52 protein-coding genes and 1 rRNA gene are annotated in these 57,671 nt (G+C 35.3%); 35 read left to right on the top strand and 18 right to left on the bottom strand.

What is annotated here, in order from left to right; all coding sequences use genetic code 11:
• Positions 1–124: 124 nt before the first annotated feature.
• Positions 125–469, bottom strand: coding sequence for a hypothetical protein (locus A9G34_RS01640; protein ID WP_034948299.1), 345 nt, complete (start codon positions 467–469; stop codon positions 125–127).
• A gap of 126 nt (positions 470–595) precedes the next feature.
• On the opposite strand from A9G34_RS01640, the gene A9G34_RS01635 reads away from it, so the two are divergent.
• Both A9G34_RS01635 and pepP read left to right on the top strand, forming a co-directional pair.
• Positions 596–1,138: a UPF0149 family protein gene (locus tag A9G34_RS01635; RefSeq protein WP_065568682.1), complete on the top strand. Its 543-nt coding sequence runs from the start codon at positions 596–598 to the stop codon at positions 1,136–1,138.
• A gap of 38 nt (positions 1,139–1,176) precedes the next feature.
• Positions 1,177–2,481, top strand: a complete 1,305-nt coding sequence (gene pepP / locus A9G34_RS01630; protein ID WP_065568681.1) for a Xaa-Pro aminopeptidase — start codon at positions 1,177–1,179, stop codon at positions 2,479–2,481.
• A 71-nt stretch (positions 2,482–2,552) separates the two neighbouring features.
• Here pepP and A9G34_RS01625 read toward each other — a convergent pair whose 3' ends face one another.
• On the bottom strand, positions 2,553–3,383 hold the full coding sequence (locus tag A9G34_RS01625) for a TonB family protein (protein WP_065568680.1): 831 nt from the start codon (positions 3,381–3,383) through the stop codon (positions 2,553–2,555).
• Positions 3,384–3,541: 158 nt separating this feature from the next.
• Between A9G34_RS01625 and ispB the strand changes: the two genes are divergently transcribed.
• Both ispB and A9G34_RS01615 read left to right on the top strand, forming a co-directional pair.
• Positions 3,542–4,528 carry an octaprenyl diphosphate synthase gene (gene ispB / locus A9G34_RS01620; protein WP_065568679.1) on the top strand — a complete coding sequence of 329 codons (987 nt, stop codon included), beginning with the start codon at positions 3,542–3,544 and terminating at the stop codon, positions 4,526–4,528.
• A 118-nt stretch (positions 4,529–4,646) separates the two neighbouring features.
• A complete protein-coding gene (locus A9G34_RS01615; protein ID WP_065568678.1) occupies positions 4,647–5,537 on the top strand; it encodes an EamA family transporter in 891 nt (296 codons plus the stop codon).
• Positions 5,538–5,647: 110 nt separating this feature from the next.
• Here the strand turns inward: A9G34_RS01615 and ffh are convergent, their stop codons facing one another.
• Positions 5,648–7,015 carry a signal recognition particle protein gene (gene ffh, locus A9G34_RS01610; RefSeq protein ID WP_065568707.1) on the bottom strand — a complete coding sequence of 456 codons (1,368 nt, stop codon included), beginning with the start codon at positions 7,013–7,015 and terminating at the stop codon, positions 5,648–5,650.
• A 191-nt stretch (positions 7,016–7,206) separates the two neighbouring features.
• Here ffh and A9G34_RS01605 point away from each other — a divergent pair, with 191 nt between their 5' ends.
• The 7 genes from A9G34_RS01605 (at position 7,207) to galU (ending at position 11,230) form a co-directional block, all read left to right on the top strand.
• Entirely contained in the window at positions 7,207–7,590 is a 384-nt protein-coding gene (locus A9G34_RS01605) for a RidA family protein (RefSeq protein ID WP_034948279.1), read from the top strand.
• 275 nt (positions 7,591–7,865) lie between these two features.
• Positions 7,866–9,059 carry an amino acid aminotransferase gene (locus tag A9G34_RS01600; protein WP_065568677.1) on the top strand — a complete coding sequence of 398 codons (1,194 nt, stop codon included), beginning with the start codon at positions 7,866–7,868 and terminating at the stop codon, positions 9,057–9,059.
• A gap of 43 nt (positions 9,060–9,102) precedes the next feature.
• Positions 9,103–9,234 (top strand): entericidin A/B family lipoprotein, encoded by a 132-nt coding sequence (locus A9G34_RS01595; RefSeq protein WP_442902656.1) that lies wholly within the window; start codon positions 9,103–9,105, stop codon positions 9,232–9,234.
• A 330-nt stretch (positions 9,235–9,564) separates the two neighbouring features.
• The gene (locus A9G34_RS01590; protein ID WP_034948274.1) at positions 9,565–9,792 is read left to right on the top strand and encodes a hypothetical protein; all 228 of its coding nucleotides are present in this window, start codon (positions 9,565–9,567) and stop codon (positions 9,790–9,792) included.
• The gene (locus tag A9G34_RS10940; protein WP_255305674.1) at positions 9,789–9,923 is read left to right on the top strand and encodes a hypothetical protein; all 135 of its coding nucleotides are present in this window, start codon (positions 9,789–9,791) and stop codon (positions 9,921–9,923) included. The genes A9G34_RS01590 and A9G34_RS10940 overlap by 4 nt, the downstream gene beginning before the upstream one ends.
• Before the next feature lie 151 nt (positions 9,924–10,074).
• Positions 10,075–10,296: a DUF2569 family protein gene (locus A9G34_RS11030; RefSeq protein ID WP_442902676.1), complete on the top strand. Its 222-nt coding sequence runs from the start codon at positions 10,075–10,077 to the stop codon at positions 10,294–10,296.
• A gap of 19 nt (positions 10,297–10,315) precedes the next feature.
• Positions 10,316–11,230: a UTP--glucose-1-phosphate uridylyltransferase GalU gene (galU, locus tag A9G34_RS01585; protein ID WP_034948266.1), complete on the top strand. Its 915-nt coding sequence runs from the start codon at positions 10,316–10,318 to the stop codon at positions 11,228–11,230.
• Between the two features lie 65 nt (positions 11,231–11,295).
• Here the strand turns inward: galU and A9G34_RS01580 are convergent, their stop codons facing one another.
• From A9G34_RS01580 to orn, 5 genes are all read right to left on the bottom strand, one after another.
• Positions 11,296–12,717: a cation:dicarboxylate symporter family transporter gene (locus tag A9G34_RS01580; protein WP_051825450.1), complete on the bottom strand. Its 1,422-nt coding sequence runs from the start codon at positions 12,715–12,717 to the stop codon at positions 11,296–11,298.
• Between the two features lie 189 nt (positions 12,718–12,906).
• Positions 12,907–14,238: a CoA-disulfide reductase gene (locus A9G34_RS01575; RefSeq protein WP_034948263.1), complete on the bottom strand. Its 1,332-nt coding sequence runs from the start codon at positions 14,236–14,238 to the stop codon at positions 12,907–12,909.
• Positions 14,239–14,437: 199 nt separating this feature from the next.
• Entirely contained in the window at positions 14,438–15,424 is a 987-nt protein-coding gene (gene hemH / locus A9G34_RS01570) for a ferrochelatase (RefSeq protein WP_065568676.1), read from the bottom strand.
• Positions 15,425–15,433: 9 nt separating this feature from the next.
• Positions 15,434–16,705 (bottom strand): lipid IV(A) 3-deoxy-D-manno-octulosonic acid transferase, encoded by a 1,272-nt coding sequence (waaA, locus tag A9G34_RS01565; protein ID WP_065568675.1) that lies wholly within the window; start codon positions 16,703–16,705, stop codon positions 15,434–15,436.
• 6 nt (positions 16,706–16,711) lie between these two features.
• On the bottom strand, positions 16,712–17,275 hold the full coding sequence (gene orn, locus A9G34_RS01560; RefSeq protein WP_065568674.1) for an oligoribonuclease: 564 nt from the start codon (positions 17,273–17,275) through the stop codon (positions 16,712–16,714).
• Between the two features lie 80 nt (positions 17,276–17,355).
• Here orn and rsgA point away from each other — a divergent pair, with 80 nt between their 5' ends.
• The gene (gene rsgA, locus A9G34_RS01555; protein WP_065568673.1) at positions 17,356–18,384 is read left to right on the top strand and encodes a small ribosomal subunit biogenesis GTPase RsgA; all 1,029 of its coding nucleotides are present in this window, start codon (positions 17,356–17,358) and stop codon (positions 18,382–18,384) included.
• A 146-nt stretch (positions 18,385–18,530) separates the two neighbouring features.
• Here the strand turns inward: rsgA and A9G34_RS01550 are convergent, their stop codons facing one another.
• The 6 genes from A9G34_RS01550 to rpsT form a co-directional block, all read right to left on the bottom strand.
• Positions 18,531–19,073: an HdeD family acid-resistance protein gene (locus A9G34_RS01550; RefSeq protein WP_065568672.1), complete on the bottom strand. Its 543-nt coding sequence runs from the start codon at positions 19,071–19,073 to the stop codon at positions 18,531–18,533.
• Between the two features lie 193 nt (positions 19,074–19,266).
• Positions 19,267–20,940 carry a C4-dicarboxylic acid transporter DauA gene (dauA, locus tag A9G34_RS01545; protein WP_034948237.1) on the bottom strand — a complete coding sequence of 558 codons (1,674 nt, stop codon included), beginning with the start codon at positions 20,938–20,940 and terminating at the stop codon, positions 19,267–19,269.
• Between the two features lie 443 nt (positions 20,941–21,383).
• Positions 21,384–21,818 (bottom strand): D-aminoacyl-tRNA deacylase, encoded by a 435-nt coding sequence (gene dtd, locus A9G34_RS01540; RefSeq protein ID WP_034948234.1) that lies wholly within the window; start codon positions 21,816–21,818, stop codon positions 21,384–21,386.
• Between the two features lie 7 nt (positions 21,819–21,825).
• Positions 21,826–22,668, bottom strand: coding sequence for a virulence factor BrkB family protein (locus tag A9G34_RS01535; RefSeq protein ID WP_034948232.1), 843 nt, complete (start codon positions 22,666–22,668; stop codon positions 21,826–21,828).
• Between the two features lie 6 nt (positions 22,669–22,674).
• On the bottom strand, positions 22,675–23,307 hold the full coding sequence (locus A9G34_RS01530; RefSeq protein ID WP_034948230.1) for an SPOR domain-containing protein: 633 nt from the start codon (positions 23,305–23,307) through the stop codon (positions 22,675–22,677).
• A gap of 114 nt (positions 23,308–23,421) precedes the next feature.
• Positions 23,422–23,685, bottom strand: a complete 264-nt coding sequence (gene rpsT, locus A9G34_RS01525; RefSeq protein ID WP_034948227.1) for a 30S ribosomal protein S20 — start codon at positions 23,683–23,685, stop codon at positions 23,422–23,424.
• Between the two features lie 224 nt (positions 23,686–23,909).
• On the opposite strand from rpsT, the gene pgk reads away from it, so the two are divergent.
• The 21 genes from pgk to A9G34_RS01420 all read left to right on the top strand — a co-directional run bounded on the left by pgk (position 23,910) and on the right by A9G34_RS01420 (position 51,512).
• Positions 23,910–25,073 (top strand): phosphoglycerate kinase, encoded by a 1,164-nt coding sequence (pgk, locus tag A9G34_RS01520; RefSeq protein WP_034948222.1) that lies wholly within the window; start codon positions 23,910–23,912, stop codon positions 25,071–25,073.
• A 73-nt stretch (positions 25,074–25,146) separates the two neighbouring features.
• Complete coding sequence (gene fbaA, locus A9G34_RS01515; RefSeq protein WP_034948216.1) at positions 25,147–26,226, top strand: class II fructose-bisphosphate aldolase; 1,080 nt, start codon at positions 25,147–25,149, stop codon at positions 26,224–26,226.
• 190 nt (positions 26,227–26,416) lie between these two features.
• Entirely contained in the window at positions 26,417–26,845 is a 429-nt protein-coding gene (rplK, locus tag A9G34_RS01510) for a 50S ribosomal protein L11 (RefSeq protein ID WP_034948212.1), read from the top strand.
• Between the two features lie 3 nt (positions 26,846–26,848).
• Positions 26,849–27,550 (top strand): 50S ribosomal protein L1, encoded by a 702-nt coding sequence (gene rplA / locus A9G34_RS01505; RefSeq protein ID WP_034948207.1) that lies wholly within the window; start codon positions 26,849–26,851, stop codon positions 27,548–27,550.
• A gap of 231 nt (positions 27,551–27,781) precedes the next feature.
• Positions 27,782–28,279: a 50S ribosomal protein L10 gene (gene rplJ, locus A9G34_RS01500; RefSeq protein ID WP_025316516.1), complete on the top strand. Its 498-nt coding sequence runs from the start codon at positions 27,782–27,784 to the stop codon at positions 28,277–28,279.
• Positions 28,280–28,335: 56 nt separating this feature from the next.
• Entirely contained in the window at positions 28,336–28,704 is a 369-nt protein-coding gene (gene rplL, locus A9G34_RS01495; RefSeq protein WP_034948204.1) for a 50S ribosomal protein L7/L12, read from the top strand.
• A gap of 247 nt (positions 28,705–28,951) precedes the next feature.
• Complete coding sequence (rpoB, locus tag A9G34_RS01490) at positions 28,952–32,980, top strand: DNA-directed RNA polymerase subunit beta (protein ID WP_065568671.1); 4,029 nt, start codon at positions 28,952–28,954, stop codon at positions 32,978–32,980.
• A 90-nt stretch (positions 32,981–33,070) separates the two neighbouring features.
• Positions 33,071–37,288 carry a DNA-directed RNA polymerase subunit beta' gene (gene rpoC, locus A9G34_RS01485; protein WP_065568670.1) on the top strand — a complete coding sequence of 1,406 codons (4,218 nt, stop codon included), beginning with the start codon at positions 33,071–33,073 and terminating at the stop codon, positions 37,286–37,288.
• A gap of 722 nt (positions 37,289–38,010) precedes the next feature.
• Positions 38,011–38,610 (top strand): LemA family protein, encoded by a 600-nt coding sequence (locus tag A9G34_RS01480; RefSeq protein WP_065568669.1) that lies wholly within the window; start codon positions 38,011–38,013, stop codon positions 38,608–38,610.
• A 5-nt stretch (positions 38,611–38,615) separates the two neighbouring features.
• Positions 38,616–39,539: a TPM domain-containing protein gene (locus tag A9G34_RS01475; protein WP_065568668.1), complete on the top strand. Its 924-nt coding sequence runs from the start codon at positions 38,616–38,618 to the stop codon at positions 39,537–39,539.
• A 472-nt stretch (positions 39,540–40,011) separates the two neighbouring features.
• Complete coding sequence (yceD, locus tag A9G34_RS01470) at positions 40,012–40,521, top strand: 23S rRNA accumulation protein YceD (RefSeq protein WP_065568667.1); 510 nt, start codon at positions 40,012–40,014, stop codon at positions 40,519–40,521.
• Positions 40,522–40,525: 4 nt separating this feature from the next.
• Complete coding sequence (gene rpmF / locus A9G34_RS01465) at positions 40,526–40,693, top strand: 50S ribosomal protein L32 (RefSeq protein ID WP_025316508.1); 168 nt, start codon at positions 40,526–40,528, stop codon at positions 40,691–40,693.
• A gap of 33 nt (positions 40,694–40,726) precedes the next feature.
• Entirely contained in the window at positions 40,727–41,773 is a 1,047-nt protein-coding gene (plsX, locus tag A9G34_RS01460) for a phosphate acyltransferase PlsX (RefSeq protein WP_080715938.1), read from the top strand.
• A 4-nt stretch (positions 41,774–41,777) separates the two neighbouring features.
• Positions 41,778–42,731: a beta-ketoacyl-ACP synthase III gene (locus tag A9G34_RS01455; protein WP_034948189.1), complete on the top strand. Its 954-nt coding sequence runs from the start codon at positions 41,778–41,780 to the stop codon at positions 42,729–42,731.
• 35 nt (positions 42,732–42,766) lie between these two features.
• A complete protein-coding gene (gene fabD / locus A9G34_RS01450; protein WP_065568666.1) occupies positions 42,767–43,702 on the top strand; it encodes an ACP S-malonyltransferase in 936 nt (311 codons plus the stop codon).
• A gap of 12 nt (positions 43,703–43,714) precedes the next feature.
• Positions 43,715–44,449, top strand: a complete 735-nt coding sequence (gene fabG, locus A9G34_RS01445) for a 3-oxoacyl-ACP reductase FabG (RefSeq protein ID WP_065568665.1) — start codon at positions 43,715–43,717, stop codon at positions 44,447–44,449.
• 150 nt (positions 44,450–44,599) lie between these two features.
• Complete coding sequence (gene acpP, locus A9G34_RS01440; protein ID WP_034948180.1) at positions 44,600–44,833, top strand: acyl carrier protein; 234 nt, start codon at positions 44,600–44,602, stop codon at positions 44,831–44,833.
• Positions 44,834–44,997: 164 nt separating this feature from the next.
• Entirely contained in the window at positions 44,998–46,242 is a 1,245-nt protein-coding gene (fabF, locus tag A9G34_RS01435; RefSeq protein ID WP_034948177.1) for a beta-ketoacyl-ACP synthase II, read from the top strand.
• Positions 46,243–46,428: 186 nt separating this feature from the next.
• A complete protein-coding gene (gene dnaE, locus A9G34_RS01430; protein WP_065568664.1) occupies positions 46,429–49,905 on the top strand; it encodes a DNA polymerase III subunit alpha in 3,477 nt (1,158 codons plus the stop codon).
• Positions 49,906–50,163: 258 nt separating this feature from the next.
• On the top strand, positions 50,164–51,123 hold the full coding sequence (accA, locus tag A9G34_RS01425; RefSeq protein ID WP_065568663.1) for an acetyl-CoA carboxylase carboxyl transferase subunit alpha: 960 nt from the start codon (positions 50,164–50,166) through the stop codon (positions 51,121–51,123).
• A gap of 20 nt (positions 51,124–51,143) precedes the next feature.
• Positions 51,144–51,512: a diacylglycerol kinase gene (locus A9G34_RS01420; protein ID WP_034948162.1), complete on the top strand. Its 369-nt coding sequence runs from the start codon at positions 51,144–51,146 to the stop codon at positions 51,510–51,512.
• A gap of 113 nt (positions 51,513–51,625) precedes the next feature.
• On the opposite strand, the gene A9G34_RS01415 is transcribed toward A9G34_RS01420, so the two are convergent.
• The 4 genes from A9G34_RS01415 to metK all read right to left on the bottom strand — a co-directional run bounded on the left by A9G34_RS01415 (position 51,626) and on the right by metK (position 54,732).
• The gene (locus A9G34_RS01415) at positions 51,626–52,468 is read right to left on the bottom strand and encodes a 23S rRNA (adenine(2030)-N(6))-methyltransferase RlmJ (protein ID WP_065568662.1); all 843 of its coding nucleotides are present in this window, start codon (positions 52,466–52,468) and stop codon (positions 51,626–51,628) included.
• The gene (locus A9G34_RS10530) at positions 52,462–52,836 is read right to left on the bottom strand and encodes a hypothetical protein (RefSeq protein ID WP_141670307.1); all 375 of its coding nucleotides are present in this window, start codon (positions 52,834–52,836) and stop codon (positions 52,462–52,464) included. The genes A9G34_RS01415 and A9G34_RS10530 overlap by 7 nt, the downstream gene beginning before the upstream one ends.
• A 257-nt stretch (positions 52,837–53,093) precedes the next feature.
• The gene (locus tag A9G34_RS01405; RefSeq protein ID WP_065568660.1) at positions 53,094–53,597 is read right to left on the bottom strand and encodes a SprT family zinc-dependent metalloprotease; all 504 of its coding nucleotides are present in this window, start codon (positions 53,595–53,597) and stop codon (positions 53,094–53,096) included.
• Positions 53,581–54,732, bottom strand: coding sequence for a methionine adenosyltransferase (metK, locus tag A9G34_RS01400; RefSeq protein ID WP_065568659.1), 1,152 nt, complete (start codon positions 54,730–54,732; stop codon positions 53,581–53,583). Before metK ends, A9G34_RS01405 begins: the two co-directional genes overlap by 17 nt.
• Positions 54,733–54,944: 212 nt before the next feature.
• Here metK and murI point away from each other — a divergent pair, with 212 nt between their 5' ends.
• A complete protein-coding gene (gene murI / locus A9G34_RS01395; RefSeq protein WP_065568658.1) occupies positions 54,945–55,760 on the top strand; it encodes a glutamate racemase in 816 nt (271 codons plus the stop codon).
• Positions 55,761–56,156: 396 nt separating this feature from the next.
• Positions 56,157–57,671, top strand: a 16S ribosomal RNA gene (locus A9G34_RS01390); the annotation flags it as partial.

Genomic DNA, 57,671 nt, shown 5'->3' with positions numbered 1-57,671 from the left:
AAAAATATTTTCATTAGCCTGATCAATATAAATAAAAACATCTTGAATGGCTAGTAAGATTTTATAGATATTTTACAATCTGTTAATCTTATTCGTTTTAAAATATAAAGATAGTTTTTTTTTATCAATATTGGTAAATTCGAGTGACTTTGTCACTGCAGTTTTTAAATTCAATTTGTCCATGAATGCCATGTTTGATATTTTCAAAAACAGTTTCTTCGCTGCCATCAAGCTGTGATACTTGAATTTCTTCAGAACAGAAGGTTTCGAAGCGTTGAAGTTCTTGTTCACTATTTCCTAATTTGTAGTGGCTTGGGAGGTCTTGACCGGTTACATACGTTTGTGTTTTATCCTTTACATCAAGGATGATGGTGCCCTTGTTAGGCGAGCAGGTGCCACATGCAGTTAACGATATTGCAAATATCAAAAGAAGTATGGGCGATTTCAAGATAAATCTTACAATATTCAAAATAATTCCTTTATAAAGCTTAGTAACATGTTTATTATTTATAGCCAATTATGAATTATATACTAATAATCAATTAAAGTGCAGGGGGTGCATTTTTGTTGATTTAACAAAATCAAGGTGAAGTTAATGACAGATACCACTAATTATGATGAATTTAATCGACAATTAATCCTATATAAAATAGGTATTACAGCTGCTGAATTACATGGTTTTATCTCAGGTCTTTTAGCTGGCGGAAATCATGATGAAAGTTGGCGACCATTAGTTGAAGACATGTTAAATAATGGACAAAAAATGCCAGAATATTTAGAGCAACAAATTAGTCAGCTTTATAATATAACTAAGCAGCAATTTTTTGATGAGCATTTTGAATTTCAACTATTTCTTAGCAATAAAGAACTTTATTCTCAGATTAATGATTTAGTAGGTTGGGTAAATCATTTTTTACTTGGTATTGGGCTTGTTCAACCTAAAATTAATCACCTTAAAGGCGAAGTTGGTGAAGCAATTTATGATTTACGTCAAATTGTACAATTAGGATATGATGAAAATGAAGATCAGCAAGAGCTTGGTTTCGCATTTGAAGAAATTAAAGAGTATGTTCGTATTACATCCATATTATGTTTTGACGAATTTAATGAGCCCGATATAACGCCAACAATTCATTAAGACTAATCTGTTAAACATTAATTTTAATTGAGGTCATAATGACGATACCAATAGATATCAAATCAGAAATCGTTTCTCGCCGTGAAAAACTTTTTTCACAAATGGAAACTAATAGTGTGGCACTTTTTTTTGCTTCTCCTGAAGTGACACGAAGTAATGATACTTATTATCCTTATCGACAAAATAGTGATTTTTGGTATTTTACATTTTTTTCAGAACCAGAAGCTTTATTTTTGATCATTAAACAAAATGATAACATCCCTAAATGTGTATTGTTTAATCGTAAGAAAGATCCTTTGGCGGAAATATGGACTGGCTATCGTTTAGGTCAGAAAGCTGCTTTTGATACCATTTTGGTAAATGAAGCTTATCTTTTTGATGAAATTGATAAGATATTACCAGATATATTAAATGGTAAAACGAGTATTTATCATGCAGACCAGCAGTATGAATATGCCGATAGGATCGTTAAGCGAGCACTAACAACACTACGGCAAGATGCAAAATTAATAGGACCTAATAAATTAATAGATTGGCGGCCTATTGTGCATGAAATGCGCATGTTCAAATCTGATTTTGAAATAGCAATGTTACGTAAAGCTTGTGAGATTAGTGCTCAAGCTCACGTACGTGCCATGAAAATATGTCAGCCAAAATTATACGAGTATCAATTAGAGGCTGAAATTTTACATGAATTTGCTTGGCATGGTGCTCGATCATCATCTTACAATACTATTGTTGGAGGAGGAAATAATAGTTGTATATTACATTACGAGAACAACGGTGATTCATTAAAAGACGGTGATTTGGTATTGATTGACGCGGGTTGTGAATATCAATATTATGCTGGAGATATTACTCGTACATTTCCGATTAATGGCAAATTTAATCAAGCTCAACGTGCAATTTATGACATTGTTTTAGCATCCCAATATCAAGCTATTAAACTTTTCAAACCAGGTACATCCATTATGGAAGTAAATAATCATGTGATTAGAACAATGGTTACAGGTTTAGTTAACTTAGGGATTATGAAAGGTGATGTAGAATCTTTGATTACTAATAAAGCTTATACTGCATTTTATATGCATGGTTTAGGGCACTGGCTTGGTATGGATGTTCATGATGTTGGTAGTGGAAGAGATCGTATCTTAGAGCCGGGTATGGTATTGACAGTCGAGCCCGGTTTATATATAAGTCAAGGTGCTAAAGCACCAGAGTGTTATAAAGGAATAGGAGTTCGAATTGAAGATAATATTTTAATTACAGAATCAGGAAACGAAGTTTTAACGTTGGGAGTGCCAAAAGATCCAGAAAAAATTGAAAGCTTAATGAGGCGATGATTTTGTGAATTTAATATTGTTTATCTAACATGGTTTAACTTTAACCAATTAATATTTGATTATGGTAAAATCTAGCTATTATCCAGTTGAATTGATTTATCTCGATTAAAAATAATTTTTGTTTTTAAATCTTTTGTAATAATAGGTTGGTATTTCCATGTTTTCATAGCATTAATAACAGAACGATTAAAGATATTGTTTGGTTTTGCTTTAAGAATCCGAATATTTTCAACTCGGCCATTGCTATTAACATCAAACATTACAATTACATATCCTTCTAAACGCAAATCAAGTGCACGACGTGGATATTCAGGCTGATTTCGGATAATAGCTGAAGGTGTCTTCGAATATTGGTGGTTATTACCAATAGAAGGGGCTACAGAAAGGTTTTCTTTAATTTTATTACTAATTATTTCTTGCTTTACTTGAGGCAAAGACTCTTTTTGAGATAATTTCTGTTTTGGATTCGGTTTGGGTTTGGTTTCTTGTTTTATTGTCACTTCTTTTTTTAAAATGTCCACCAATTTTTCAGGTTTTTTTTCTGTAATAGGTTCTAGATTTTTTTCTTTGACGATTTCAGTTTCGATTATTGGTTTTTCAATTAGTTTGTTGTCTATTCTCTCGCTGTCTTTTGCCCCTTTGATTTCAGGTATATTTTCTACTAATAATTGTTTAGGTGCTGTCAGCTGGGATAAGTCGATCATAATGGCCTTAATGGAATTGTCCCCATTATCAATCATAATGTTTTTGGAAAAAAATGCAGAGCTAAATAATAATACTATTAGACATAAATGTAAAAATACAGAAAGCAAAGTAAATAGGTAGCTATTTTTTTGCTTTATTTGAACTGGTAATTGGGGTACTTTATCATTACCGATATCTATATCAAAGTTAATCTTCATCACTAATATCATTTTTAACTTAAGACTTGTATTTTAAATGAAAATGCTTATCATTTGTAGTCTTTTTTAAAAGAAGATAAAGTTAACCTTGTGACATAATAATATTTATCAGATAATATTTAATAATATACCTGTTATTTTTTTAAGCGGTTAGTCTGATGAATAATCCATCAATGAATCAAATATTCGATCTTGTTAAACATGATTTAGTTAAAGTAAATGAGGCAATACAGGCAGAACTAACTTCTGATGTGGCTTTAATTAATCAATTAGGCAATTACATCATTAGTAGTGGTGGTAAACGTATACGTCCTGTTATCGCATTATTAATAGCCAAAGCACTCAACTACCAAGGTGATAAACATATTATTACTGCTGCTTTTATCGAATTTATTCATACCGCCACCTTATTGCATGATGATGTTGTTGATGAATCAGATTTACGCCGAGGCAAATCAACCGCTAATGCACTTTTTGGCAATGCCGCTAGTGTATTAGTTGGCGATTATATTTACACACGCTCTTTTCAAATGATGGTACGTACAGGATCGTTCAAAGTATTGACGATCATGTCGGCTGCAACCAATGTAATAGCTGAAGGCGAAGTACAACAGTTGATTAATTGTAACGATCCAGATATCACAAAAGAACAATATTTAGATGTAATTTATCGAAAAACGGCACGCCTATTTGAAGCAACATCACATTCTGCTGCTGTCCTAGCTGGAGCTAGTGAGGAGCAAGAGCTTGCCCTACAAGAATATGGAAAATATCTAGGTACAGCCTTTCAAATCATTGATGATCTACTCGATTATAGCGCTGATAGCAATCAAAAATTAGGTAAAAATTTAGGGGATGATCTTAACGAAGGCAAACCTACTCTACCGCTTTTACATGCTATGCACCACACAAAAAACGCCCAAGATGCGGCATTAATACGCCAAGCAATAGAGCAAGGTAATGGTCGACAATTATTAGATCGTATTTTAAACATCATGGACGAATGTGGTTCACTAGATTTTACGTTACAAACCGCTCAAAAAGAAGCGCAAAAAGCGTTTGACGTTATCGCAATTTTACCTGATACGCCTTATAAACAAGCGTTACAAGATCTTGCCTTATTGTCAGTAAAAAGGGAAAACTAATTAATCAATATTGCAAATAAATCTGTTGAACAGATATTTTTATACTGAAACACATAAGTTTCCTGAAACTTCTTGTCATCAGTTTTATATACAATAACTTTAATTAAGGTAATTATTTATGTTTAAAAGGACTTTGCCTGTTTTATTAATTTTTATTTCGATGATTTCAGTACAAGGCAGTGCATCAATTGCTAAATATCTGTTTCCTGTATTAGGGCCTGAAGGGATGACGGCTTGGCGATTGTTTTTTTCATCCATTATGTTGATTCTTATATTTAAACCATGGCGTAAAACAATGACAAAACAGGCATTGAAATATGTTTTTTTGTATGGTACTTCAATTGGTGGTATGAATTTAGCGTTTTATAACGCAATTGCACGAGTGCCACTGGGGGTCGCTGTCGCTATTGAACTTACAGGACCCATTATGGTGGCAATGTGCTCATCTCGAAAACTACTTGATTTTATTTGGCTAAGTATTGCTATTATTGGTCTGTCTATGCTTTTACCACTTTATCAAGTTTCAGATAATTTAGATCCTATAGGGATTTTCTTTGCGTTGTTAGCGGGAAGTGGGTGGGCATGTTACATTTTATTTGGACGCAAAGCCTGCACTATTTATGGGACATCAAGTGTAGCAGTTGGATCGGTTATTGCTGCCTGTTTTTTATTTCCTATTGGTATTTGGCAAAGTGGTAGTACAATGTTTTCGTTGGAATTGCTTCCGCTTATTTTTGTTGTTTCGTTATTGGCATCGGCAATCCCTTATGGCTTAGATATGATTGCACTACCAAGGTTACCTGCGCAAACATTTAGTACATTAATGAGCTTGTCTCCTGTCTTTGCAGCGTTTTCTGGGTTAGTGGTTTTGCACGAGCAGTTAACTAGTAATCAATGGTTAGCCATTGCCTTTATTATCATGTCATCCATAGGCACAGTACTTACGATGAGCTATCCAGTAAAGATTAAACCGATTAAATCAAATAGTGAAACGAAGCAAAAAAATTAACCGATTAAAAGCAATATCGCACTGTTTATCAGTGCGATATTGTTTGGAAAGTTGATATGAAGCTTGTGATAGTTATATTACCCCTATTGAAGATTTGAATTTATGACACTTTAACGAGGAGGCAATCCCATACTTCCACCCATTAATCCTTTCATTTGGCGCATCATCTTCATCATGCCACCACCTTTCATTTTTTTCATCATCTTTTGCATATCTTCAAACTGTTTTAATAGCTTGTTAACATCTTGAACTTGAGTTCCCGAACCGTTGGCAATACGGCGTTTACGAGAACCTTTAATGATTTCAGGATTAGCACGCTCTTTTAATGTCATCGAACCAATGATTGCTTCCATTTTTATGGTAATTTTATCATCCATTTGTGCTTTAATATGATCTGGAAGTTGGCCAACACCGGGTAATTTAGCTAGCAAAGCCCCCATTCCTCCCATATTACGCATCTGCTTGAGTTGGTCTTGAAAGTCATTAAAATCGAACTTATCGCCTTTTTTTAATTTTTTAGCAATTTTCTCGGCTTTTTCGCGATCAACGTTACTTTGTAATTCTTCAATTAAAGATAGTACATCGCCCATACCTAAAATACGTGAAGCAATGCGATCAGGATAAAACGGCTCTAAAGCATCGGTTTTTTCTCCCATTCCAAGGAATTTAATTGGTTTACCGGTAATATGACGAATTGATAACGCAGCTCCACCACGTGCATCGCCATCGACTTTAGTTAAAATTACCCCAGTAAGAGGTAATGCATCATTAAACGCTTTAGCTGTATTGGCAGCATCTTGTCCTGTCATCGCATCAACCACAAATAATGTTTCGATTGGATTAATGGCTTGATGAAGAGCTTTGATCTCATTCATCATGTCGCTATCGACATGCAAACGACCTGCGGTATCAACAATAAGCACATCAAAGAATTGCAATTTTGCATGAGAAATAGCTTTATTTACGATACTGATCGGTTTTTCAGTAACATCAGATGGAAAGAACTCAACATCAATTGCTTTAGCCAAAGTTTCTAACTGTTTAATTGCAGCGGGTCGATAAACATCGGCAGACACCACTAGAACTTTCTTTTTCTGTTTTTCTTTGAGGAATTTAGCCAGTTTAGCAACGCTAGTTGTTTTACCAGCACCTTGTAACCCAGCCATTAACATAACAGCAGGTGGTTGGGTTGCCAAATTGAGCGAACTGTTGACTTCACCCATTGCGCTAGTGAGTTCATTTTGAACTATTTTGATAAATTCTTGCCCTGGAGTTAGACTCTTGCTGACGTCTAATCCAACGGCTTTTTCTTTAACTTGATTAATAAATTGACGAACCACTGGCAGGGCAACATCAGCTTCGAGCAATGCCATACGAACATCGCGCAACGCATCTTTAATATTGTCTTCAGATAGTCGTCCACGACCACTAATATTGCGAAATGTCTGTGATAAACGGTTGGTTAAATTCTCGAACATATTAACTCTCGTAAAAAATAAAAAATTTTGGTTATCATAGCAGAAAATTATCGGAAGTCCCATGATCATAATTTTGTTCTACCTTGACACTAAATTATGATCCTGTTCAAATGGTTACAAGATAATTATTAATAAATTTTACCTATTTTATTTTCTAAAGCTAGCGTAAAGCAATAAAAGGAGGAATTGATATGATAAACATCATTAATACTGATAAAGCACCTGCAGCTATTGGTCCTTATGTACAGGCTATAAATTTAGGGAATATGTTATTTGTTTCAGGACAAATACCTTTAGATCCGATTACCGGTGAAATGCCAAGTTGTGTGAAAGAACAAGCAAAACAAAGTTTAGCAAATGTTAAAGCGATTATTACCACTGCTGGTTATCAAGTGAATAATATTGTCAAAGCAACTATTTTTCTAGCCGATATGAATGATTTTACTTCGGTAAATGCGGTATACGAAGCCTTTTTTATTGAAAATAATGCGCCTTTCCCTGCTCGTTCTTGCGTACAAGTTGCTCGAATTCCTAAAGATGCTAAAGTTGAAATAGAAGTGATTGCTGCTAAATAAATTTATTTACCTAATTAGCACCAAAAGGTGCTAATTTTTGTCAAAAAGTTTCAGAAAAACCCTATGTTTTAGTATAAAGAAGCGAGTTAAAACACGTTACATTTTTAGTTATCCTATCTATTACTTTTTATTATCAAAAATATAGCCATTTTCTTAACCAAAAATGAAATTAATTATTTATTGTTAAGCTGTTATTTAATGATTGATTGCCAATAAAGTTGGTGCAATAATCTACAATTATTTATCATTATTTTTGTTTTAACTGGATTGTGAATATGTTTGAAAAAGTAGAACCGTACGCAGGGGACCCGATTTTATCGTTAGTTTCTGAATTTATTAATGATAATCGCATTAATAAGACTAATTTAAGCATTGGTTATTATTATAATGAAAACAACGTAGTTCCTCAATTAGAATGCATAAAAATAGCTCGCGATTATATTTATCATCACAATCAAGAAGCACAGCTTTATTTGCCTATGAGTGGATTACCATCCTATTGCCAAGCTATTGGCTCTTTGTTATTTGGCGAACAACACCCAGCTTATAAAGATAAACGTATCGCAACAATACAAACACTAGGCGGATCGGGGGCTCTTAAAATAGGTGCTGATTTTTTATTTCGCTATTTCCCAAACTCACAAGTATGGGTCAGCGATCCAACTTGGGAAAATCACATCGCTATTTTTAATGGTGCAGGTTTTAAAGTAAACAAATATCCTTACTTTGATGAACAAACGTGTGGCGTAAAATTTGAAGCAATGCTTGAAACATTAAGTCAATTACCTACTAAAAGCATTGTCTTACTACATCCTTGTTGCCATAACCCAACTGGCGCCGATCTAACCCAATCACAGTGGGATAAAGTGATAACAATTTTACAAGAACGAGATCTTATTCCATTTATGGATATTGCTTATCAAGGTTTTGGCAAAGGTATTGAAGAAGACGCTTATGCGATTCGAAAAATGGCAAATGCAGGATTGTGTGGATTTGTCAGTAACTCATTTTCAAAAACATTTTCACTTTATGGTGAACGAGTTGGAGGTTTATCAGTTTTATGTGATAACAGCAAAGCCGCACGCTGTGTATTAGGGCAGCTGCAAGCACTAGTTCGCCAAAATTATTCTACCCCAGCGGCATATGGTGTACAGTTAGTAAGTTATGTTTTAAATAATCCAGGAGTTAAAGCGAAATGGTTAAAAGAAGTCGACTCCATGAGAACTCGCATTGTAACCATGCGATCAACTCTGGTGGAATTATTAAAACAAGCAGCACCTGATTGTCATTTTGATTATTTAGTAAAACAGCAGGGCATGTTCAGTTATACCGGTTTTAGTAAAGAGCAAGTTACACAATTGAAAGATAATTTTGCTATTTATTTGGTGGATAGCGGAAGAATGTGTGTAGCAGGTTTAAATCACCATAATATCGAGCGTGTGGCAGAAGCATTTGCTGCATTAAAATAATCATATTAATAAAGGAGTGTATTTTATGTTCCATAAAATGTTAATGTTAATATTAGGGATAGCAATGACGACTCTTGTTGTTGGATGTAATACAGTAAAAGGTGTTGGCGAAGATGTCGAATCGGGTGGAAAAGCCATTTCACATACAGCCGAAAAAGTGAGCGACAAAATGTAACTAACGTTATAGATTATTTACAAATATTTTAACGTCTTAAATATATTTAGTTAAATGTTACGTATTTTATTTATAGTTACATTATTTTTACTTGTTGGGTGCAGCTTATTAAATTTTCGAACTGCACCTTTAACTATAGAAAATTGACAATATTCAAATCTATCAGGTATTGAATTTTTATTAAATCCACTACCTTCATACAAGTCAAGTTATCATCATGTTTATATTACCCAAAGTCAAGAAGGCAAACATTTTCCTAGTAGTTATACTGGAATAAAAGGAAAATTAACCGATTAAATTCTTGTTTGTAATTACCTCAAATAGGAATTTTTGCGCACACCAAATTTATTCGAAAGAGCCTCTTTATATGATGATCTTTACACCATCAAAGTACAAAAAGAAGCACGTGATCGAAAAGGACAATTTGTAGTAAAGCAAGCCGTGTTACAAAATTGCCAAATTGTTTATATCACTATTGATTCTTTAGCTAAAGACAGAGATAATCCTTTGCTAATTGAATCTAACTATTTAACAATTATTAGATATGCACAAAAATGACCAAAGGAAAGGAGCTGAAAGGATTAGGCGGTTGGCTAATTTTAGTCGGTATTGGTTTAATTATGAGTTTTATTGGTTTTGCTTATACTCTTTTTTGTACACTAGGTATGATTATATTTAGTGGCATATGACCACTATTAACGGATCCTGAATCTGAAAATTACATCGCTAATTTTAGTTGGTTTTTTTATTAGAAATAGGAATAACTAGTTTAATTTTTCTTTTAAATGGCTATATCATATATTTGTTTTTTACTAAAAATTATAAGTTTCCTATTTTTTTATTGTATTTAGACTTGGTTATGCCGTTTTAATGCCATTAAGTATATATTTAAGCTTTTTAATATTACAATCTAATTTCAATTTTTATGATATAAAAAATACTGTTAGAGTAATTATTTATGCCTGTATTTTTATAACTTATATATTAAAGTCAGAACGAGTCAAAATTACATTTGTTAATGGTCGCCGTAGTGAAATTACTCATAGCGACATAATTAGTTAATTTATTTTAAGGAAATAAAATGACACCAAATTTAGACAATTTAGTGAATGGAAAAGTAACAAAAGCGGTTATCCCTGTTGCCGGTTTGGGTACTCGCATGTTACCAGCAACTAAAGCCATTCCCAAAGAGATGCTCCCCGTTGTTGACAAGCCACTTATTCAATATGTAGTTAAAGAATGTATTGCTGCAGGTATAACTGAAATTATATTTGTTACGCACTCATCAAAAAACTCAATTGAAAACCACTTCGATACCAGTTTTGAATTAGAAGCCATGTTAGAAGCGCGTGTTAAACGCCAATTATTGCAAGAAGTACAAGGCATTTTACCTAAAAATGTCACTATAACTAGCGTCCGCCAAGGTTTGGCTAAAGGGCTTGGTCATGCGGTATTATGTGCTTATCCTTTAGTTGGTGATGAACCATTTGCTGTTGTTTTACCGGATGTGATTATTGATGAATACGAAAGTAACCTAGCCAGCGATAATTTAGCCGCAATGATCAAAAATTATCATGAAACCAAACACAGCCAAATCATGGTAGAGCCAGTACCAAAAGAATTAGTTTCTTCTTATGGTATTGTTGACTGTCGTGGTGAAGTGTTATCTGCTGGCAATGTTGCACAAATGTATAGCGTTGTTGAAAAACCATCGGTTGACGAAGCACCATCAAATCAATCTGTAGTTGGGCGCTATGTTTTATCAGAAAAAATTTGGCCTTTACTTGCTAAAACGCCATTAGGAGCAGGTGGTGAAATTCAATTAACTGATGCCATTGCAATGCTACTTGAAGAAGATTCCGTTGATGCTTATTGCATAAAAGGCCGTAGCCATGACTGTGGTAATAAGTTGGGTTATGTACAAACTTTTGTTCAATATGCAATGCGCCATAAAATACTTGGTAAGGATGTGACAGCTTGGTTAAAAAATATTTAATGTTTTGAAATTTATGTTTAATTATAAAAGAGGACGCATGATAGCGCCCTTTTTTATATAATTTTTTAAGTTTTGGTATTTCCATTATCCAAAGTTATATTAGGATCGTTATAAATGTTCATATCCATTAATCCTATCTCCCGATCGGTAGCAATGGCTGCAGCCATGGTACCTGAAACATTGGCCAAAGTCCGAGCCATATCAATAATTGGATCAATAGCTAAAACCATACCAATTAATGGGAAGTATTCTGCCATGCCCATACCTGACAAAACAACGGTTGCCGCAACCGTTGCTGTGCCGGGAATACCTGCGATGCCAATTGAACCAATAACCACGACAATGACAAGCATAATATAAAATTGGATATTAGTATCAATGCCAACCATATGAGCTACCATAACTGCAAGTAAAGCTGGGAAGAAACCAGCACATCCATTCATTCCTATGGTACTACCTAGTGAGCCAACTAAATTTGCTGTACCTGTATTAACACCCATTCGCACGGTTAAGGTTGAGATAGTCATTGGTAATGAACCGACAGATGAGCGACTTGTAAAGGCTAATAACCATGTTCCTAGCGCTTTTTTTATAAACATGGTTGGTGAAATACCATGAATCACAACAATGGCAACATGTACAATCAACATAATCAATGTGGCGACGTAAATTGCAGCAACAAAACTTGAAACCTGAATAATTGCGGGTATTCCGTTAGAAATAATGGTGCGAGCGAGTAAAGCAATTACTGCATAGGGCATGTATTTTATGACTGTCATCGCAATCGACATGATGATCTTATAAATTGCTTCGATAAACGTTTTAAATAAGGCAATCGGTTGTGAGTTTTTCTTTTCCATTCTGTTGGCAGCAATCCCCATTAAGGCTGAGAAGATGACCAATCCAACAATATTTTCGTTTACCATTGATGCAATAATATTGCTTGGAATTAGATTTATAAAGGTATCAATAATATTAGTGTATTGTTTTGCCTGAGCTTGATTTACAGAACTTGGGCTTATTTCACCTAATGTAAATAGATTAGCTAATAAAATACCAACAATACAAGCAATTGCTGTTGTAAAAAGTAACCAAAAAATTCCTCTGAATGCGATTTGGGGTAGATTTTTTTTACCCGAGAAATCGATAATTACTTTAACAATGGATACAAATATGAGTGGTATTACTAACATTCGGATAAAAGCGATAAATGCTCGACCAAATAGTCCATACCAAGTTGCAGTTTCTTGCATCCAGATTGTTGATGAGTCAGGAAATTCTGCTATGGCTTGAATGCCTAAACCAAGCACAGCACCAAGTATTAACCCAACTAACATACGTATTGAAAAATTAACTTTTCTCTTTTGTAATGGTCTCATTACTGCAAAAAAACAGATGAGCAATAGCCCAATACCAATTAGTGTTTGATAATGAGTAATAGATAAGAACTTTTCAAAAAAGATTCCTTGAAAAATGGCATCTGGCATATTTAACCCTCACCCCTTAGTAATAAATTTAATTATCTAGTAAAATGTTTATTGATAGATTTATTAATATCTATCTTAATCAGTTAAATCATGTAATGAATGTTATTTCACGTTATCTACCTATTTGCATTATCCAAAATATATTTAAGTAATATGAGTGTGTCTTTATATTGCTCATAATACCTTTATCTATTTTGCGATTGAGCCTGCAATATTTAAAATATCCCACGGTCTGGAAAATGGTGGTGCATAAAGAAAATCTATCATGGCTAATTCATCAATTTTCAAATTCGTCCATATTGCGGTTGCAAGAGTGTTGAGCCTTAATGCCGCACCTTGCCCTCCAGCTATTTGGCCACCTAAAATCACTCGAGTGTCGGCATGATAGATAAGTTTTGCTGTTACACTTGTTTGACCGGCAACATAGTTGCTGTGATTTTTATCTTTAACTATGACTGTTTTATAAGGAATTCCAGCTTTTTCGGCTTCGCTTTCAGTTAAACCTGTTCGTCCTGCTTCAATATCAAAGACTTTTAAGGCTGAGGTGCCAATAGTGCCGGGATATTCACAATTTCCGCCACCTAAATTTTCGCCTACAATTTTGCCTAGTTTGTTTGCCCCTGTAGCGAGTGGAATATATACCATTGAATGACTAACTCTATGGTGAAGGGCAACACAATCTCCAGCAGCATAAATATCTGCCATATTAGTTTGTCCAAAGCTGTTGGTGATTATGGCACCATTTGCAAGTGTCTTGATACCAAGGTTTTTATAGATATCATTTTTTGGCTTAACACCGGTTGCAATAATAACAACATCAGCAGGGTATCGTGATTTATCAGTAATTACATGTGTGACATTGTGCGATCCTTCAAAGCCAAGTACTCGCTCTTGCAAATGTAGATCACAATGTTGTTTAATATTTTCTTCAATTAGTTCAGTAATTTGTCTATCAAATGCATCGATAAGAATTCTGTCATCCAATTGAATCAATTTGACGTTTTTTTGTAAAGCAACAAGCGATTCAGCTATTTCAAGCCCAATATATCCAGCACCTATAACAATCAAATTTTTGATATTTGAGTTGGATAATGTCTGTTTGATAGCTAACCCATCATGCAGGTTGCGTAATGTGAAGATATTTTTTAGTTGACTATTTTTAAAAGGGGGAATAATGGGACTTGCACCAACTGCAAGTAGTAACTTGTCATAGCTATCATCAAAGCAATTGCCAGTATTGAGATCTTTAACAGTTAATTTTTTTTGATTAGTATCAATAGCAATGACTTCATGTAAAGTTTTTATTTCAATACCATCTTTTTGAAATTGCTCGGGCGTTCGGGATATCATTTCGTTGGCGTCAGTAAAATGGTTACCAATAAAATAAGGTAAACCGCAAGCACCAAACGAAACAATATCTGATTTTTCATAAATACGGATGGTTGCCTCAGGGTTCATTCTTTTAGCCTTTGCCGCAGCACTTGCGCCTGCGGCTTGAGCGCCAATGATGATTATTTTCACTTAATTTTCTCCTCAGTGCTCAGATACTGAATTATAAAATAATACCTTATCATACGCCATAGATTACCTTGGTGATAGATAGTTAGCATTAATATTCGTTAATTTAAAATTTTATTCGTTTGAAAATCAACAATTACTTGTTAGTGTAATTTTTTTAGTCGTATTATTTTTGTTAGAAAGTTTTCGGTAACTATGTGTTTCAGTATAAATTATTAAGTATAGGTGGCTGAGTTTGGTTGATTAATGCCATGATTAAATTAATCTGTAAGTCAGTGTCATTTAATGTGGGAATATAATAAAATGATTTTCCACCTGCATTTAAAAAGATTTCTCGATTTTCTTCGTCAATTTCGTAAATAGTTTCAATACAATCTACCGAAAATCCGGGACAGATGACGTGCGCATTGTTAACACCACTTTTTGCTAATGTTTGTAGTGTATCGCTGGTACTTGGTGTAACCCATTTGCCTTTTCCAAATTTCGATTGATAAGCCATTTGAATTGGTATATTTATGTTATTTGTTCGGCATTTTTCGATTAATAACTGTGTGGTCATTTCACAACGTTGAATATAATCCTCTTTTCGTTTGTAAATATAACGCTCAGGAATACCATGATAAGAAAGTATAAGCACTTCAGGCTCGCCTTGGCATTGAAATGCTTTCTTAATTTGTAAATAAAGTGCATTGATATAGCTTGGATGATCGGCATAATCACGAATATAGTCAATACTATTTATGATTTTGTCGGTTGCTATAATTTGTTTAAGTTTATCAAGTACAGCGAGTGTTGTGGTTGTTGAGTATTGTGGAAAAAGTGGCAATACCGTAATTTTTGAACATGATTGAAGCTTGTTCAATGCAGATTGAATATTGGGTTCACCATAGGTCATGGCTAATTCACATTGAATATTTGGTAAGTGGTGTTGTAATTTATCACATAATAATTGGCTGTAATGAAGTAAAGGTGATGAGCCATTTATCCAAATTTTTTGGTAATGATGAATAATGTAAGGCACTCGTTTAGGTATTACAAGGTACTTTAAAATCGGATACCAAAATAGTTTCGGTAAATCAACGACATGGCGATCGAGTAAGAACTCGGTTAAGTACCGTTTTATTGCATCTGGTGTTGCCGCGTTTGGTGTACCTAGATTAATCAGCAATAACCCTTGTTTTTTATTCACAAGTAATCCTTATTTTGAGCAAAGATAATAGTTGATAATGTTAAAAAGCCTATGTAGTGCGCCTTGATTTTGTTTTAATACTTGATACGCTTGTTCGCCAATTTGTTGACTACGCGTTTTATTTTCTAAAAGCCCATTAATCGCTGAATAAAGGGAATCGGCTGTGCTAGCACAAATGATCATGCCATCAGCTGAAATAAGTTGCTCACAAATCACTTTAAAATTGAAAAAATGTTCGCCACTAATGATTGGGATATGGTGAAGTGCGGGTTCTAATGGATTATGCCCTCCATGTTTCACTAAACTGCCACCAACAAAGGCAACATCTGCAATACCATAAAGTTCTATTAATTCTCCCATCGTATCACCCAAAATGACTTGGGTTTGTTTAGCAGGAATTTGACCGCTACTGCGGTTTATATAATTTAATCCGCAATCATTAATTAATTTTTCGACGGTTTTAAAGCGTTCTGGGTGGCGGGGGACAATAATCAATAACAAATTGGGATATTTTTGTAATAACCGTTTAAAGGCAGATAAGATGATTTCATCTTCTCCATTATGTGTACTTGCGGCAATAAAAATAGGGCGATCTAATTGCCACTGCTGTTTTAGCGTTGTTATTTTTTGCTGTTGTTGATCTGTTATATCAATATCGAATTTAATACTACCGGTTATTGTTAAGTGATCACGGGGTAAACCCAGCGAAATAAAACGTTCTCCATCTTGCTTATTTTGTGCGGCAATTGCACTAATTTTTGATAGTAAATTGCTAATGGATCGCCCTAGTTTACTGTATCGATTAGCTGAACGTTCTGATAATCTGGCATTGGCAATAATTAGCTGAATATTTCGTTTATAACACTGACAGATAAAATTAGGCCAAAGCTCAGTTTCCATAATGATCACTAATTTAGGATTGACCGTATTTAAAAAACGATTTATTGCGCAGGGCAAATCATAAGGTAAATATACATGGCTGACGCTATCACCGAGTAATAATTTAACTTGCTCTGAACCTGTTGGCGTCATGGTGGTAACTGTGATAGGTAAACTAGGATATTGTTGCTTAAGTACTTTGATTAGTGGGATGGCTGCTATCGTTTCACCCACCGATACGGCATGCACTAAAATACCGTTAGATTTAACTTTATTTTTGCAAAAACCATAGCGTTCAAGCCAACGCTTTCGATAAGCTGGTGCTTTACGACTACGCCAAAGCAGTCTTAGCCAAACTAGTGGTTGAATCAAATACAATAAAAGAGTATATAAAATTTGCATACTAATTTAGTTGATTAGATCAAAAAAGTGTTCTCGGTAATAAACAAGTTCAGCAATTGAGTCACGAATATCATCAAGCGCTTGGTGTGAACTTTGTTTGCTAATCCCTTTTAGTATTTCAGGTTTCCAACGTTTAGCTAATTCTTTAATTGTGCTGACATCTAAATAGCGATAATGAAAATAACTTTCTAAATTAGGCATGTAGTTAAATAAAAAACGACGATCTTGCCCAATAGTATTACCGCAAATTGGAGAGCTGTTTTCTGGTACCCATTGTTTTAAAAATTCGATGGTTTGTTGTTCGGCCTGTTGTTCAGTAATAGTACTTTTGCGAACTCGCTCAATAAGTCCTGATTTGCCATGGGTGTTTTGGTTCCATTCATCCATTAATGCTAATTGCTCATCAGATTGATGAACTGCAATCACAGGACCTTCAGCAAGGATATTTAAGTTAGAATCGGTAACAATGGTTGCGAGCTCAATAATACGATCAGTTATTGGATTGAGTCCAGTCATTTCAAGGTCTATCCAAATTAGATTGTTACTATTAATTTGAGATTGTTTGTTCATAATTTGCTATAGAGATTTTCTTTTTGATACTGAGTAGTGTAGCATAACTGACAATCTGTTTTAGTAAAAAAATGAGTACTATGGCAAAAAATAAACTATCCAATAATCAAAAAAGACGTGTAGCAGCAAAACATCAGCAACGATTAGCAATAAAGAAAGATGAGAGTCTGGCAAATTTTTCATCACCTCGTGACGGTGTAGTAATAAGTCGTTTTGGTAAGTCTGCTGATGTTGAAGATAGTGCAGGTCTTATTTATCGTTGTAGTATTCGTCGCACGTTACCTTCGATAGTCACTGGTGATAAAGTAGTATGGCGCGAAAGTTTAGAGCCAAACACCAATGGTATTATTGAAGCAGTTCACCCAAGACATTCTGAACTTGTCCGACCTGATTTTTATGATGGCGTTAAACCCGTTGCGGCAAATGTAGATCAAATTGTGATTATATCGGCTGTATTGCCAGAGCTGTCTCTTAATATTATTGACCGCTATTTAGTCGCTTGTGAAGCGGTTGATATAAAACCGATTATTATTTTAAATAAAATTGATTTATTAAACGATGCTGAGCGTGAAAATATTGATAACCAATTGGCTATTTATACTAAAATTGGTTATCAAGTGTTGTATGTTTCATGCCAACATCAACAAGGCATTGCTTTGTTACAAGATATTTTACAAGATAAGGTTTCCATTTTAGTAGGACAGTCAGGTGTGGGAAAATCAAGTATTATTAATTTATTGTTACCTTATCAATCACAATCAGTTATAACTGGAGGTATTTCAGAAATATCCGGACTGGGTCAACATACAACCACTTCCTCTCGGCTTTATCACTTACCAAATGGTGGAGATATTATTGACTCACCAGGGATCCGCGAATTCGGTTTATGGCACTTAGAGCCAGAACAAGTAATTAGTGGTTTTAAAGAATTTGATAATTATTTAGGCGGTTGCCACTTTCGTGATTGTAATCACTTTGATACGCCAGGTTGTTTACTACAAAAAGCGGTACAAGATGGTAAAATTGCACCATCAAGGCTTGATAACTATCATCGAATTTTGCAAACAATGCAAGAAGTTAAGGCAAAAACTAACAAAATCTATAAATAATCAGCTTGATTCATTTATAATAAAATTAACTTAAATAAGTTGTATTTGTGTTTGAGTCATTACTGTAATTACTTGCTGCTCACAATTAGAGGTAACCTTTTGAAAGTCATTACTAGATTGTGAGCAATGAATATAATATTTAACATCTATTTTTTTAATGCAAAACCAATAGCTACATATGCCCAACCTTGGAAAATAAGGTCAATACCTAAAAACATACCTAATACCCAAAGACTGTCATATGGCCAACCTGCAATAATCATAAATCCTAAAATTAATGTAATAATCCCTGAGGTTAAAATCCATCCCCAACGAGGTAAATTGCGGTTATTCATAGCAGCAAATATTTGTGTAAAGCCGCTCATAATTAGCAAGAATGAAATCACCAATGTTAAGGCTGATGAAATAGCAACGGGTTGGAAAAATGACATTAGACCAATAAAAATGTATAAAATCCCCATTACTGCCCATAATGCTGACTGACCAAAACCTTTAATGCGAAATGAATGTAGTGCTTGGGCAATACCTGCAATTAAAATTAATGAACCAATAAAATAGACAGAAAAGACGGTTGCCATGAACTGATAGCCTAATGCTAAGCTTCCCAATATAATTAAAATAACACCAACTAAAATAAACCAGTTTGATCTTTCTTTAAGATTGTAGACATTGTTTTCGTTAGATATCATGTTATTTACCTATTTTTATAAGTTAATTTTGGATTTCAAATTAAAACCACTTTTAAGACTCATAGTTTGTCAATGGTGATTTAGTAAATGAAAAGAAAGGTAGTGAAGGTACAATTTATTGCACAGTAATTATGTTTATCCCAACTTTTACCGTGCATATAAAATAGTTAATATAATAAAACTAATTTTAGAATTAATCTTTATCTTTCAGTGCTTCGTCTAGCGTTGAGTAGAACATTAATTTGTTAGAAATTGGAGCAATTTTTGCGCGAGCTAATGTTTTTAATGGCTGAAACTGTAACTCACAAATTGATAGGTCAACATGTTCAGGTAATTCATCTATAAAATGTATTAAAGCATTGAGCCCACCTGCATCAAGAATAGGTACTGCATCCCATTGCAGTACTATGTGTTCATATCCATTAATCTTTTGATAAATTTCTAAAAATGTGCGTTCGGCCGCAGCAAAAAACAGTGGTCCATTAATGCGTAGTGCTAAGGTTCTATCGTTACTGCGATTGAGTTCAACTAAGCGAGTCATGCGTGCGATACGGCGCATAAATAAAATTGAGGCAAGTACAATTCCAAGTGTAATTGCAATCACCATATCAAATAGTACTGTTAGCGACATGCAAATTAGCATAATTAAAATATCATCTTTAGGAGCGCATTTGATAATATAAATGACGCGTTGAACAGCACTCATATTCCATGCCACAATAAGCAACAGTGCAGCCATAGCAGAAAGCGGAATAAATGATAATGCTGGTGCAAAGCAAATCAGCGCAAGTAAAACAACTAAAGAATGCAAAACAGCAGCAATAGGCGAAGTCGCCCCAGCTTTGACATTTGCCGCCGACCGTGCAATCGCTGCTGTTGCTGAAATTCCGCCAAAAAATGGTGCAATAATATTTCCTAAACCTTGACCAATAAGTTCGCTATTTGAGTGATGTTTAGTGTGTGTCATTTCATCTAATACCACAGCACAAAGTAACGACTCAATAGCACATAACATTGCCATAGTTAGCGAAATTGGTAATAAGGCGGTGATTGTTGACCAATCCCAGTTAAATTCAGTATGAAGCCACGGTAAAGAAAATTCTGGTAGCATTGATGGGATACCATGCCCTATGGTATTATCAGATAGTGTATAGATAAATCGTGAACCAATCGTTTCAATTTGATAGCCAAATTGATTAAAAATAAACATGACAGCAATGCCCGCAACCAGTGCCGGTAGATGACCGGATATTTTAAGATTAAGTTTTGGCCATACAATTAATACAATCAGTGTTATTACACCGACTATAGTGTCAGCAATATTAATAGTTGGTAGTGTTTTAGCTAGTTCCATAACTTTACCAATATAACTTTCTGGCATGTGCTCAAGTGTTAAACCAAAAAAATCTTTAATTTGCATGGTTGCGATAGTGATGGCAATGCCTGAAGTAAAACCTAATACAACGGGTAATGGAATATATTCAATTAATCTACCTAATCGTATCAATCCCATTAATACAAGGAATATGCCAGACAGTAATGTTGCAATAAGTAACCCTGATAACCCATATTGTAATGATACAGGGTATAAAATAACCACAAAGGCTGCAGTAGGACCAGAAACACTAAACTTCGAACCTCCCGTTAATGCAATTATGAAGCCCGATATAATTGCAGTATATAGGCCATGCTGTGGGGGGACGCCACTAGCGATTGCTAATGCCATTGCTAATGGTATAGCTATAATACCTACGGTTATGCCTGCAATTAAATCTTTAAGAAAACGTGATGTATTGTAAGGGTTAATTAGGCAAGAAGATATAAATGCACAACTAATTTTAGTGCCAGAAAGACCATATAATTTCATTATTTTAATTAACAGAGGTTATTTGAAATACTTAATAAGATAATCTTTTTTGCGGAAATTGAAAACGAGTTTTTAAGGTAATTCTTTTTTCACAAAAAGAAAAATATTTTTTGCCAAATTGTGATGTTGTCAATTTAATGATGAGACCTTTATATTTTTGAGTTGTATTTAGTTTTACATTCTTACCATTGCTTAAATTAGAGCATGAAGATATTACTTATAATATTTTGTGATTAGCAAATAAATAAAATCAATTAATCGATGTAGGAAAAATTATGTTGATAAACTAAATGGGTTGGGATTTAGATTCATAATCAATCTACTGTGGAGATGTTTAAAATTTCGTAATTGGATAAATGAGGAATGAATACTTATTTACTTAACTTTAATAACCTACTCAGTTGGTATTAATTATTTTAATTAGCAGGCTGTTTTAGTTATTTTTAAACTTGCAACCAAAAAGTGACTGGGCCGTCATTTATCAATGATACTTGCATATTGGCAGCAAATTGTCCTGTTGCTGTTTTGATTTGTTTTTCACATAGCTCGGAAAAAATTTGATAAAGTTTATTGGCTTCATCGGGTTTGGCTCCTTTTGTAAAGCTAGGACGCATACCTTTTTGGGTATCTGCTGCTAGCGTAAATTGGGATACGATTAATACTTCGCCGTTTGCTTGTTTTACATTCAAATTCATTTTTCCGTTATTGTCGTTAAAAATACGATAACCAAGTACTTTTTCACATAATCTGATTGCCTTTTGTTGATTATCATCTTGTTCTATGCCAAGTAAGATCAATAAACCATGATTAATACGTCCAATAACCTGATTATCGACCGATACAGAAGCTTGTTTAACACGTTGAATTAAGGCAATCATAAAATAGTTACTCCAATAGAGATTGATTATTAGACATTTGTTTTTTTTGGCGATTATAATCTGTTAAGGTTGCAGCAAATTCAGCGCCAAATAATACAATACACCAAGAGCAGTAGATCCATGCTAACATAATGGGAATTGTTGATACGACACCATAGATAAGTTGATAAGTTGGAAATGAACTTACATAAAGCGCAAATGCTCGTTTACCTAACTCAAATAATATTGCTGCGACTATTGCTCCAATGAGCGATTCTTTAAGAGGTACTGATTCAGTGGGTATAATGCTATACAATAGCCAAAATCCAATTATTGATATTATAAATGGTAAAGCGCTAAGCATTATATTCCCTGTGGCAGCTGTTGAAATCCATTGCGGAGAAAATATATAGGAACTTACCACCACACTTGATCCAGCTAAAATAGGTCCTAAGGTCAATATTGTCCAGTACATTGTTAGATTATACATAAATGAGCGTTTGCGTTTAGTTTTCCAAATATGATTTAGAGTGGTATTTATTGAGTTGATGAGTAATAATGACGTGATAATCAACCCTATAATACCGAAAAAGGTCATTTTTTTTGTATTAGCGATGAATTGTTCGAGATAATTTTGAATGATATCGCTTGCTGTAGGTACTAGATTACTATAAATTACTCGCTTTAATGATAAGCTAATTTCATCAAACATTGGAAAGGCAGATAACAAGGAAAAAATAACGGTGATAAGTGGAACCAATGCTAGTATTGTAGTATAAGCGAGGCTAGCTGAAGAAGTAGTTAAACGATCTTGATTGATTCGCAACCACAACATTTTTGAGAAGATTTTTATCAGCTTAAATATTTTCATGGTTTTTTATTGGTTAGCAATGATACAATTAGTGGTTATATTATTTTTTAATAAAATCAGTGCATTATTTGCATCATCCCTGCTTGTGTACGGTCCTGCAGTGACGCGATATAATTTTTCTGAAGAGATATTACTATTTATACCAGCCATAGCAAGCCGTGCTCTTAATGTATCAGCATTTGATTTTTCTTTAAATGCACCACATTGTAGTATCCATTTTGATGCCATTTGGGAATTTGTAGATGATGTTGACTTTGTTAGATTTGTTCTTTCTGGCAATAAAGTATTAGATGGTGATTCTGTAGTTATTTTTGAGTTATTGGCAAAACTTTTCAAAATTTGTTGTCGTTCATTAGCAGTAGAATTGGCAAATTGTCCAGAGCTTGCATTTGGTGTTTCTAATGCTTTGAGATATGCCCAACGCTCTTGAGGTTGTTCTGGAAGAGTTATTGCTGGTGGGTTGGTTTTGCTTATGGATTGTGCAATTGCTTTATTAGGTTTATTGTTAGAAACAAAGTAAAGAATAGCAGAAAATAAAGTAATAAGAATAATTGTCATAAATACCATAAGTTTAGGCATGAGCTGTGATTTATTTTTTTTAGGTTGGCTCTTTTTTCTAACATAGTCACGCTGCGCCACAATCTACTCTCTTTTTTATTAGTATTGAATTACAGTTCAGTATACAAATAAAAAAAGTGGCTTTCACCACTTTTTTTATTTTATTAGAAATACAACAATTAACAGAATAAAGTATTAAGCTAATGCTTTAATCTGTTTTATTAAATTCGCTTTATGGCGTGCAGCTTTATTTTTGTGAATTAAGCCACGAGCCGCTTGACGGTCAACAACTGCTTGCATGTCTTTGAATGCTACTTCAGCTGTTTGTTTATCACCAGCTGCAACAGCCGCGTAAACTTTTTTAACATAAGTACGCATCATTGAACGGTTACTAGCATTATGTTTACGGCGCTTTTCAGATTGAACCGCACGTTTCTTAGCTGATTTGATATTAGCCAAAGTCAACTCCCAAGATTAAATAAAATTACATATTAATAAGGCGGCAAAATATGCCTGATTTTCTGCCAATTGTCAATGCTGTTAAATAAAAAATTGCGATTTATAAATTTTATATGCATAACAAGTGTTTACTATTTGAACAATAATGACTATAACTTAGAAAGAATTTTTATGTTAAAATAGTTTAAATTTTATTTTATTTATATTTTATAAGAGGAAGTCTCATGTCTATTATTAGAATGCAAGATCTAGATCTAAAAGGAAAACGCTTATTTATTCGCTCAGATCTTAATGTGCCAGTCAAAAATGGTAAGGTAACTTCCGATGCGCGTATTAAAGCATCATTGCCAACTATAGAAGAGGCCATTAGAAAAGGTGCTAAAGTAATGGTTACTTCTCATATTGGTCGCCCGACAGAAGGAGAGTATAATCCAGAGTTTTCTTTACAGCCTGTTGTTGATTATTTAAAAGAACATGTATCATTCCCTGTTCGTTTAGTAAAAGATTATCTTAATGGCGTAGATGTTAAAGAAGGCGAATTGGTGGTTCTTGAAAATGTTCGTTTTAATATTGGTGAAGGTAAAGATGATGAATCTTTGTCTAAAAAATACGCAGCACTTTGTGATATTTATGTGATGGATGCGTTTGGTACAGCTCACCGAGCTCAAGCTTCCACTCATGGCGCTGGTAAATTTGCTCCAATTGCTTGTGCTGGTCCATTATTAGCAGCTGAACTTGATGCGTTAGGTAAAGCTTTAGATAACCCAGCAAGACCAATGGTTGCTATCGTTGCAGGTTCTAAAGTATCAACAAAATTAACTGTACTTGATTCTTTATCAAAGATTGCTGATCAAATTATTGTCGGTGGTGGTATTGCGAATACTTTTATTGCTGCTGAAGGTTATAATGTAGGTAAATCTCTTTATGAAGCAGATTTAATTCCAGAAGCTAAAAAATTAATGAGTAGTTGTGAAATACCCGTTCCAACCGATGTTCGTGTTGCCACTGAATTTAGTGAAGCAGCAACAGCGACCGAGAAATCAGTTAAAGAAGTTAAAGAAAATGAACAAATCCTTGATTTAGGTGATAAATCAGCAGAAGTATTAGCAAATATGATCAAAAATGCTAAAACCATTTTATGGAATGGCCCAGTGGGTGTTTTTGAATTCCCTAATTTCCGTCGTGGTACTGAAATTGTAGCTAAAGCAATTGCCGATAGCGAAGGTTTTTCAATCGCAGGTGGAGGTGATACATTAGCTGCAATTGATCTATTTGATATTGAGGATAAAATCTCTTATATTTCAACTGGTGGGGGAGCCTTCCTTGAGTTCGTTGAAGGTAAAAAGCTCCCCGCTGTTGCGATGTTAGAAGCTAGAGCAAAAGCGTAGTATTTGAGTTTAGTAAAAGGATGAGGCAACTACTCATCCTTTAATTTTTATAAATAAATTTATAGGTAATAAAATGGTTACTAAGATTTCTGATGTTGTTAAACCTGGTGTTGTCACTGGTGATGATGTTCAAAAAGTATTTCAAATCGCTCGCGAAAATAATTTTGCATTACCTGCGGTTAACTGTGTTGATACGAATACTATTAATGCTGTTATTGAAACAGCAGCAAAAGTAGGTTCTCCTGTTATTGTTCAATTCTCTAATGGTGGATCTCAATTTATTGCTGGCAAAGGTTTAAAATTAGAAGGTCAAGAATGTGCTGTATTGGGTGCTATTTCTGGTGCAAAGCATGTTCATCTTATGGCTGAAAAATATGGTGTTCCAGTTATTGTTCATACTGATCATTGTGCTAAAAAATTACTTCCATGGGTTGATGGATTACTTGATGCTGGCGAAACTCATTTTGCAAAAACAGGTAAACCTTTATTTTCTTCTCATATGATTGACCTTTCAGAAGAATCATTAAAAGATAATATTGATATTTGTTGCCAATATCTTGCTCGTATGTCAGCAATGAAAATGACTTTAGAGTTAGAGTTAGGATGTACAGGTGGTGAAGAAGATGGTGTTGACAATAGCCATATGGATAGTTCAGCACTTTATACGCAACCAGAAGATGTGGCTTATGCTTATGAACGTTTAAGTGCTATCAGTCCTAGGTTTACTATTGCAGCTTCATTTGGTAATGTGCATGGAGTTTATAAACCAGGTAATGTAAAATTGACCCCCAAAATTTTAGATAACTCACAAAAATATGTATCTGAAAAATATAATTTACCAGCCAAATCATTAAACTTTGTATTTCATGGTGGATCAGGTTCTACGTCAGAAGAAATTGCTGAAGCAGTAAGTTATGGTGTAATTAAAATGAATATTGATACAGATACCCAATGGGCTAACTGGTCTGGTATTTTAAATTACTACAAAGCAAATGAAGCTTACTTACAGGGTCAATTAGGTAACCCAGAAGGTGTTGATGCCCCAAATAAAAAATATTACGATCCACGAGTATGGTTACGCAAAGGGCAAGATTCATTAGTTGCTCGTTTAGAACTTGCATTTAAAGAACTTAATGCTATTGATGTGCTTTAACCATTATTTAATTTTTTTAATATAAGCAGGGCAATTTTTCCTGCTTATATTTTTGATTGCTAATAAATAGGGCTTGCATTTATTTATTAGTTGTAGGATAATTTCGCCCTCATTTAACTTAGGGGAGCTGTCTGTTTATTAGTAATTTATTAATAGAAGAGGCGTTTGTACCCGAGAAAAGGAAACTAAAATGGCAAAAAAAGTACAAGCTTACATCAAGTTGCAAGTAGCAGCTGGTGCAGCTAATCCAAGTCCACCAGTTGGTCCGGCACTTGGTCAACATGGTGTAAATATCATGGAATTCTGTAAAGCGTTTAATGCTAAAACAGAAAGTATGGAAAAAGGTTTACCTATACCAGTAGTAATTTCTGTGTATTCTGACCGTTCATTTACATTTGTAACTAAAACTCCTCCTGCAGCTGTTTTATTAAAGAAAGCTGCTAAAATTAAGTCAGGTTCTGGTGAGCCTAATAAGAAAAAAGTAGGTAAAGTTACAAGCACTCAAATTCGTGAAATTGCTGAATTAAAGGCTGCAGATATGAATGGTTCTACCATTGAAACGATGATGCGTTCTATCGAAGGAACAGCGCGTTCAATGGGTCTGGAAGTGGAGGGTTAATTCATGGCTAAATTATCTAAAAAAGCTAAACTTATCCGCGAAAAAGTGAATGCAACCAAACAATATGAAATTAATGAAGCGATTGCTTTGTTAAAAGAGTTGGCTACAGCTAAATTTACCGAAAGCGTCGATGTTGCGGTTAATTTGGGTATTGATTCACGTAAATCAGATCAAAATGTTCGTGGCGCTATAGTGTTGCCTCATGGGACAGGGCGTAGTGTTCGAGTTGCTGTATTTACTCAAGGGGCAAACGCTGAAGCAGCTAGAGAAGCCGGTGCTGAATTAGTAGGCATGGATGATCTTGCAGATCAAATTAAAAAAGGCGAAATGAACTTTGATGTGGTTATTGCTTCACCAGATGCTATGCGAGTTGTTGGTCAGTTAGGTCAAATTTTAGGACCACGTGGTTTAATGCCAAACCCTAAAGTCGGCACTGTAACACCTAACGTTGCAGAAGCTGTTAAAAATGCTAAAGCTGGTCAAATTCGTTACCGTAATGATAAAAATGGTATTATTCACACTACAATTGGTAAAGCTGATTTTGATGCAGATAAACTTAAAGAAAATTTAGAAGCAATACTTGTTGCCTTAAAACGTGCAAAACCGGCATCTTCTAAAGGTGTGTTTGTGAAAAAAGTTAGTCTTTCTACTACAATGGGTGCTGGTGTTACCATAGATCAAACAACATTGAGTACAACTGTTTAATTATCTTTTTGATTAGATATTGAAAAATCGGTTGGTGTCTGGCCTTAACCAGACCCCGTCCAAGACCGTAGGTGTAATTGATATTTAATTGCTTAATTTTCCTACGTAGACGGTGACAGAACCTGATAGATATAATAGAAGGATTCTGCTCATCGTGGTTGTGCTAACTACATGTGTAGTTAGTTTAAATAAGTCTAGGCTTTGCCTAGTTTTAATCCAGGAGCAAAACCAATGGCACTAAATCTTCAAAATAAACAAGAGATTGTTGCTGAAGTTAATGAAATCGCCAAAGGTGCGCTATCTGCAGTTGTTGCTGATTCTCGTGGCGTAACTGTAGAAAAAATGACTGCATTACGTAAATCTGCTCGTGAAGCTGGTGTCTATATGCGTGTTGTTCGTAATACGCTATTACGCCGTGTTGTTGAGGGCACTCAATATGAGTGCTTAAAAGATACGTTTGTTGGTCCTACTCTAATTGCATTTTCAAATGAGCACCCAGGTGCTGCAGCACGTATTTTTAAAGCGTTTGCTAAGGAAAATGATAAATTTGAGATTAAAGCCGCAGCCTTTGAAGGTGAGTTAATTACTGCAGCGAACATTGATCGCTTAGCAACATTACCTACCTATGAAGAAGCATTAGCTCGCTTGATGTCAACCATGAAAGAAGCCGCAGCTGGCAAATTGGTTCGTACTCTTGCAGCAGTTCGCGATCAAAAAGAAGCAGCTTAATTGCATTATGATTGTGAATTTTATTAATTAAAATTGTAAATTTGGGAAACTATATTATGTCTATCACTAAAGAACAAATTTTAGATGCAGTCGCAGAAATGTCTGTAATGGACGTTGTTGAACTTGTATCAATGATGGAAGAAAAGTTTGGCGTTTCTGCAGCAGCAGCTGTTGCCGTTGCTGCCGCAGGTCCAGCTGAAGCAGCAGAAGAAAAAACCGAGTTTGATGTAATCTTAAAAGATGTTGGTGCAAACAAAGTAGCTGTTATCAAAGCAGTTCGTGGTGCAACAGGCTTAGGCTTAAAAGAAGCTAAAGATCTTGTTGAATCAGCTCCAGCTACAGTTAAAGAAGGTATTAGTAAAGCTGATGCTGAAGAGCTTAAAAAGTCACTTGAAGAATCTGGTGCAGTTGTCGAACTTAAGTAAATTAATCGATGGCAAGCTAAATGGCTGGGGGTTTTTACCTCCAGCCTTTTTGCGCTGTAACAATCTGAAGAATTTTATTTGAAGACTATCAGTAAAAAGCAATAAAGAAATAGTATATCTAATAAGCCTAATCAATTGATATTTATAGATATTTCGATGAGGTGTCAGGCGTTATTATTTAATAGTAGTACCCTGATGAATATTTAATCATGCTAAAAAAATAGCAGATAAGCAAGTTGAGGAACTAATGGTTTACTCTTATACCGAGAAAAAACGAATTCGTAAGAATTTTGGTAAGCGTCCACAAGTCTTGGATATACCGTATCTTCTTTCTATTCAACTTGATTCGTTCCAGAAATTTATTGAGCAAGACCCTGAAGGCCAATACGGTTTAGAAGCCGCTTTTCGTTCAATATTTCCGATAAAAAGTTATAGTGGTAACGCTGAGTTACAATACGTGAGCTTTAAAATGGGCGAACCTGTGTTTGATGTTAAAGAATGTCAAATTAGAGGGATCACTTACTCAGCACCATTGCGCGTAAAATTACGTTTAGTTATTTATGATAAAGATGCACCAGAAGGAACAGTAAAAGATATTAAAGAACAAGACGTCTATATGGGTGAAATTCCTTTAATGACAGACAATGGTACATTTGTGATCAATGGTACTGAACGCGTTATTGTTTCACAGTTACATCGTAGTCCTGGTGTGTTCTTTGATAGTGATAAAGGTAAAACGCACTCTTCTGGGAAAGTTTTATATAATGCTCGGATTATTCCTTATCGTGGCTCTTGGCTTGATTTTGAATTTGATCCAAAAGATAATCTTTTTGCTCGTATTGACCGTCGTCGTAAACTTCCAGCGACAATAATTTTGCGTGCGCTAGGTTATGAAACAGAAGAAATTTTAGATATCTTCTTCGAAAAAACGTTTTTTGAAGTAGGCAAATCCAAACTAAAAATGGATCTTGTGCCTGAGCGTTTACGTGGGGAAACTGCACTTTTTGATATTGAAGCAAAAGGTAAAACTTATGTAGAAAAAGGGCGCCGTATTACAGCTCGTCACATTCGTGAATTAGAAAAAGATAAAGTTAGCAAAATTGATGTGCCAGTTGAATATATCGTTAACAAAGTACTTGCAAAAAATTATGTTAATGAAGAGACAGGTGAAGTTATTGCCTTTGCCAATACACCAATTTCATTAGAATTATTACTAGAATTAACTAATGCTGGTCACAAAAAAATTGAAACATTATTTACTAATGACCTTGATCATGGTTCATTTATTTCTGAAACACTGAATGTTGATTCAACTCGTGACCGTCTAGGTGCGCTAGTTGAAATTTATCGTATGATGCGCCCTGGTGAACCACCAACAAAAGAAGCTGCTGAAGCGCTATTCGATAATTTATTCTTCTCTGATGAACGTTATGATTTATCAGCTGTTGGCAGGATGAAATTTAACCGTTCTTTAGGCCGTGACGATATTGAAGGTGAAAGCGTTTTAACAAAAGATGATATCATCGATGTTATGAAAAAGCTTATTAGTATCCGTAATGGTCATGGTGACGTGGATGATATTGATCATTTGGGCAACCGCCGTATACGTAGTGTGGGTGAAATGGCTGAAAACCAATTCCGTATTGGTCTAGTTCGTGTAGAACGAGCAGTTAAAGAACGTTTATCATTAGGCGATCTTGATTCACTAATGCCACAAGATATGATTAATGCTAAACCAATTTCAGCAGCGATTCGTGAGTTCTTTGGATCAAGCCAGTTATCACAATTCATGGATCAAAATAATCCATTGTCGGAAATTACACACAAACGCCGTATTTCTGCATTAGGTCCTGGTGGCTTAACTCGTGAGCGCGCAGGATTCGAAGTTCGTGACGTACATCCTACTCACTATGGTCGGGTTTGTCCGATTGAGACACCTGAAGGTCCAAATATCGGTTTGATTAACTCGCTAGCAGTTTATTCTCGGACTAATGAGTATGGCTTCTTAGAAACACCGTATCGCCGTGTGATTGATGGTGTTGTAACTGATGAAATTAACTATTTATCAGCGATTGATGAGAGTGAGTTTGTTATTGCTCAGGCTAACTCCAATCTAGATGATGCAGGCCGTTTTAAAGAAGAATTAGTGACTTGTCGTTTAAATGGTGAATCTGGATTATATACCCCGGATCAAGTTCACTATATGGATGTATCAACTCAACAAATTGTATCGGTTGGTGCTTCATTAATTCCATTCTTAGAGCATGATGATGCGAACCGTGCTTTAATGGGGGCAAACATGCAACGTCAAGCTGTGCCAACGTTAAAAGCTGAAAAGCCGTTTGTTGGGACTGGTATGGAACGTGCAGTAGCTGTTGACTCAGGTGTAACAGCGGTTGCTCGTCGTGGTGGTACAGTTCAATATGTTGATGCTTCTCGTATTGTTGTTAATGTTAATGTTGATGAAATATATGCTGGTGAAACAGGTATTGATATTTATAACTTAACTAAATATACCCGTTCTAACCAAAATACGTGCATCAACCAAATTCCATGTGTGGAACTGGGTGAAAAAGTTGAACGTGGCGATGTACTTGCAGACGGCCCATCGACAGACTTAGGTGAATTAGCATTAGGTCAAAATATGCGAGTGGCATTTATGCCATGGAATGGTTATAACTTCGAGGATTCTATTTTAGTTTCTGAAAAAGTGGTACAAGATGACCGTTTTACTTCAATTCATATTCAAGAATTATCTTGTATCTCTCGAGACACCAAATTAGGTGCTGAAGAAATTACTGCTGATATTCCAAATGTAGGCGAAGCAGCATTATCTAAACTTGATGAATCAGGGATTGTATATATTGGTGCTGAGGTTAAAGGTGGTGATATTCTTGTTGGTAAAGTAACACCAAAAGGCGAAACACAATTAACCCCAGAAGAAAAACTACTTCGTGCGATTTTTGGTGAAAAAGCTTCTGACGTTAAAGATACTTCTTTACGTGTTCCAAATGGAGTTTCAGGTACAGTAATTGATGTTCAAGTCTTTACTCGAGATGGCGTACAAAAAGATAAACGTGCGCTTGAAATTGAAGAGATGCAACTTAAGCAGGCAAGAAAAGATTTAACTGAAGAACTTAAAATCTTAGAGGCTGCATTGTTTGCTCGCATTCGTGAGGTACTAATTTCAGGCGGGATCAAAGCTGATAAATTGGATACTTTACCACATGAAAAATGGTTAACAATTGGTATTGCAGACGAAGATAAACAAGCCCAATTAGAACAGTTGGCTGAACAGTACGATGAAATCAAAACAGAGTTTAACAAAAAACTTGAAGCAAAACGCATGAAGATCACTCAAGGTGATGATTTACAGCCTGGTGTTCTTAAAATCGTTAAAGTTTACTTGGCAGTTAAACGTCAAATTCAGCCGGGTGATAAGATGGCTGGTCGCCATGGTAACAAAGGGGTTATTTCAAAAATTAACCCAATTGAAGATATGCCATATGATGAAAAAGGTCGTCCAGTTGATATCGTATTGAATCCGCTAGGTGTTCCGTCCCGTATGAATATTGGACAGATCTTAGAAACTCATTTGGGTATGGCCGCTAAAGGTATTGGTCAGAAGATTGATGCTATGCTAAAAGAACAGCAGGAATTAGCTAAATTACGTGAATTTATTCAAAAAGCGTATGATCTTGGTTTAGGTGCTGCGCAAAAAGTTAATGTTGCAGAATTTACTGATCAAGAAGTGATGACTTTAGCACAAAATTTACGTAATGGTATGCCATTAGCAACACCTGTATTTGATGGTGCTAAAGAGCAAGAAATTAAGGCATTACTAGAGCTGGGTGACTTACCAACTTCTGGTCAAATTACTTTGTATGATGGTCGTACGGGTGAAAAATTTGAACGTCCAGTTACTGTAGGTTATATGTATATGCTCAAATTGAATCACTTAGTTGATGACAAAATGCATGCTCGTTCTACTGGTTCATACAGTCTGGTTACTCAACAGCCATTGGGTGGTAAAGCTCAATTTGGTGGTCAACGTTTTGGTGAGATGGAAGTGTGGGCACTTGAAGCATATGGTGCAGCTTATACATTACAAGAAATGTTAACTGTTAAATCAGATGACGTAAACGGTCGAACTAAAATGTATAAAAATATTGTAGATGGTGATCATCGTATGGAACCTGCGATCCCAGAATCATTTAATGTACTATTAAAAGAGATTCGTTCGCTAGGTATAAATATAGAGTTAGATGAAGAGTAATTTTTGCTAACTTAAATGATTTCTATTTATAGGGATAACTTATTAGTAATAATAAGTTATCTAATTGGTTTAACTCCATAGGAGTCAATTGTGAAAGACTTATTAAAGTTTCTAAAAGCACAAACAAAAACTGAAGACTTTGATGCTATCAAGATAGGCCTTGCTTCTCCTGATATGATTCGCTCATGGTCTTTTGGTGAAGTCAAAAAACCTGAAACAATCAATTATCGTACGTTCAAACCTGAACGTGATGGATTGTTTTGTGCACGTATTTTCGGACCAGTAAAAGATTATGAATGTTTATGTGGAAAATATAAACGTCTAAAACACCGTGGTGTTATTTGTGAAAAATGTGGAGTTGAAGTAACTCAAGCTAAAGTACGTCGTGAACGTATGGGACATATTGAACTTGCGTCACCTACAGCTCATATTTGGTTTTTAAAATCATTACCATCTCGTATTGGTTTATTACTTGATATGCCACTTCGTGATATTGAACGTGTCCTTTATTTTGAATCATTTATGGTTCTTGATGGAGGAATGACAAATCTTGAACGTGGTCAGATCTTAACTGAAGAACAATATTTAGATGCGTTAGAAGAATTTGGTGACGAATTTGATGCTCGCATGGGCGCAGAAGCTATTCAAGAGCTACTACGAAATATTGATGTTCAAGCAGAATGTGAAGCTTTACGTGATGAATTAGCAACGACTAATTCAGAAACTAAACGCAAAAAAATAACTAAACGAATTAAAATTATTGAAGCATTTATTCAGTCTGAAAATAAACCTGAATGGATGATTCTAAATGTATTACCTGTATTGCCGCCGGATTTACGTCCATTAGTGCCACTTGATGGTGGTCGTTTTGCAACGTCAGATCTTAATGACCTTTATCGCCGAGTGATTAATCGTAATAACCGTTTAAAACGTTTATTGGATTTAGCTGCACCAGATATCATTGTACGTAATGAAAAACGGATGTTACAAGAATCTGTTGATGCATTATTAGACAATGGTCGCCGTGGACGAGCTATTACTGGTTCCAACAAACGTCCATTAAAATCACTTGCTGATATGATCAAAGGTAAGCAAGGTCGTTTCCGTCAAAATCTGTTAGGTAAACGTGTTGATTATTCTGGTCGTTCTGTAATTACTGTTGGTCCATACTTGCATTTGCATCAGTGTGGTTTACCGAAGAAAATGGCACTTGAATTATTCAAACCATTTATTTACGGGAAACTAGAACGTCGCGGTTATGCAACAACCATTAAAGCAGCAAAGAAAATGGTTGAGCGTGAAGATGCAGTTGTTTGGGATATTTTAGATGAAGTTATTCGTGAACACCCAGTATTATTAAATCGTGCACCAACATTGCATAGATTAGGTATTCAAGCATTTGAACCGATTTTAATTGAAGGTAAAGCAATTCAATTGCACCCATTGGTTTGTGCAGCATTTAATGCTGACTTTGATGGTGACCAAATGGCGGTTCACGTTCCATTAACGTTAGAAGCACAGTTAGAAGCACGTGCATTAATGATGTCAACCAACAATATCCTTTCACCTGCGAGTGGTGAGCCTATCATCGTTCCTTCACAGGATGTGGTTTTAGGTCTTTACTATATGACTCGTGATAAAGTTAATGCTAAAGGTGAGGGAATGGTATTAACTGGTCCTAAAGAAGCTGAAAAGTTATACCGTTTAGGTCTAGTTGAATTACATGCTAAGGTTAAGGTTCGTATTACTGAAAGTCAATGCAATAACGTTGGAGAATGGGAAGAAACGACTTCACTTATTGATACAACGGTCGGTCGAGCAATTTTGTGGTTAATCATGCCTAAAGGGATGAACTTCTCAGTTATCAATCAACCGCTTGGTAAAAAAGCAATCTCTAAGATTTTAAATATTTGCTATCGCCAATTAGGTATGAAAGAAACGGTAATTTTAGCAGATCAAATTATGTATACAGGATTTGCATATGCTGCGCGTTCAGGTGTGTCAGTTGGTATTGATGATATGGAAATCCCTGCCAAGAAAATACAAATCATCAATGAAGCCGAAATTGAAGTTGCTGAAATACAAGAGCAATTCCAATCAGGTTTAGTAACAGCCGGTGAACGTTATAACAAAGTTATTGATATTTGGGCAGCAGCTAATGAACGTGTTGCTAAAGCGATGATGGATAACTTATCAACTGAAAAAGTCATTAACCGTGAAGGTGAAGAAGAAGCTCAATCTTCTTTCAATAGTATCTATATGATGGCGGATTCAGGTGCGCGTGGTTCCGCAGCTCAAATTCGTCAGCTTGCAGGTATGCGTGGTTTGATGGCAAAACCAGATGGTTCGATTATCGAAACTCCTATCACTGCAAACTTCCGTGAAGGGTTAAACGTACTTCAATACTTTATTTCTACTCATGGAGCGCGTAAAGGTCTTGCTGATACTGCATTAAAAACAGCAAACTCAGGCTACTTAACTCGACGTCTAGTTGATGTTGCACAAGATTTAGTGGTAATTGAAGACGATTGTGGTACCTTAGAAGGTGTGGTTATGACACCAGTTATCGAAGGTGGTGATGTTAAAGAGCCACTTCGTGAGCGTGTATTAGGTCGAGTTACAGCTGAAGATGTATTAAAACCAGGTAGTGCAGATATCTTAATTCCACGTAATACATTACTTGATGAAAGTAAGTGTGACTTACTGGAAGCTGAATCGATTGATAGTGTAAAAGTGCGTTCTGTGGTTTCGTGTGATACTGATTTCGGTGTTTGTGCAAAATGTTATGGTCGTGACTTAGCTCGAGGTCACTTAGTGAACAAAGGTGAAGCCATCGGCGTTATTGCTGCGCAGTCAATTGGCGAACCAGGTACTCAGTTAACCATGCGTACGTTCCATATTGGTGGAGCGGCATCGCGAGCAGCTGCTGAATCAAGTGTACAAGTTAAAAACAAAGGTAGTATTAAATTAACTAATGCTAAATTTGTAACTAATCCAGATAAGAAATTGGTTATAACTTCACGTAATGCTGAATTAACCATTATTGATGACTTAGGTCGAATGAAAGAAACCTATAAAGTTCCTTACGGTTCGATTTTAAGCAAAGGTAATGGTGTAGCAGTTGATGCAGGTGAAACTGTTGCTAACTGGGATCCACATACAATGCCAGTTATTTCTGAAGCAAAAGGTTTTGTTCGTTTTGTTGATATGGTTGATGGGCAAACTATTACTCGCCAAACTGATGAATTAACTGGTTTATCATCTATTGTGATATTAGATGTGGTAGAACGTACTGGTGTGGGTAAAGATTTACGTCCAGCAATTAAAATTGTTGATGCTAAAGGTAAAGATATCTATCTTGCTGGTACAGAAATGCTTGCACAATACTTTTTACCAGGTAAAGCGTTAGTACAGCTAGAGGATGGTGCAGAAATCAATATTGGTGACACTCTTGCTCGTATTCCACAAGCATCTGTCGGAACCAAAGATATTACCGGTGGTTTACCACGTGTTGCAGACTTATTTGAAGCACGTAAGCCAAAAGAACCAGCTATTTTGGCTGAAATTGATGGTATTATTTCATTTGGTAAAGAAACGAAAGGTAAACGTCGCTTAATTATTACTCCGTTAGATGGTAGTGAACCATATGAAGAAATGATTCCAAAATGGCGTCAACTTAACGTTTTTGAAGGCGAACAAGTTGGTCGTGGAGATGTAATTTCTGATGGACCTGAATCAGCTCATGATATTTTACGTCTACGTGGTGTTAATGCGGTAACTCGTTATATTGTAAACGAAGTTCAAGAAGTTTATCGTTTGCAAGGTGTAAAAATTAACGATAAACATATTGAAGTTATCGTACGTCAAATGTTACGTAAAGCAACAGTTATTCGTCCAGGTGGTTCTCGCTTGCTTGAAGGTGAACAACTTGAAGTTTCACGCTTGAAGATTATCAACCGTGAACTTGAAGCACAAGGTAAAGAGCCAATTGTTTACTTACACGACTTACTAGGTATTACTAAAGCCTCGTTAACGACTGAATCGTTTATTTCTGCGGCTTCGTTCCAAGAAACAACTCGCGTCTTAACTGAAGCTGCGGTAGCTGGTAAAAATGATGAATTACGTGGCTTAAAAGAAAACGTAATTGTTGGCCGATTAATTCCAGCAGGTACAGGTTATGCTTACCATAAGGAACGTTTACGTAAACGAGCAATGCCATCAACTGATGAGATTCAAACAACAATTTCAGCAGAGGAAGCAACAGCTAACTTAGCTGAACTACTTAATTCTGCAGAAGAAAATCAATAGTCAGTAATACTAATTTATTAAAATAGCACGCAATCATACGTGCTATTTTTTTTATGTAATAATATAGTTTTAAAATTAAATCAGATAGTGAAGATATCTTCATTGAGGTATGGCGTAATCGGTGACAGTGATTTAAATGTGAGATAAAAGGTTTTAATCATTTTTGCTTTTTAACAGGAAAAATAGAAGATAATTATATGTTATTTTCAACATTTGTTTAGTGGAAAACAAAAACTGATTCTGAAGCTTGAGTCAATTCAGGCAATTTCAAAAATACTCATAGTAATACCAACAGTAGACTAATCCACCAAGATATTTATTGAGAACTAGCAAAATTAGAATGTTTAGAAAGTATTTTATAATTATAAAATATTAACCAATAACAATAATGTCATATTAAAATAACAGTGCCATGAGCAATAATTAATCAATAAATTTGATAATAATAAGTATCTTTTACTAAAAAAGCTATTACATAAGACAACGCTATATATAAAATAAGAACTAGCAAGCCTTAGAACAACCGACATAATCGTAAAATCATTTTTATGTTCTATAAGAACTCTATTATTGTTGATACATGTAACACTAGTCTGTTTATAGATTAAAATATAAATTATCATAAATATAGAATTGGTAGCTAACTTATATTATTATATTATTTTTATGAATCTTGAACACATTGAACTATCCATAATTTCAACTGGTTATAAGGGTTTACGATGAAATCAAAATCATTAATCATTATTATTGCGCTGCTTATTATTAGTGGATTTGTCTTTTTTACAAATTATAACAAAATACAAATGCAAGATGAAAAAGTAGCAGCAACTTGGTCGGAAGTCGTCAACCAATATAAGCGCCGAGCTGATTTAGTTCCTAACTTAACTAATACAGTTAAAGGATATACTACTCATGAAAAAGACGTTTTTACTCAAGTTACTGAGGCTAGAGCAAAAGTAGGCGCTATCCAAATAACAGCAGATCAGTTGGCAGATCCAGCTTTATTTTCAAAATTCCAACAAGCTCAATCTGACTTGAGCTCAGCGTTAAGTAGACTTATTGCCGTAAGTGAAAATTACCCAGAGCTTAAAGCTAATACTCTTTACCAAAATTTAATGGATCAACTAGAAGGAACAGAAAATCGCATAACAGTTGCAAGGGGGCGCTATATTGAAGCAGTTAAGAATTTTAATATTCTAATCCGTCAATTACCAACTAAATGGATTGCAGATATGGTAGGACAACATTCTAAACAACAGTTTATGGCAGAAAACGAAAAACAAATTTCTGACCCGCCTGCTGTCAATTTTGGACAATAAAACGAATGAAAAAATATCTCATAATTAGTCTATTATTGATTTTTAATTGTTCTAGTTTTGCGCTAACAACTATTCCTATTTTTAATCAGCGTGTAGTTGATATAACCAATACATTAACCAAATCACAACTTAATGAGCTAGAATCGAGTTTGATTGAATTTGAACAATCAAGGACCGATGGCGCACAAATTGCAGTGCTCATGATTGCTAAACTTAGTAATGAAACTGTTGAACAGTATGCAGATAGAGTTTTTATCAATTGGAAAATTGGAAAAAAAGATGCTGATAACGGCATACTTCTTTTAATTGTTAAAGAAGATAGGTTAATGCGTATTGAAGTTGGCTATGGCCTAGAAGGCACTATAACTGACTTAATAGCGAGTCATATTATTCAGGAACAATTAGCACCGAAATTTAAACAGAATAACTATTATCAAGGAATTAGTGATGCTATTACTGTGATAAAAAATAAATTAACTGTTTTCAATAGCCACTTTAATAAGTCACAACAATTAACTGATACTCAATCAAATGCCAATAAAGGCAATGATTTAATTAGCATAAGCAATAAAGTTATTGGATGGGCAATAGCTTCTTTTTTTATTTGCTTTGTCTTTTCTCGTTTAGTTTTTTCAACTTTAGGCAAACGAGTTTTTTTAACTGCAATATTAAATACTCTATCTACTAGCGGCTTTGTTTTATGGAATGATTGTTCTATTTCTTTTGTATTAGTATTAGCTTGTTTTTTTATAAGTATTTATTTTTCTCTTCACTTTTCTGGTGCTATTAATGGTCATTCTGGCGGAGGTTTTAGAGGAAACTTAGGTGGTGGTATTGGTACTAGTCGCAGTTCTAGCCGTAGTTTCGGTAAATTTGGCGGTGGCGGCGGTGGTCGTAGTGGTGGTGGTGGGGCTTCGGGGCGTTGGTAATATAGCTCATGTTAAGTTTGAATTCTCAAATACAAGCTAATATTACCTGGGTAAGAAAACTTATAAAAAGCATTTAGATATCATTTTAATTAATTTATTTTAATGATTTGGGCACTTTAATAAATCTGAGAATTAATCTGTAAAACTTTTGAATTAATAATAAGCTAAGCATAAAAAGTAATCTTAAACATCATCTGCGAATGAAGCTATTGGGTCGGCTGGTAATTAGTGATATAGCGGCATCTTATTGTATTATAAATATTTTTGTATTGATGTGCCAGCTTTTCTAGAGTTTTTATGAAAATTAAATAATAAAAATGGAATAAATATTAATGTAATAATCAATAACTAAAGTAAATTATCTTGTGTGTGCCCATTGACGAAAACATGATTTAAAGGTAATATGCGCGCCTTACGGCATTGTGTTGTTTTTGATAGCACATAATAATATTTAGGTAGATATGCATTGGTTATGCAAAATAAATTGCCATTAACAATTAACCCGATTAAAGCAGCACAGAAAAGGCTTGATTATATTGGATATTATCCGAATGAAGCAATAACTAGGGTTGAAAATCCGAAAAGTAATATTGAGTGTAGTTTATCTTTTGATTTTGATGAGCAACGAATTTGTGTTATTAATATTGATGCAAAAATAACGTTAGAACAAATTTGCCAACGTTGTTTTAGACCTTTTGTCACAGAAGTTCATGTGATGAATAAATTTAGTCCTGTTAAGAGTGATACTCATGCAGAGACACTGCCGGAACACTATGAACCCGTTTTGATGAACGAGTTTGACGAAGTAGATATATTAGCGTTACTAGAGGACGAAATTATTCTCTCGTTGCCAATTGTGCCGGTACATAATAGTAAACACTGCGAAGTGTCAGAGGCAGATATGGTTTTTGGCGACATTCCAATTGAAAATGAAAAACCAAATCCATTTGCAATTTTAGTTAGTTTAAAGAATAAGGGGTAAATCCATGGCTGTTCAACAGAATCGTAAAACTCGTGCAAAACGTGGTATGCGTCGTTCTCATGATGCATTAACTGTTGCTAATATCTCAGTTGATGAATCAGGAAAAACACATTTACGTCATCACGTGACCGCTGATGGTTATTATCGTGGTCGTAAAGTGATTTCTAAATAATTACTCATTAATTAGAAACCCTCAGGTGATATTTTGGATAATCTAACCATTGCGTTAGATGCTATGAGCGGGGACTTAGGTCCTCGTGTTGTTGTTCCAGCTGCAATAGAAGCGCTAAATTATTATCCAAACCTTTCTATTTTTCTGGTGGGTAATCCAGCAGAAGTTAGTCTATTTCTATCAAAAGAAAATACAAAGCTTGTCACCCAATATCAATTGGAGCGGCGGTTAATTTTGATTGAATCAACTACGATTATTGCTAATGATATGAAGCCTGCTTATGCTATTCGCCATAGCCAAAGTTCATCAATGAGAATGGCTCTTGAACTAGTAAAAGATAATAAAGCTCAAGCATGCGTCAGCGCAGGTAATACAGGAGCATTAATGGGGCTATCAAAGTTATTGTTACATTCTTTAACTGGTATTGATCGTCCCGCTTTAGTTGCAATTATTCCCACATTAAATAATCAAAATACAGTCGTCTTAGATTTAGGTGCTAATGCTGAATGTGATAGTGATATGTTAGTTCAATTTGCAACAATGGGAGAGATCTTAGCTAAAACAGTGCTTAAGATTGAACGTCCTAGGGTTGCATTACTTAATATTGGGGAAGAAGAGGTTAAAGGCTTGGATAAAATTAGAGCTGCAGCTTCTATATTGAAATCAAATAATCAAATTAATTATATTGGCTATTTAGAAGGTAATGAGCTTTTAACTGGTAGAACAGATGTATTAGTATGTGACGGTTTTGTAGGTAATGTGACATTAAAAACGGTTGAAGGTTTAATTAAAATTCTTATGTCATCTTTTAAGTTATCGCTTAACCGTCATTCATTATTAACGAATTTATTCAGTAAGTGGCTACAAAGAAAGATCGCAAAAAATTTTGGTTATTTAGATCCGGGACGATATAATGGAGCTTGCTTGCTTGGACTTCGGAGTATTGTGATTAAAAGTCACGGTAGTGCCAATCAAAAATCATTTTATGCAGCAATAGAACAAGCTATTTTGGCTATACAAACAAATATACCTGAGAAGATTGCAACTAGCCTTTCTTCTGCACTACCCAAGAGTGAATAATTAGATGTATACAAAAATATTAGGAACAGGGAGTTATCTTCCAAAACAGATAAGAACTAATGCAGATCTTGAAAAAATGGTCGATACCAGCGATGAGTGGATCACTACGCGTACTGGTATTAAAGAAAGACGTATCGCAGGCCCAGATGAAACTGTAGTAAGCATGGCTTATGAAGCTGCTATAAATGCAATTGAAATGGCTAATATCGATAAAGAAGAAATCGATATGATTATTGTTGCAACGGCAACTTCAGTCAATGCATTTCCAAGTTCTGCAACCGAATTACAAGCCAAATTAGGCATTGGTGATGTTGTTGCATTTGATGTGTCTGCCGCTTGCTCGGGATTTGTTTATGCACTTGATATTGCCGATAAATATGTCAAAAGTGGTGCAATTAAATATGCTTTAGTTGTTGGTTCTGATATGTTAACTCGAGGTGTTAATCTAAACGATCGAAGCACCATTATCATTTTTGGAGATGGGGCGGGTGCGGTTGTTGTTGGCGCATCAGAAGAGCCCGGCATTATTGCTTCTCATCTTCATGCTGATGGTCGTTATGGAGATTTATTAAAATACCCATATGTTGATCGTCGTAATATGAATGATCCTGCTTATATGACAATGCATGGTAATGAAGTATTTAAAATAGCGGTTAAAGAATTGTCAAATTTAGTTGACGAGCTTTTAGCTGAGAATACGTTTAATAAGGAAGATTTAGATTGGTTAGTGCCGCACCAAGCTAATTTAAGAATTATTTCTGCAACCGCAAAACGCTTAGATATGGATATGAATAAGGTTATTGTCACATTAGATAAGCAGGGCAATACTTCTGCTGCTTCTGTGCCTTGTGCTTTAGATGTTGGTGTAAGAGACGGACGAATTCAACGAGGTCATCTAATTTTATTAGAAGCATTTGGTGGTGGATTCGTTTGGGGATCTGCGCTAGTTAGATTTTAGTTTATGAAGTATTTTTAATGATCAAGGATTTAAGAATGACCAAATTTGCAATGGTATTTCCAGGACAAGGCTCTCAAACTGTTGGTATGTTAAAAGATCTTGCAGATGATTTCCCGATTGTCAAATCAACATTTGATGAAGCTTCAGAAGTGCTTGGATATGGTTTATGGGATTTAGTACAAAAAGGTCCAGTAGAAGAACTAAATAAAACATGGCAAACACAACCAGCGCTACTTGCTTCATCTGTTGCAATATTTAGGGTATGGGAAAGTGTTAATGGTTCTCAACCTGATTTTATGGCTGGTCATAGTTTAGGTGAATATTCTGCATTAGTGTGTGCAGGCGTAGTTGACTTTAAAGATGCAATTAAATTAGTCGAATTACGTGGAAAATTAATGCAAGAAGCGGTACCAAGTGGTACAGGGGCTATGTATGCTATCATTGGACTTGATAATGATTCTATTCGCAGCGCATGTGAGCAAGCAGCTCAAGGTCAAATTGTTGCTCCTGTAAATTTTAATTCACCAGGTCAAGTTGTTATCGCAGGTAATAAAGAAGCCGTTGAACGTGCTAGTACATTATGCAAAGAAGCAGGTGCTAAGCGCACATTACCACTTCCAGTGAGTGTACCGTCTCATTGTGTATTGATGAAACCTGCTGCCGATAAATTAGCTAACACATTAAGTGGCATTAAATTTAATACGCCAAAATTTAAAGTGGTTAACAATGTTGATGTGAAAGTTGAATCATCATCTGACAAAATTAAAACTGCATTAATTGCTCAACTTTATAGTCCTGTACGTTGGACAGAAACTGTGGAATATATAGCAAAACAAAATGTAATGCTTTTAGTTGAAATGGGACCTGGTAAAGTTTTAACTGGCTTAACTAAACGTATCGTAAGTGCACTTTCAGCTTGTGCAGTTAATGATAAAGTTTCATTAGAAGTTGCAATAGAAAATACTAAATAAAAAGAGGTAGTTATGAACCTATCAGGAAAAATTGCTTTAGTCACTGGTGCTAGCCGTGGAATTGGTAAAGCAATTGCCGAAAAATTAGCAGCCTGTGGCGCTACTGTTATTGGTACAGCCACAACGGAAAAAGGTGCTGAGGCTATTAGCCAATATTTAGGCTCACATGGTAAAGGTTTTGCTTTAAATGTGACTAAAGGACAATCAATTGAGTCTGTTATTGAGGCAATTAAAACAGAATTTGGCGATATTAATATTTTAATTAATAATGCAGGGATTACTCGTGATAATTTATTAATACGAATGAAAGAAGACGAGTGGCAAGATATTTTAGATACTAATCTAACTTCTGTTTTTCGGTTATCTAAAGCATTAATGCCAACAATGATGAAAAAACGCTATGGCAGAATTATAACCATAGGATCGGTTATTGGAGCTATGGGTAATGCAGGACAAGCCAATTATGCAGCAGCTAAAGCTGGATTGATTGGTTTTAGTAAATCATTAGCACGTGAAGTTGCATCACGAGGTATTACTGTAAACGTGGTTGCACCTGGCTTTATTGCAACCGATATGACAGAGACTTTAACTGAAGATCAAAAAGCTTTAATATTAGCACAAGTACCAGCAGGTCGTTTAGGTGAACCTGTTGAAATTGCGAATGCTGTTGCTTTTTTAGCATCCGATGAAGCATCTTATATCACAGGCGAAACTTTACATGTCAATGGGGGCATGTATATGGTGTAATTGGCTAGAATAGTGTAAAATAAGCCAATATTTTGACGTTAGAACAAAAAATAAACAATTGGGTTGAAAAATGGTTGGCATCTTTTTCAACATTTTATAAACTTACATTCACCGCCACTTTCGGCGATTTTTTATAGGAAAAAATAGAGTATGAGCACTATTGAAGAGCGAGTTAAGAAAATTATTGTTGAGCAACTTGGTGTGAAAGAAGAAGAAGTCAAAAATGAATCTTCTTTCGTTGAAGATCTTGGCGCTGACTCTCTTGATACAGTTGAACTTGTTATGGCTTTAGAGGAAGAATTTGATACTGAAATTCCAGACGAAGAAGCTGAAAAAATTACAACTGTACAATCAGCAATTGATTATATTACTGCAAATCAATAAGGTTAGCAGAGTTTTCATGATAGGCGGTCAACTGATCGCCTAGTTTGTATTTATCAGATTAATTTTTTAAAGATAAATTTAAATTAAGCATAAATTATAAGAAAACTCAAAGATAGTATTTTCATTGATTCAAATTTCATTTCAATCCTTTCCTGGAGGACAATGTGTCTAAACGCAGAGTTGTTGTTACTGGAATGGGCATGATATCTCCTGTAGGTAATACAGTTGAGTCCACTTGGCAAGCCTTATTAGCAGGTCAAAGTGGTATTGAACTCATAGAACATTTTGATACAGCCCCTTTCGCAACGCACTTCGCAGCGATGGTTAAAAACTTTAATGGCGAAGATTATAATATTTCACGCAAAGATGCGCGCAAAATGGATTATTTTATCCAATACGGTATTGCTGCTGGTATGCAAGCAATGCAAGATGCAGGTATTGAGATTACGGAAGAAAATGCAGAACGAATTGGTTGTGCTATAGGTTCAGGTATTGGTGGGCTTGGGTTGATTGAAGAAAACCACAGTGCATTAGTAAATGGTGGACCACGCAAAATTAGCCCTTTTTTTGTACCATCAACAATTGTTAATATGATTGCGGGACACTTATCTATTATTTATGGATTAAAAGGACCGAGTATTACTATTGCAACAGCTTGTTCTTCAGGTGTTCATAATATTGGTCATGCTGCACGCATGATTGCTTATGGTGATGCAGATGCGATGTTAGCGGGTGGTGGCGAAAAAGCTAGCACTCCATTGGGTATAGGTGGTTTTGGTGCAGCTCGTGCTTTATCAACTAACAACGACAATCCTAAAGCAGCAAGCCGACCTTGGGATAAAGATCGTGATGGTTTTGTGTTGGGTGATGGTGCAGGAATCATGTTCTTAGAAGAATATGAACACGCCAAAAAACGTGGAGCTAAGATTTACGCTGAACTAGTTGGATTTGGTATGAGTGGCGATGCTTATCATATGACTTCACCTCCAGCCGATGGTAGTGGTGCGGCTTTAGCAATGAGATGTGCACTTCGCGATGCAGGTATTACGCCTGAACAAGTGGGTTATATTAATGCTCATGGTACGTCGACACCAGCTGGGGATAGAGCTGAAACTCAAGCAGTAAAAAGTATTTTTAAAGAAAATGCTAATAAGGTAATGGTTAGTTCAACTAAATCAATGATTGGTCATTTACTCGGAGCAGCGGGTGCTGTTGAGTCAATTTTTACTGTGCTTGCCTTATGTGATCAAGCTGTTCCACCAACAATTAATTTGGATAATCCTGATGAAGGTTGTGATCTTGACTATGTTCCACATACAGCTCGTCAAGTTAAGAATTTAGAATATGCATTATGTAATTCTTTTGGTTTCGGTGGAACCAACGGTTCAGTATTGTTTAAAAAAATCTAATTTCTTCTCTTATTCGCCGATAATTTAGTATCGGCGTAATATTTTATCAAGCTTTTATTACTTCTATGAATTAGACCCATTTTTATTTGTGCAATTCATATTCCTATTTTAAAGAGATTAAGAATATTTACATTGCTTGTGTTATAATCTTAAATAATTTTTTATAGCTTTATTATTTTGATAATTATGGCAGAACCTAAATTTATTCATCTTCACTTACATAGCGATTTTTCTATGATCGATGGAATTGCTAAAGTTAGTACATTAGTAAATGAAGTGAGTAAGCTACAGATGCCGGCATTTGCAATCACTGATTTTACCAATCTTTGTGGGCTAGTGAAATTTTACGGTTCAGCAATGTCAAAAGGTATTAAACCGATTATTGGTGCAGATCTCGCTATTAGAAGTTCTCAATTGCCTGATGATATTTACCGTCTAACCCTGTTAGCGGCTAATAATCAGGGGTATCAAAACCTTACGTTATTAATTTCTCAAGCTTATCAACGAGGTTATATTGGCGATATACCTGTTGTTGATTTGGAATGGTTGGTTATGCATCGCACTGGGTTAATTGTATTAGCTGGGCGAGAAAGTGATATTGGTATAGGTATTGTTCGTAATAATCAAACTATTATTGATCATGCTATTAATTTTTACCTTGAAAATTTTAATGATCATTTTTATTTTGAGTTAGTACGTACTAAGCGAGTCAATGAAGATGTGTTTATTCATCGTGCTATAAAGTTAGCTGAGCAATATTTATTACCAGTTGTTGCAACTAACGATGTTCGGTTTTTAAAGCCCTCTGATTTTGAAGCTCATGAGATTCGAGTTGCGATTCATGATGGAAATACTCTTGAAGATCCTTCCAGACCTAAGAATTACTCAGCAGATCAATATTTACGTTCTGAACAGGAAATGTGTGAGCTATTTTCTGATATTCCTGAAGCGCTTGAAAACAGTGTTGAAATAGCAAAACGCTGTAATGTGTCTATCCGTCTAGGTGAGTATTTTTTACCTAAATTTCCGACTGGTGACATGACTACTGAAGACTTTTTAGTGTATAAATCACGTGAAGGTTTAGAAGAAAGGTTAGTATTTTTATTCCCCGATCCAGAAGTTAGAAAACAAAGAAGGCCTGAATATGATGAACGTTTAGAAACAGAATTGACTGTTATTAATCAAATGGGCTTTCCGGGTTACTTTCTAATCGTGATGGAGTTTATTCAATGGTCAAAAGATAATGATATTCCTGTTGGACCAGGGCGAGGTTCTGGAGCTGGTTCTCTAGTTGCTTACGCATTGAAAATTACCGATTTAGATCCACTAGCATTTGATTTACTTTTTGAACGTTTTTTGAATCCTGAGCGCGTTTCTATGCCCGATTTTGACGTCGATTTTTGTATGGAGAAACGCGATCTGGTTATTGAGCATGTCGCAGATATGTATGGACGGGATGCTGTATCTCAAATTATTACTTTCGGAACTATGGCTGCCAAAGCAGTAATACGTGATGTTGGTCGAGTCCTTGGACATCCTTATGGGTTTGTTGATCGTATTGCGAAATTAATACCACCAGATCCTGGTATGACTTTAGCTAAAGCTTTTGAAGTTGAACCTCAACTTCAAGATTTATATGATAATAATGAAGAAATTAAATCATTAATTGATATTGCTCGGCAATTAGAAGGCGTAACTCGAAATGCTGGTAAGCATGCAGGGGGAGTTGTAATTTCACCAACTAAGATTACAGATTTTTCGCCAATTTATTGTGATTCAGAAGGTCATCATCCTGTTACTCAATTTGATAAAAATGATGTTGAATATGCCGGTCTTGTTAAATTTGACTTTTTAGGATTAAGAACATTAACCATTATTGATTGGGCAATCAAAATGATTAATGAACGCCGACTACGTGAAGGTAAGGAAAAAGTCGATATAACCCGAATCCCCTTAGATGATGAAAAATCCTTCGAATTATTATTAAAAGCAGAAACTACAGCAGTATTCCAGCTTGAATCTCGGGGAATGAAAGATTTAATAAGGCGTTTAAAACCTGACTGCTTTGAGGATATGATTGCTTTAGTGGCATTATTTCGTCCAGGTCCTTTACAATCAGGTATGGTGGATAACTTTATTGACCGAAAACATGGTCGAGAAGAAGTTTCATATCCCGATATTAAATATCAACATGAGTCATTAAAACCTATTTTAGAATCTACCTACGGTATTATTCTATATCAAGAACAAGTTATGCAAATTGCACAGACTCTATCTGGTTATACATTAGGTGGTGCAGATTTATTACGCCGCGCCATGGGTAAGAAAAAACCCGAAGAGATGGCAAATCAGCGTTCCATATTTAAAGAAGGAGCGGAAAAACAAGGCATTGATGGAGAACTATCAATGCGAATATTTGATCTGGTTGAAAAATTTGCTGGATATGGATTTAATAAATCTCATTCAGCAGCTTATGCGCTTGTTTCTTACCAAACGTTATGGTTAAAAACGCACTATCCTGCCGAGTTTATGTCTGCAGTTATGACTGCTGATATGGATAACACCGATAAAATTGTTGGCCTTGTTGATGAATGTCTACGCATGGGATTAAAAATTAATCCACCAGATATTAACAGTGGATTGTATCATTTTCATGTTAATGAAAAGGGCGAAATTATATATGGTATCGGTGCTATAAAGGGGGTTGGAGAAGGTCCAATTGAAGCTATTGTTGAAGCTCGTAATAGCGGTGGGTATTTCAAAAATATATTCGAACTTTGTGCTCGAACTGATATGAAAAAAATTAATCGTAGAGTACTTGAAAAACTTACTATGGCAGGTGCTTTTGATAAATTGGGTCCTCATCGAGCTGCTATTTTACATAGTATTAATGATGCGATACAAGCAGCTGAACAATATGCTAAAGCTCAAAATATCGGACAAGAAGATATGTTTGGTGTTTTAGCTGAAGAACCAGAGCAAGTTGAACATGCTTATGCAGCTGTCCCCGAATTGCCGGAGAAAGTCTTACTTGATGGTGAACGCGATACTTTAGGACTCTACCTAACGGGACACCCAGTTACTCAATATTTAAAAGAATTGAGTCGTTATGCTGGAGGGTTACGAATTAATGAAGCTTCACCAACTGGTTGGGGAAAAATGGCTACTTTTGCAGGTATTGTTGTTGATGCTAAAGTTAGAATCACTAAAAAAGGTAATAAAATCGGTTTATTTACTTTAGATGATCGTTCTGGCCGTATTGATGGTATGCTGTTTGCAGATTCTTTAGAAAAGTTTGGGCATTTATTAATTAAAGATAAGATTTTAATAGTCATGGGGCAAGTTAGCTATGATGATTTTAATGGAGGATTCAAATTGACAGCGCGAGAAATTGTTGATTTAAAAGATGCTCGAGCTAAATATGTTAAAGGATTGGCTATTACTTTAACTGAAAATGAAGCCGAACGTGCAATGTTGCAGCGTTTGCAACAAATATTTGAACCTTATCGTCATGGGAATGTGCCTGTAAATTTATATTATCATCGAGATGATTCTGTTGTGCGTATTGAGTTTGGTGCTACATGGAAAATTGTCCCAGAAGATGCATTAATTCTTGAATTAAAAACAATACTTGGCAATGACCGAATTGAATTTGAGTTTTAGTATAACGTGATACAAAATTATTCGTATTTTAATGTTTTCGTTTATAAAACGAATAACGCAATAATGAATATACTGTAATATATATAGAAGTAGCGCTATCTTGAAGTGCCAAAATTAATAAGTGATAAATCTAGGTGACTTTGATAAGTATTACATAGTAGAATTGTCTTAATTTTATCTTAAGAATTAGCCAGTATACTGTATTAGATAGCGTATTTTAGGAAAATACAAAATAATTAAGAGGCAATCATAATCGTTATGAGTAATTTTTTGGAGTTTGAAAAGCCGATAGCGGAATTAGAAGCAAAAATTAATTCCTTAAAGAATATTGATTCACAACAAGTTGAATTAGATATTAATTTAGATAAAGAAATTAAACAATTGAATCAAAAAAGCCGTGAGTTAACAAGAAAAATATTTGCGAACTTATCACCGTGGGAAGTTGCACAATTAGCCAGACATCCAAATAGGCCCTATACATTAGATTATATTAAAGAAATTTTTACTGATTTCGATGAATTAGCTGGAGATAGAGCTTATGCTGATGACAAAGCGATTGTTGGTGGAGTTACACGTATTGATGAACGTCCTGTGATTGTTATTGGTCATCAAAAGGGTCGTGAAATAAAGCAGAAAATTTATCGTAATTTTGGTATGCCAGCACCAGAAGGTTATCGTAAAGCATTAAGACTAATGGAGTTAGCAGAACGTTTTAAATTACCGATAATTACATTTATCGATACCCCAGGAGCTTATCCAGGGATTGGTGCTGAAGAACGAGGTCAGGCTGAAGCAATTGCTCGGAACTTGCGGGAAATGTCACGACTAAAAGTTCCAACAATTTGTACTGTTATTGGTGAGGGTGGCTCAGGGGGGGCACTTGCCATTGGAGTTGCTGACAAAGTGAATATGCTTCAATATAGTACTTATTCTGTTATTTCTCCTGAAGGTTGTGCTTCTATCTTATGGAAAAGTGCTGATAAAGCACCAGTCGCAGCTGAAGCAATGAATATGACAGCAGATAAATTATTGAAATTAAATCTTATTGATTCAGTGATACCCGAACCACTTGGTGGTGCTCATCGTGATTATGTGGCAGTATCAGATTCACTAAAAAAACAGCTGATAAGTGATCTTGATGAACTTGGAAATATCGAATTATCAGTGCTGCTTGAAAGAAGATTTCAACGTCTAATGAATTATGGTTATGTAAGATAATCTTACTTTGGAATATCATTATGGAAAAAGCAACGGGGTTGCAACGTTTGATTAATGCAACCAAATATTCTCTGAAAGGCTTTAAATCAGCGATTAAGTATGAGATAGCTTTTCGACAAGAATTAATTCTGTTGGTTATAGCTTATATAATTGTAATGTTAATAGATTTTTCAATTTATGAACGAATTTTATTACTAGGTTCTATCGGTGTTGTGATGATTATAGAACTCCTTAACAGTGCAATTGAGTGTGTTGTAGATCGAATTGGTAGTGAAAGACACGAATTATCGGGAAGAGCTAAAGATTATGGTTCTGCTGCAGTTTTCTTATCTCTATTATTAACTGTTATTTTATGGATTTATATATTTTCTTGTCATTTTTTTTCTTAGAGATTTACTAATAAAAATTATTGATTTAAAAGCTTTATGATTAAACATTTGATAACGACTAATTTAGTTTATTTAAAAGTGCGAGATCGGCTCGCATTTTTAAATAGTAAAAGTTATTCTGAAGTTAATTGTTTTATTGAGAAATTACCTGTTTTTTCTATATCTAAAATATTTTTTAACCATGGCATAATTTTTTGCATCTGGTCATATAATTTCCATGGCGGATTTATAACTATCATTCCAGATGCTGTCATGCCTTTTTGATCATTATCTGGTTTTATAGCAAGTTCGAATTGTGAAATTCGTTTAATACCTAAATCAATAATGCCATTAATCATCTTTTCCGTTTGTGTGCGAGATACCACAGGATACCAAATTAAGTAAACACCTGTTGCAAAACGTTTATATGCTTCAAATAATGCTGCAGGGATTTTTTGATAATCGTCTTTAATTTCATAAGAAGGATCAATCAATATTATTCCACGACGAGATAGTGGAGGTAACTTTGATTTTAATTGGGAAAATCCATCTTCACGTAAAACTTTTGTTCGTTTATCTTTACTAAATTCTTGTTTTAATAAAGGGTAATCAGTTGGGTGTAACTCTGTAAGGTTGAGCTTGTCTTGTTCACGTAATAATTGCTTCGCAATTAATGGTGAACCAGGATAATATTTTATTTCCTCAAAAGGATTATAGCGTCTTAGTACCGATATGTATGTATTAAGCAATTCAGGAATATTAGATTGTTGCCATAGTAAATTAATTCCTGATAAATATTCACCCGTTTTTTCTGCATGCTCACTTCTTAATAGATATCGTCCAGCCCCCGAGTGTGTATCTAAATATAAAAAAGGCTTTTCTTTTTCCTTTAATGATTCAATACATAATGTTAAAACAATATGTTTTAATACATCTGCATGATTTCCTGCATGGTAACTGTGGCGGTAGCTTAGCATAGGGAATCTACTCTCTTTTTTTCATTTTTTTGCATATAAAAGGTTATTAAGGATAAACAAAGAAGACAAGGAATTTCCATTAATTCTTCAATGAGATCTTTTCGCTCTTTTGTTATAACTAAAAATTCATGTCCAATACGGCGATGTTCAGCAATATCAGCTATACCTAAGAATAAAAAAGCAAAGAATATATGCCAAAATGGTATTTTTTCGTATTTGTAGCGACGAGCAATTTCTGGGCGAATGGTGGGTAAAAATATACTTAGTATTGGGATCGCTATTAATATACTCGCAATGATTTTATAATAGAAACGAGGTACCTCAGGGAAAAAGTCTCTTCCCCAACTAATTCCTCGACCAAAAAGCATAAACCACCAGAAAATTGTCCAAATCCAAAATCTATAAAGCTCAGAATGTTCAGATACTCGTTTTGCATAATAATAGGTATAACAGCACATAAATAATAAGAAGAGAGATTGAATATGTTCAATCACTACAACCGTCATTCCATTGTATAAAGGTATGAACCAATTTCCCGTAATATATAGGATAATGCCAAGAGTGAGAATTAATAACGAACTTTTGTAAAAATGAAAATCTAACTTACACATATAATATCTTAGTACTAAATGGCACTTTTAAGTTTGAGTATAGTACCGCATTTACGACATAAATAACTAGTTTTATTATTTTGAATTTTGTTGTGTCTTATTGAGGTTAATTGATGTTGTTGACAACTGCAGTAGTATAAATAAGTATTGCGTTGAATAGGAAAACGGTGAGTTGTTGCAGGGATTTTTCCTAATATTTCTGACATAATATATTGCCATTCTTTACCATGTGGTTTTACTTTGCCAAACTCTTTAAAGGCAATGAGATGTGCTAATTCGTGAGGCACAACTTCCTCAATAAATTGAGTACCATTATCTAGCAACATAATCGAATTAAGTTGAATTTCCCAACGTGTTAAAAAGGCACTACCAGCAATACTGCCTTTGGGTTTATAAATGATCTTGGGCTCTTTATATTGGGAATGTAGACGTTGATTGGCTTGTATTAAATGAGTTCTTAAACAAGCCATAGTTTGATTATGTAAATAAATTGGTATGCGTTTATAATCCTGCTGCATCACGTAATAGTGCCGCTTTATCAGTTTTTTCCCAAGGAAATATATCTCGACCAAAATGACCGTAACTTGCAGTTTGTTGATAGATTGGTTGAATTAGATCAAGCATTTGAATCAATCCATAAGGTCTTAAATCAAAAAATTCTTTAATAAGTGATACGATTTTATCGTGATGTGTTTTTTCTGTGCCGAAAGTATTGACATAGATTGATGTAGGATTGGCAATACCAATTGCATAAGATATTTGTAATTCACATCTGTCAGCGAGTCCTGCCGCAACAATATTTTTTGCAACATAACGTGCGGCATAAGCTGCTGAGCGGTCAACTTTTGAAGGATCTTTTCCAGAAAAAGCGCCTCCACCGTGATGAGCTGCTCCGCCGTATGTATCTACAATGATTTTGCGTCCAGTTAGTCCACAGTCACCCATTGGGCCACCAATAACAAAACGTCCAGTTGGATTAATAAAGTATTTTGTTCTAGGTGTTAGCCATTCGGCGGGCAATGTTGGTTTAATGATTTCTTCCATGACGGCTTCATGTAATGCTGTTTGCTCAATGTCTTCTGAATGCTGAGTTGATAAAACGATTGTATCAACACCTTTTATCTGACCATCTTGGTAAATTAATGTGACTTGGCTTTTTGCATCAGGTCTTAACCAAGGAAGTGTACCATTTTTTCTAACTTTTGCTTGGCGGCGCATTAAGTCATGAGCATAGCTTATAGCTGCAGGCATTAAATTTGGCATTTCATTTGTAGCATAACCAAACATAATACCTTGGTCTCCAGCACCTTGTTCTAGAGGATTATTTCGATCAACCCCTTGATTAATATCAGGAGATTGTTTGCCAATGGCATTGAGTACCGCACATGAATTTGCATCAAATCCCATTTCTGAACTGGTATATCCAATGTCATTAATTGTTTTTCGAGTTAATTCTTCAATGTCTACCCAAGCTGAAGTAGTGATTTCTCCACCAACTAAAGCCATACCGGTTTTTACATATGTTTCACAAGCAACACGAGCCTTTGGATCTTGTTTTAAAATTGCATCAAGTACAGCATCAGATATCTGATCGGCAATTTTATCTGGATGACCTTCTGAAACAGATTCTGAAGTAAATAGAAATTCTGACATAGAATACCTTCTTAATTTAATTCCTGCATAATGCTTAAAATATAATATTTAGCCTTAATATATTTATTTTAGCAGTTTTACCGTCTAGACGTCTAGTTTATAATTTTCAGAACTAAATACCATATCAGCTTGAGTAAAATACTTGCATTAATTTTTAATCAATTTACGATATGAAGCGTTTCTAATTTATTATTTAATTTCCTATAGCTAAAATGAATATCGTAAAACAATCGCCTTCAGTGTTAATATTTGATTCAGGTATTGGTGGTTTATCTGTTTATAATGAAATTTACAATAAAATACCTAATGCACATTATATCTACATGTTTGATAATGAAATGTTTCCTTATGGAGATAAATCATCAGATTTTTTAATTAATAGGGTAAACTCTGTCATTGAGGCTGTTACTAAATTTTATCCAATTGATTTAGCAGTTATCGCTTGTAATACAGCTAGTACTATTTGTTTGCCTAGTTTGCGCGCTAAATTTTCTTTTCCTATTATTGGAGTTGTACCAGCTGTTAAACCTGCTAGCTTACTTACTAAAAATAAATGTATAGGATTATTAGCAACAAAAGCAACCGTTGAAAGAACTTACATAACCAATTTAATACAGCAATTTGCTGCGCATTGTACTGTTAAATTATTAGGATTATCAGAATTAGCGCTTATAGCCGAAAATAAATTACAGGGCATTATTGTAAATATGGAGCGGCTGAAAGAACTAATGCAACCTTGGCTTGGCCTACAAACAATCCCTGATACAATAGTATTAGGTTGTACCCATTATCCTTTTATTAAAACAGAACTACAGATGCTTTTTCCTCAGGCGAACTTAATAGATTCGGGATATGCGATTGCAACAAGGGTCTATAATTTGCTAAATGATAAATATAAACTAAACCAAATAATTCTTTCTACGTCAGAAAATATTGTATTAAGCACAGCTTATACTCAGTCTGTAGAAAAGTTGATTAAAAAACTATCTGATTATCATCTTAATAAATATCATACTATTAAAGTTTAATGAGATTAAAAATTACACGACTAAATAAATATTTTATCTTTTTTGCTTGCTAAAAAAAAAGAAGTCCCTATAATGCGCACCCACTGACACGACGTCATCGAAATTGGACGGGAATAGAGTTGGTGAACAAGGTCAAAAATTTTAAAAAAAGATCTTGACGAATAAAAAGGTGTAGCGTAACATACGCAGCCCTTGAGACAGCAAAGATGATTAACAAAAAGTTGATTGAGAATTGGAAGCTGTTAGCTCTTTAAAAAGAAGAAACAGACAATCTGTGTGGGCACTTGCGAGACGAAAGAATTAAAGTCTACGGACTAAAAAGATTAAGAAGTCTTGATAAGTGACACTGAAGATTCATTTGAATATGTCAGAGACAGTTATTGAGCATCAAACTTTAAATTGAAGAGTTTGATCATGGCTCAGATTGAACGCTGGCGGCAGGCTTAACACATGCAAGTCGAACGGTAACATGAGTGCTTGCACTTGATGACGAGTGGCGGACGGGTGAGTAATGTATGGGGATCTGCCAGATGGAGGGGGACAACAGTTGGAAACGACTGCTAATACCGCATAAAGTTGAGAGACCAAAGTACGGTTCCGCGAGGACGTGCGCCATTTGATGAACCCATATGGGATTAGCTAGTTGGTGGGGTAAAGGCTTACCAAGGCGACGATCTCTAGCTGGTCTGAGAGGATGACCAGCCACACTGGAACTGAGACACGGTCCAGACTCCTACGGGAGGCAGCAGTGGGGAATATTGCACAATGGGGGGAACCCTGATGCAGCCATGCCGCGTGTATGAAGAAGGCCTTCGGGTTGTAAAGTACTTTCGGTAGTGAGGAAGTTTTGGGTATGAAAAGTGCCTAGAATTGACGTTAGTTACAGAAGAAGCACCGGCTAACTCCGTGCCAGCAGCCGCGGTAATACGGAGGGTGCGAGCGTTAATCGGAATGACTGGGCGTAAAGGGCATGTAGGCGGATAATTAAGTTAGGTGTGAAATCCCTGGGCTCAACCTAGGAATTGCATTTAAAACTGGTTATCTGGAGTATTGTAGAGGAAGGTAGAATTCCACGTGTAGCGGTGAAATGCGTAGAGATGTGGAGGAATACCGGTGGCGAAGGCGGCCTTCTGGACAGATACTGACGCTGAGATGCGAAAGCGTGGGGAGCAAACAGGATTAGATACCCTGGTAGTCCACGCTGTAAACGATGTCGATTTGGAGTTTGTTGCCTAGAGTGATGGGCTCCGAAGCTAACGCGATAAATCGACCGCCTGGGGAGTACGGCCGCAAGGTTAAAACTCAAATGAATTGACGGGGGCCCGCACAAGCGGTGGAGCATGTGGTTTAATTCGATGCAACGCGAAGAACCTTACCTGGTCTTGACATCCACAGAATCTTGTAGAGATATGAGAGTGCCTTCGGGAACTGTGAGACAGGTGCTGCATGGCTGTCGTCAGCTCGTGTTGTGAAATGTTGGGTTAAGTCCCGCAACGAGCGCAACCCTTATCCTTTGTTGCCATCGATTAGGTCGGGAACTCAAAGGAGACTGCCGTTGATAAAGCGGAGGAAGGTGGGGACGACGTCAAGTCATCATGGCCCTTACGACCAGGGCTACACACGTGCTACAATGGCGTATACAAAGGGAGGCGACCTCGCGAGAGCAAGCGGACCTCATAAAGTACGTCTAAGTCCGGATTGGAGTCTGCAACTCGACTCCATGAAGTCGGAATCGCTAGTAATCGTGAATCAGAATGTCACGGTGAATACGTTCCCGGGCCTTGTACACACCGCCCGTCACACCATGGGAGTGGGTTGCACCAGAAGTAGATAGCTTAACCTTAGGGAGGGCGTTTACCACGGTGTGATTCATGACTGGGGTGAAGTCGTAACAAGGTAACCGTAGGGGAA

Source organism: Gilliamella sp. Choc4-2 (genome assembly GCF_001690355.1).
Taxonomy (GTDB): Bacteria; Pseudomonadota; Gammaproteobacteria; order Enterobacterales; family Orbaceae; genus Gilliamella; species Gilliamella apicola_A.
Note: the sequence above shows the minus strand (reverse complement) of the source record. Positions and strands in the feature narration are given on the sequence as shown.

Bases quoted from the DNA above. Each gene is read 5' to 3' on its own strand.
- rplA (WP_034948207.1), top strand. From the start codon at position 26,849: ATGGCTAAATTATCTAAAAAAGCTAAACTTATCCGCGAAAAAGTGAAT.
- fabG (WP_065568665.1), top strand. From the start codon at position 43,715: ATGAACCTATCAGGAAAAATTGCTTTAGTCACTGGTGCTAGCCGTGGA.
- A9G34_RS01615 (WP_065568678.1), top strand. From the start codon at position 4,647: ATGTTTAAAAGGACTTTGCCTGTTTTATTAATTTTTATTTCGATGATT.
- rsgA (WP_065568673.1), top strand. From the start codon at position 17,356: ATGGCAAAAAATAAACTATCCAATAATCAAAAAAGACGTGTAGCAGCA.
- A9G34_RS01535 (WP_034948232.1), bottom strand. From the start codon at position 22,668: ATGAAAATATTTAAGCTGATAAAAATCTTCTCAAAAATGTTGTGGTTG.
- murI (WP_065568658.1), top strand. From the start codon at position 54,945: ATGAATATCGTAAAACAATCGCCTTCAGTGTTAATATTTGATTCAGGT.
- pgk (WP_034948222.1), top strand. From the start codon at position 23,910: ATGTCTATTATTAGAATGCAAGATCTAGATCTAAAAGGAAAACGCTTA.
- A9G34_RS01420 (WP_034948162.1), top strand. From the start codon at position 51,144: ATGGAAAAAGCAACGGGGTTGCAACGTTTGATTAATGCAACCAAATAT.
- yceD (WP_065568667.1), top strand. From the start codon at position 40,012: ATGCAAAATAAATTGCCATTAACAATTAACCCGATTAAAGCAGCACAG.
- fbaA (WP_034948216.1), top strand. From the start codon at position 25,147: ATGGTTACTAAGATTTCTGATGTTGTTAAACCTGGTGTTGTCACTGGT.
- accA (WP_065568663.1), top strand. From the start codon at position 50,164: ATGAGTAATTTTTTGGAGTTTGAAAAGCCGATAGCGGAATTAGAAGCA.
- A9G34_RS01405 (WP_065568660.1), bottom strand. From the start codon at position 53,597: ATGCAGCAGGATTATAAACGCATACCAATTTATTTACATAATCAAACT.
- A9G34_RS01475 (WP_065568668.1), top strand. From the start codon at position 38,616: ATGAAAAAATATCTCATAATTAGTCTATTATTGATTTTTAATTGTTCT.
- orn (WP_065568674.1), bottom strand. From the start codon at position 17,275: ATGAACAAACAATCTCAAATTAATAGTAACAATCTAATTTGGATAGAC.
- A9G34_RS10530 (WP_141670307.1), bottom strand. From the start codon at position 52,836: ATGCTTTTTGGTCGAGGAATTAGTTGGGGAAGAGACTTTTTCCCTGAG.
- A9G34_RS01455 (WP_034948189.1), top strand. From the start codon at position 41,778: ATGTATACAAAAATATTAGGAACAGGGAGTTATCTTCCAAAACAGATA.
- rpmF (WP_025316508.1), top strand. From the start codon at position 40,526: ATGGCTGTTCAACAGAATCGTAAAACTCGTGCAAAACGTGGTATGCGT.
- A9G34_RS01635 (WP_065568682.1), top strand. From the start codon at position 596: ATGACAGATACCACTAATTATGATGAATTTAATCGACAATTAATCCTA.
- A9G34_RS01550 (WP_065568672.1), bottom strand. From the start codon at position 19,073: ATGATATCTAACGAAAACAATGTCTACAATCTTAAAGAAAGATCAAAC.
- A9G34_RS10940 (WP_255305674.1), top strand. From the start codon at position 9,789: ATGACCAAAGGAAAGGAGCTGAAAGGATTAGGCGGTTGGCTAATTTTA.
- waaA (WP_065568675.1), bottom strand. From the start codon at position 16,705: ATGCAAATTTTATATACTCTTTTATTGTATTTGATTCAACCACTAGTT.
- A9G34_RS01415 (WP_065568662.1), bottom strand. From the start codon at position 52,468: ATGCTAAGCTACCGCCACAGTTACCATGCAGGAAATCATGCAGATGTA.
- rpoB (WP_065568671.1), top strand. From the start codon at position 28,952: ATGGTTTACTCTTATACCGAGAAAAAACGAATTCGTAAGAATTTTGGT.
- A9G34_RS01600 (WP_065568677.1), top strand. From the start codon at position 7,866: ATGTTTGAAAAAGTAGAACCGTACGCAGGGGACCCGATTTTATCGTTA.
- fabD (WP_065568666.1), top strand. From the start codon at position 42,767: ATGACCAAATTTGCAATGGTATTTCCAGGACAAGGCTCTCAAACTGTT.
- dtd (WP_034948234.1), bottom strand. From the start codon at position 21,818: ATGATTGCCTTAATTCAACGTGTTAAACAAGCTTCTGTATCGGTCGAT.
- rplJ (WP_025316516.1), top strand. From the start codon at position 27,782: ATGGCACTAAATCTTCAAAATAAACAAGAGATTGTTGCTGAAGTTAAT.
- metK (WP_065568659.1), bottom strand. From the start codon at position 54,732: ATGTCAGAATTTCTATTTACTTCAGAATCTGTTTCAGAAGGTCATCCA.
- acpP (WP_034948180.1), top strand. From the start codon at position 44,600: ATGAGCACTATTGAAGAGCGAGTTAAGAAAATTATTGTTGAGCAACTT.
- A9G34_RS01580 (WP_051825450.1), bottom strand. From the start codon at position 12,717: ATGCCAGATGCCATTTTTCAAGGAATCTTTTTTGAAAAGTTCTTATCT.
- dauA (WP_034948237.1), bottom strand. From the start codon at position 20,940: ATGAAATTATATGGTCTTTCTGGCACTAAAATTAGTTGTGCATTTATA.
- rplL (WP_034948204.1), top strand. From the start codon at position 28,336: ATGTCTATCACTAAAGAACAAATTTTAGATGCAGTCGCAGAAATGTCT.
- ispB (WP_065568679.1), top strand. From the start codon at position 3,542: ATGAATAATCCATCAATGAATCAAATATTCGATCTTGTTAAACATGAT.
- A9G34_RS01480 (WP_065568669.1), top strand. From the start codon at position 38,011: ATGAAATCAAAATCATTAATCATTATTATTGCGCTGCTTATTATTAGT.
- dnaE (WP_065568664.1), top strand. From the start codon at position 46,429: ATGGCAGAACCTAAATTTATTCATCTTCACTTACATAGCGATTTTTCT.
- A9G34_RS01595 (WP_442902656.1), top strand. From the start codon at position 9,103: ATGTTAATATTAGGGATAGCAATGACGACTCTTGTTGTTGGATGTAAT.
- A9G34_RS01625 (WP_065568680.1), bottom strand. From the start codon at position 3,383: ATGAAGATTAACTTTGATATAGATATCGGTAATGATAAAGTACCCCAA.
- rplK (WP_034948212.1), top strand. From the start codon at position 26,417: ATGGCAAAAAAAGTACAAGCTTACATCAAGTTGCAAGTAGCAGCTGGT.
- galU (WP_034948266.1), top strand. From the start codon at position 10,316: ATGACACCAAATTTAGACAATTTAGTGAATGGAAAAGTAACAAAAGCG.
- ffh (WP_065568707.1), bottom strand. From the start codon at position 7,015: ATGTTCGAGAATTTAACCAACCGTTTATCACAGACATTTCGCAATATT.
- pepP (WP_065568681.1), top strand. From the start codon at position 1,177: ATGACGATACCAATAGATATCAAATCAGAAATCGTTTCTCGCCGTGAA.
- A9G34_RS01605 (WP_034948279.1), top strand. From the start codon at position 7,207: ATGATAAACATCATTAATACTGATAAAGCACCTGCAGCTATTGGTCCT.